General features: G+C 37.9%; 58 protein-coding genes and 2 pseudogenes (2 of these 60 cut by a window edge). 28 read left to right on the top strand and 32 right to left on the bottom strand.

Annotated features, from left to right (window positions below; genetic code table 11):
* From AP75_RS04810 to AP75_RS04700, 23 genes and pseudogenes are all read left to right on the top strand, one after another.
* Positions 1-3,379 carry the 3' portion of a DEAD/DEAH box helicase gene (locus tag AP75_RS04810; protein ID WP_088263720.1) on the top strand. 356 nt of this gene lie to the left of the window's left edge, so the window shows 3,379 of its 3,735 coding nt (coding positions 357-3,735); the start codon falls outside the window, past its left edge; its stop codon occupies positions 3,377-3,379.
* Between the two features lie 307 nt (positions 3,380-3,686).
* Positions 3,687-5,801, top strand: a complete 2,115-nt coding sequence (locus AP75_RS04805) for a catalase (RefSeq protein WP_088263719.1) — start codon at positions 3,687-3,689, stop codon at positions 5,799-5,801.
* Positions 5,802-5,888: 87 nt separating this feature from the next.
* Positions 5,889-6,863, top strand: a complete 975-nt coding sequence (gene sbnA / locus AP75_RS04800) for a 2,3-diaminopropionate biosynthesis protein SbnA (RefSeq protein ID WP_031504440.1) — start codon at positions 5,889-5,891, stop codon at positions 6,861-6,863.
* Positions 6,860-8,674, top strand: coding sequence for an FAD/NAD(P)-binding protein (locus tag AP75_RS04795; RefSeq protein ID WP_031504442.1), 1,815 nt, complete (start codon positions 6,860-6,862; stop codon positions 8,672-8,674). The genes sbnA and AP75_RS04795 overlap by 4 nt, the downstream gene beginning before the upstream one ends.
* A gap of 22 nt (positions 8,675-8,696) precedes the next feature.
* Positions 8,697-10,124 (top strand): Y4yA family PLP-dependent enzyme, encoded by a 1,428-nt coding sequence (locus tag AP75_RS04790; RefSeq protein ID WP_088263718.1) that lies wholly within the window; start codon positions 8,697-8,699, stop codon positions 10,122-10,124.
* Positions 10,125-10,304: 180 nt separating this feature from the next.
* Complete coding sequence (locus AP75_RS04785) at positions 10,305-11,186, top strand: IS982 family transposase (RefSeq protein ID WP_088263717.1); 882 nt, start codon at positions 10,305-10,307, stop codon at positions 11,184-11,186.
* A 192-nt stretch (positions 11,187-11,378) separates the two neighbouring features.
* Positions 11,379-11,684 (top strand): DUF4134 domain-containing protein, encoded by a 306-nt coding sequence (locus AP75_RS04780; RefSeq protein WP_002979435.1) that lies wholly within the window; start codon positions 11,379-11,381, stop codon positions 11,682-11,684.
* Positions 11,685-11,695: 11 nt separating this feature from the next.
* Entirely contained in the window at positions 11,696-12,025 is a 330-nt protein-coding gene (locus AP75_RS04775; protein WP_072885918.1) for a DUF4133 domain-containing protein, read from the top strand.
* The gene (locus AP75_RS04770; protein WP_088263716.1) at positions 12,022-14,526 is read left to right on the top strand and encodes a TraG family conjugative transposon ATPase; all 2,505 of its coding nucleotides are present in this window, start codon (positions 12,022-12,024) and stop codon (positions 14,524-14,526) included. The genes AP75_RS04775 and AP75_RS04770 overlap by 4 nt, the downstream gene beginning before the upstream one ends.
* Positions 14,527-14,552: 26 nt before the next feature.
* Positions 14,553-15,185 (top strand): DUF4141 domain-containing protein, encoded by a 633-nt coding sequence (locus tag AP75_RS04765; protein WP_024566596.1) that lies wholly within the window; start codon positions 14,553-14,555, stop codon positions 15,183-15,185.
* 3 nt (positions 15,186-15,188) lie between these two features.
* On the top strand, positions 15,189-16,184 hold the full coding sequence (traJ, locus tag AP75_RS04760; protein WP_024566595.1) for a conjugative transposon protein TraJ: 996 nt from the start codon (positions 15,189-15,191) through the stop codon (positions 16,182-16,184).
* Between the two features lie 19 nt (positions 16,185-16,203).
* Positions 16,204-16,827: a conjugative transposon protein TraK gene (gene traK, locus AP75_RS04755; protein WP_024566594.1), complete on the top strand. Its 624-nt coding sequence runs from the start codon at positions 16,204-16,206 to the stop codon at positions 16,825-16,827.
* A gap of 12 nt (positions 16,828-16,839) precedes the next feature.
* A complete protein-coding gene (locus AP75_RS04750) occupies positions 16,840-17,268 on the top strand; it encodes a hypothetical protein (protein WP_031503685.1) in 429 nt (142 codons plus the stop codon).
* 18 nt (positions 17,269-17,286) lie between these two features.
* Positions 17,287-17,571: a hypothetical protein gene (locus tag AP75_RS04745; RefSeq protein ID WP_024566592.1), complete on the top strand. Its 285-nt coding sequence runs from the start codon at positions 17,287-17,289 to the stop codon at positions 17,569-17,571.
* Positions 17,558-18,898, top strand: coding sequence for a conjugative transposon protein TraM (traM, locus tag AP75_RS04740; protein WP_024566591.1), 1,341 nt, complete (start codon positions 17,558-17,560; stop codon positions 18,896-18,898). Before AP75_RS04745 ends, traM begins: the two co-directional genes overlap by 14 nt.
* Before the next feature lie 24 nt (positions 18,899-18,922).
* Complete coding sequence (traN, locus tag AP75_RS04735) at positions 18,923-19,822, top strand: conjugative transposon protein TraN (protein WP_024566590.1); 900 nt, start codon at positions 18,923-18,925, stop codon at positions 19,820-19,822.
* Positions 19,823-19,842: 20 nt separating this feature from the next.
* Positions 19,843-20,403, top strand: a complete 561-nt coding sequence (locus tag AP75_RS04730) for a conjugal transfer protein TraO (RefSeq protein WP_024566589.1) — start codon at positions 19,843-19,845, stop codon at positions 20,401-20,403.
* Between the two features lie 143 nt (positions 20,404-20,546).
* Positions 20,547-20,864: pseudogene (locus AP75_RS04725) on the top strand (DUF3872 domain-containing protein); the annotation flags it as partial.
* 130 nt (positions 20,865-20,994) lie between these two features.
* A complete protein-coding gene (locus tag AP75_RS04720; RefSeq protein ID WP_024566587.1) occupies positions 20,995-21,288 on the top strand; it encodes a hypothetical protein in 294 nt (97 codons plus the stop codon).
* An 81-nt stretch (positions 21,289-21,369) separates the two neighbouring features.
* Entirely contained in the window at positions 21,370-23,961 is a 2,592-nt protein-coding gene (locus AP75_RS04715; RefSeq protein ID WP_024566586.1) for an AAA family ATPase, read from the top strand.
* A gap of 173 nt (positions 23,962-24,134) precedes the next feature.
* Positions 24,135-24,446 (top strand): helix-turn-helix domain-containing protein, encoded by a 312-nt coding sequence (locus tag AP75_RS04710; protein WP_088263715.1) that lies wholly within the window; start codon positions 24,135-24,137, stop codon positions 24,444-24,446.
* 28 nt (positions 24,447-24,474) lie between these two features.
* Positions 24,475-24,726 (top strand): helix-turn-helix domain-containing protein, encoded by a 252-nt coding sequence (locus AP75_RS04705; protein ID WP_436835750.1) that lies wholly within the window; start codon positions 24,475-24,477, stop codon positions 24,724-24,726.
* Positions 24,727-24,998: 272 nt separating this feature from the next.
* Positions 24,999-25,388 (top strand): response regulator, encoded by a 390-nt coding sequence (locus AP75_RS04700; protein ID WP_024566583.1) that lies wholly within the window; start codon positions 24,999-25,001, stop codon positions 25,386-25,388.
* A 45-nt stretch (positions 25,389-25,433) separates the two neighbouring features.
* Here the strand turns inward: AP75_RS04700 and AP75_RS04695 are convergent, their stop codons facing one another.
* From AP75_RS04695 to AP75_RS04660, 7 genes are all read right to left on the bottom strand, one after another.
* A complete protein-coding gene (locus AP75_RS04695) occupies positions 25,434-26,426 on the bottom strand; it encodes a hypothetical protein (protein ID WP_024566582.1) in 993 nt (330 codons plus the stop codon).
* A gap of 386 nt (positions 26,427-26,812) precedes the next feature.
* Positions 26,813-26,974: a hypothetical protein gene (locus AP75_RS04690; protein ID WP_031502293.1), complete on the bottom strand. Its 162-nt coding sequence runs from the start codon at positions 26,972-26,974 to the stop codon at positions 26,813-26,815.
* Between the two features lie 18 nt (positions 26,975-26,992).
* A complete protein-coding gene (locus AP75_RS04685; protein WP_024566580.1) occupies positions 26,993-27,430 on the bottom strand; it encodes a hypothetical protein in 438 nt (145 codons plus the stop codon).
* A gap of 4 nt (positions 27,431-27,434) precedes the next feature.
* Entirely contained in the window at positions 27,435-27,848 is a 414-nt protein-coding gene (locus tag AP75_RS04680) for a DUF1281 family ferredoxin-like fold protein (RefSeq protein ID WP_228377433.1), read from the bottom strand.
* A gap of 83 nt (positions 27,849-27,931) precedes the next feature.
* Positions 27,932-28,339, bottom strand: coding sequence for a hypothetical protein (locus AP75_RS04675; protein ID WP_024566579.1), 408 nt, complete (start codon positions 28,337-28,339; stop codon positions 27,932-27,934).
* A gap of 51 nt (positions 28,340-28,390) precedes the next feature.
* Entirely contained in the window at positions 28,391-29,464 is a 1,074-nt protein-coding gene (locus tag AP75_RS04670) for a DUF932 domain-containing protein (RefSeq protein WP_024566578.1), read from the bottom strand.
* A gap of 578 nt (positions 29,465-30,042) precedes the next feature.
* Entirely contained in the window at positions 30,043-31,293 is a 1,251-nt protein-coding gene (locus AP75_RS04660; RefSeq protein ID WP_024566577.1) for a site-specific integrase, read from the bottom strand.
* 276 nt (positions 31,294-31,569) lie between these two features.
* On the opposite strand from AP75_RS04660, the gene AP75_RS04655 reads away from it, so the two are divergent.
* A complete protein-coding gene (locus AP75_RS04655) occupies positions 31,570-32,196 on the top strand; it encodes a hypothetical protein (RefSeq protein WP_031502648.1) in 627 nt (208 codons plus the stop codon).
* A 116-nt stretch (positions 32,197-32,312) separates the two neighbouring features.
* Here AP75_RS04655 and AP75_RS04650 read toward each other — a convergent pair whose 3' ends face one another.
* The 5 genes from AP75_RS04650 to gcvP all read right to left on the bottom strand — a co-directional run bounded on the left by AP75_RS04650 (position 32,313) and on the right by gcvP (position 38,824).
* Complete coding sequence (locus tag AP75_RS04650; RefSeq protein WP_031502646.1) at positions 32,313-33,245, bottom strand: SPFH domain-containing protein; 933 nt, start codon at positions 33,243-33,245, stop codon at positions 32,313-32,315.
* Between the two features lie 86 nt (positions 33,246-33,331).
* On the bottom strand, positions 33,332-34,687 hold the full coding sequence (gene dgt, locus AP75_RS04645; RefSeq protein ID WP_031502644.1) for a dGTP triphosphohydrolase: 1,356 nt from the start codon (positions 34,685-34,687) through the stop codon (positions 33,332-33,334).
* Between the two features lie 595 nt (positions 34,688-35,282).
* The gene (locus tag AP75_RS04635; RefSeq protein ID WP_031502015.1) at positions 35,283-35,609 is read right to left on the bottom strand and encodes a type II toxin-antitoxin system PemK/MazF family toxin; all 327 of its coding nucleotides are present in this window, start codon (positions 35,607-35,609) and stop codon (positions 35,283-35,285) included.
* Entirely contained in the window at positions 35,597-35,848 is a 252-nt protein-coding gene (locus AP75_RS04630) for an AbrB/MazE/SpoVT family DNA-binding domain-containing protein (RefSeq protein ID WP_031502016.1), read from the bottom strand. Before AP75_RS04630 ends, AP75_RS04635 begins: the two co-directional genes overlap by 13 nt.
* Positions 35,849-35,965: 117 nt before the next feature.
* On the bottom strand, positions 35,966-38,824 hold the full coding sequence (gene gcvP / locus AP75_RS04625) for an aminomethyl-transferring glycine dehydrogenase (protein ID WP_031502018.1): 2,859 nt from the start codon (positions 38,822-38,824) through the stop codon (positions 35,966-35,968).
* Between the two features lie 146 nt (positions 38,825-38,970).
* On the opposite strand from gcvP, the gene AP75_RS14475 reads away from it, so the two are divergent.
* Entirely contained in the window at positions 38,971-39,123 is a 153-nt protein-coding gene (locus tag AP75_RS14475; RefSeq protein ID WP_169711623.1) for a hypothetical protein, read from the top strand.
* Positions 39,124-39,135: 12 nt separating this feature from the next.
* Here the strand turns inward: AP75_RS14475 and AP75_RS04620 are convergent, their stop codons facing one another.
* From AP75_RS04620 to tpx, 11 genes are all read right to left on the bottom strand, one after another.
* Entirely contained in the window at positions 39,136-39,786 is a 651-nt protein-coding gene (locus AP75_RS04620; protein ID WP_088263712.1) for a J domain-containing protein, read from the bottom strand.
* A gap of 155 nt (positions 39,787-39,941) precedes the next feature.
* A complete protein-coding gene (locus AP75_RS04615; RefSeq protein ID WP_031502019.1) occupies positions 39,942-40,208 on the bottom strand; it encodes a hypothetical protein in 267 nt (88 codons plus the stop codon).
* Between the two features lie 129 nt (positions 40,209-40,337).
* Positions 40,338-40,682 carry a hypothetical protein gene (locus tag AP75_RS04610; protein WP_031502021.1) on the bottom strand — a complete coding sequence of 115 codons (345 nt, stop codon included), beginning with the start codon at positions 40,680-40,682 and terminating at the stop codon, positions 40,338-40,340.
* Positions 40,683-40,724: 42 nt separating this feature from the next.
* Positions 40,725-41,279, bottom strand: a complete 555-nt coding sequence (locus AP75_RS04605; RefSeq protein WP_088263728.1) for an RNA polymerase sigma factor — start codon at positions 41,277-41,279, stop codon at positions 40,725-40,727.
* Between the two features lie 140 nt (positions 41,280-41,419).
* Positions 41,420-41,623 carry a hypothetical protein gene (locus tag AP75_RS14640; protein ID WP_242589763.1) on the bottom strand — a complete coding sequence of 68 codons (204 nt, stop codon included), beginning with the start codon at positions 41,621-41,623 and terminating at the stop codon, positions 41,420-41,422.
* Positions 41,624-41,665: 42 nt separating this feature from the next.
* Entirely contained in the window at positions 41,666-41,860 is a 195-nt protein-coding gene (locus AP75_RS14635; protein WP_242589762.1) for an SRPBCC family protein, read from the bottom strand.
* Positions 41,861-41,879: 19 nt separating this feature from the next.
* Positions 41,880-42,305: an SRPBCC domain-containing protein gene (locus AP75_RS04595; protein WP_031502022.1), complete on the bottom strand. Its 426-nt coding sequence runs from the start codon at positions 42,303-42,305 to the stop codon at positions 41,880-41,882.
* Between the two features lie 12 nt (positions 42,306-42,317).
* On the bottom strand, positions 42,318-43,181 hold the full coding sequence (locus AP75_RS04590; protein ID WP_031502023.1) for a VOC family protein: 864 nt from the start codon (positions 43,179-43,181) through the stop codon (positions 42,318-42,320).
* Between the two features lie 56 nt (positions 43,182-43,237).
* Complete coding sequence (locus AP75_RS04585) at positions 43,238-43,573, bottom strand: iron chaperone (protein ID WP_088263711.1); 336 nt, start codon at positions 43,571-43,573, stop codon at positions 43,238-43,240.
* A gap of 24 nt (positions 43,574-43,597) precedes the next feature.
* On the bottom strand, positions 43,598-44,005 hold the full coding sequence (locus tag AP75_RS04580) for an SRPBCC domain-containing protein (RefSeq protein WP_031501874.1): 408 nt from the start codon (positions 44,003-44,005) through the stop codon (positions 43,598-43,600).
* 99 nt (positions 44,006-44,104) lie between these two features.
* On the bottom strand, positions 44,105-44,602 hold the full coding sequence (tpx, locus tag AP75_RS04575; protein ID WP_088263710.1) for a thiol peroxidase: 498 nt from the start codon (positions 44,600-44,602) through the stop codon (positions 44,105-44,107).
* Positions 44,603-44,759: 157 nt separating this feature from the next.
* Here tpx and AP75_RS04570 point away from each other — a divergent pair, with 157 nt between their 5' ends.
* Entirely contained in the window at positions 44,760-46,979 is a 2,220-nt protein-coding gene (locus AP75_RS04570) for an NADP-dependent isocitrate dehydrogenase (protein ID WP_088263709.1), read from the top strand.
* A 62-nt stretch (positions 46,980-47,041) separates the two neighbouring features.
* Here the strand turns inward: AP75_RS04570 and AP75_RS04565 are convergent, their stop codons facing one another.
* Both AP75_RS04565 and AP75_RS04560 read right to left on the bottom strand, forming a co-directional pair.
* Positions 47,042-47,635, bottom strand: coding sequence for a hypothetical protein (locus AP75_RS04565; protein ID WP_088263708.1), 594 nt, complete (start codon positions 47,633-47,635; stop codon positions 47,042-47,044).
* A complete protein-coding gene (locus tag AP75_RS04560) occupies positions 47,622-48,131 on the bottom strand; it encodes an RNA polymerase sigma factor (protein ID WP_088263707.1) in 510 nt (169 codons plus the stop codon). Before AP75_RS04560 ends, AP75_RS04565 begins: the two co-directional genes overlap by 14 nt.
* Positions 48,132-48,241: 110 nt before the next feature.
* Between AP75_RS04560 and AP75_RS04555 the strand changes: the two genes are divergently transcribed.
* Positions 48,242-49,075: a helix-turn-helix domain-containing protein gene (locus AP75_RS04555; protein WP_031502864.1), complete on the top strand. Its 834-nt coding sequence runs from the start codon at positions 48,242-48,244 to the stop codon at positions 49,073-49,075.
* A gap of 64 nt (positions 49,076-49,139) precedes the next feature.
* Positions 49,140-49,703 (top strand): DUF417 family protein, encoded by a 564-nt coding sequence (locus AP75_RS04550; protein WP_031502862.1) that lies wholly within the window; start codon positions 49,140-49,142, stop codon positions 49,701-49,703.
* Between the two features lie 94 nt (positions 49,704-49,797).
* Here AP75_RS04550 and AP75_RS04545 read toward each other — a convergent pair whose 3' ends face one another.
* From AP75_RS04545 to AP75_RS04515, 7 genes and pseudogenes are all read right to left on the bottom strand, one after another.
* Entirely contained in the window at positions 49,798-50,904 is a 1,107-nt protein-coding gene (locus AP75_RS04545; protein ID WP_185116473.1) for a pseudouridine synthase, read from the bottom strand.
* A gap of 122 nt (positions 50,905-51,026) precedes the next feature.
* On the bottom strand, positions 51,027-51,917 hold the full coding sequence (locus AP75_RS04540) for a UbiA family prenyltransferase (protein ID WP_088263706.1): 891 nt from the start codon (positions 51,915-51,917) through the stop codon (positions 51,027-51,029).
* A 48-nt stretch (positions 51,918-51,965) separates the two neighbouring features.
* The gene (locus AP75_RS04535; RefSeq protein ID WP_031502859.1) at positions 51,966-52,892 is read right to left on the bottom strand and encodes a mevalonate kinase family protein; all 927 of its coding nucleotides are present in this window, start codon (positions 52,890-52,892) and stop codon (positions 51,966-51,968) included.
* A gap of 104 nt (positions 52,893-52,996) precedes the next feature.
* On the bottom strand, positions 52,997-54,481 hold the full coding sequence (locus AP75_RS04530) for an MFS transporter (RefSeq protein WP_088263705.1): 1,485 nt from the start codon (positions 54,479-54,481) through the stop codon (positions 52,997-52,999).
* Positions 54,482-54,581: 100 nt separating this feature from the next.
* A complete protein-coding gene (locus tag AP75_RS04525) occupies positions 54,582-55,760 on the bottom strand; it encodes an acetyl-CoA C-acyltransferase (protein WP_031504331.1) in 1,179 nt (392 codons plus the stop codon).
* A 91-nt stretch (positions 55,761-55,851) separates the two neighbouring features.
* A complete protein-coding gene (locus AP75_RS04520; protein WP_088263704.1) occupies positions 55,852-57,174 on the bottom strand; it encodes a nucleoside permease in 1,323 nt (440 codons plus the stop codon).
* Positions 57,175-57,191: 17 nt separating this feature from the next.
* Positions 57,192-57,671, bottom strand: a pseudogene (locus AP75_RS04515) (bifunctional nuclease family protein); it runs 113 nt beyond the window's last position.

The raw sequence follows: 57,671 nt of genomic DNA, 5'->3' as shown, positions 1-57,671 counted from the left end.
AGAATGGTTGCTTAAATTTTATGATTATCTTAATGACAGACCGTCTTTTCTTGCAATCTCTAAAGATTACCCAGTAGTTCTTTCTGAGGATAATACGGCTATTACACCCTATGATAAGAAAAGACTCCACTATAAAATTTTTCTTCCAACTCCTACTCAAACAGATTTCAATACGGTACATCATGATCTTTATCGGTCGGAAATAGGTAAACTATTTTTTAAAAATTTAGGTCTTTCAATGCCAGATATTAAGGCTGTTTTTTTAAGTACAGTTCTCAAAAACTACGATAAAGATGAAATTACTATTGATGATGAAGATTTGATTAATCATACCAGAACACTAATTGATTTTTTTAAGTCACAAGACACATCAGAATTTGAACAGTATATTGAAAGAATTTCACAGTTACATTTGTTTAGAGGAAGGTCAAATAAAGCTGAGGATGAAGTATATCTGTATCGGTCAATTGATTTGTATAAACCGACATCCGATTTACTATTATACTTTGACGGTTTCGAGAGTGCAGTCTTTTTCGATGAAGGATTTTACGAAGCTCATTTTACAAAGGAAGAGTTAGCGAAACTTCATTCTATTTTGGATATTCTAAAAGTAAAAAACCACCCAGATATTGAGACAGTTGAAGATTACCCCAATCGTGGTTTGTTAGACTATTTCCAGTTGAGTGCCCACAAAGACAATAGGACTAATATTTTATACGATAAGGAAATACAAGGTTTAGAACTATTCCAGGAAAATATTTCATTTGAGACTTCTTTAGCAGGTTGGCAAGTATTAAAAGAATTAATTCGTCAAAACTCAGATGAAGCACATCACGCTTTCGGTTTATTGGGTATTCTCGAATACAAACCTCAAAATAAACGAAAACCTTTTTTTACTTCTTTTGAGTCATCTGCACTGAGATCTTTGCGAACAACTCCATGGCTTTATGACAAAGAAAATAAACTTGTTATACCACAAGAAATAACGATTGATCAATTACATAATGATTATGATATTTCTTCATCATTAGCACAAAATCTTATTTCTGTCTTGCAGTTTAAAACATCATTTGATGATCCTGAACTTTCCGATGACCAGCAGGAAATATATGATTTAGGTAAAAAAATCGCTTCATTAGGATTATCAGAAGAAGAAGTGATGGCGGCATTAGAAGAATTGCAGAAAAATAAAAATAAAAAAACTGTTATTAGTCCTGTGCAGGAAGATTTGTTTCCGGATCATGAAAGTGAAGATGATATTCCCGAAGTAACGGAGAAGAAGAAAAAAGTAAAAAACACTATCAAAAAAATTGCAGAATCTTTGTTTGACAAGATTTCTGAAAATTTTGACGAAGAAAAAGAAATTTCCACACAGATTTCCAAAAAGGAGGACGAGGAAGATTTTGAAGAAAATGTAAACTATATCCCACCGATAAATCTTGAGGAAGAATATCAAAAAAGAATTGAAGAAGTTCAGCGCGAGCTCGAAGAAATTCAGTTAATGGAGCAATTGAAAAATGATATTGTTGCCCATGAAAAATATACTTTCGGATGGTTTAAGGCATTGATGGAATTGGAATATCGTGACAGTGTTGAATTAAATACTTCCGGAAAAGACATAAGTATTTCTTTTGGTTCTGCGCAAATGGAAAACGATGATAGTCGTATGCTTATTTTGAGTAAACCTGTCCGACCAATTCCTCATTCAATTGAAGAACATGGTGATCTTTTGATTAATCTTTTCATTGGCAATGAAATTAAACAGGTTTCTGTCGAAGTGGTTAATGTGAAGGAATATACCGTAAGAGCAAAAATCAGAAGAGTATCGGAGGTAAGAAATATAGATTTCTCAAAAGTTACCAAAGCAGTAATTGATATAAAAAATCCAATTTTTCTTTTAGAAAAATTGCGTAGCAATTTAATCGGTTTAGATTTCGAATTGGAAGATAACCTAAAAGAACAATTGCCAGAAAATATTGAATTCATCTTTGGACCTCCAGGAACAGGAAAAACAACTTATCTAGCAGACCAGGTAATCATTCCTGAAATGAAGAAAAACCAAGACTTAAAGATTTTGGTTCTTACACCTACCAATAAAGCCGCTGACGTGCTTTCTGCAAAAATAATGGAGAAAATGAAGCCGGGTAATTCATATCTTGAATGGCTTATTAGGTTCGGTCTTAGTGGTGACACAAAAGTAGCAGAAGAATTAAGCGAAGATTTTAAGAAAATAGATATTGATAATTATAATAAAGCAACTGTGATATCTACGATCGCACGTTTTTCGTACGATTTCTTTTTACCTGAAGGCTCATTCCAAAAGAATTATTTAAGCGAAATTCCGTGGGATTTTGTGATCATTGATGAAGCATCAATGATTACGTTACCAAATATTGTAAATGTAATTTACCGACAAACACAGGCAAAAATTATTATCGCAGGAGATCCATTCCAGATTTCTCCGATCTCTCGTGTTCCAGAATGGCAGGATGAAAACATTTACACAATGGTTAATTTAAATTCCTTTAAAGAACCACAAACGGAACCTCATAATTTTTCTATTGTAAAAAGGGAAACCCAATATCGAAGCATTCCAAGTGTTGGTAGGATTTTCAGCGTTTTTACATATGATGATCTTCTCCAACACCATAGAACCCACGAAGAACAAAAGGTATTAAAGATTGATAATGTAGATTTCAAAGCATTGAATGTTATAAAATTTCCTGTTGCTAAATTCGAGAGTATCTTCAAACCTAATTCTTTAGAAGGTTCAAAATACCATATTTATTCGGCGTTATTCACTGTCGAATTGGTATTGCATATTGCAAAAGAAAGAATGGCAAAGCAGGAAGAGCTCTTTAGAATTGGAATTATATGTCCTTACCGTGCACAGTCCGACATCATTGAAAGAATAATTTCCCAAGAATTTACAAACAATGAATTTGTTGAGATTTCAGTAGGAACAATTCACGGTTTCCAAGGAGATGAATGCGACGCTATATTTACAATTTTCAATCCACCTAATTACATCAAAGGAAACCCAGATATGTTTTTGAATAAGCACAACATTCTGAATGTAGCAATCAGCCGTGCGAGAGATTATTTGTTTGTATTAATGCCAGATGATAAAACGGAGAACGTAAAAAAGCTTCAAAAAATTAATCAAATTGCAGACCTATGTTTTGTATATGGCGGCCAGAACTTTGCTCAGTTTTCATCCATTACCATTGAAAGCAAATTATTTGGAAGCCCATCATATATCTACGACAATTCATTTGCAACCACTCACCAAAAAGTAAATGTATATTCTAAGCCAATAAAAAAATATGAATTACGCTGCGAAGAAAAAGCCGTCGACGTACAAATTCAAAGAGATTAACCAAACTATTTAATTATATCCACCATGTTGTCCGTTTTATTATTAATCAAAATTTATAAGCAATTATATTGTAAAAAACATAACGCAAGCATGTTAACACTACATAATCTACTTTATCTTTTTATTCTACAATTAGCAGTTTGAGGTTGGTCAATTGTGCCAAACTTCGTTCTTATTTTTATTCTTTAACACATTGTGTTAAAGAAGTATAAAACAAACAAGACTTAATATTTAATGTTGTATATTTAGTCTTTTGGAAGTTGATTTACTAAAATAAATAGTATAAACAATCATAAAATTACAGGCTATGGAAAAAGAAAAAAATGTAAAAACAGATCAGCTTTGCCAGCATTTGACCGACAATGATCAAAAGGTAATGACTAGCAATGATGGTGTGCCAGTTTACGACAACAATAACACGCTAAAAGCAGGAAATAGAGGCCCGTCTTTACAACAAGACCATATCTATTTTGACAAAATGGCACATTTCGACCGCGAACGTATTCCGGAACGCGTGGTGCATGCTCGGGGTTCGGCAGCGCACGGTGTATTTGAGGCAACTGCCGATGTATCAGATTATACCACTGCTGCTTTTTTAAAAAAAGGAACAAAGACACCTGTTTTTACTCGCTTTTCTACTGTAGCAGGATTTAAAGGTTCAACAGACCTTGCCAGAGATGTAAGAGGATTTTCTGCGAAGTTTTATACCGAAGAAGGGAATTACGATTTGGTTGGAAACAATATTCCGGTATTCTTCATACAGGATGCCATGAATTTTCCTGATTTAGTGCATGCGGTAAAACCAGAGCCAAATAATGAAATGCCACAGGCAGCTTCTGCTCACGATACGTTTTGGGACTTCATCTCATTAATGCCCGAATCTGCCCACATGATCATGTGGGTGATGTCGGACAGGGCCATTCCACGCAGCCTTAGGATGATGGAAGGCTTTGGCGTACATACCTTCAAATTTGTCAATGATGAAGGTAAAGCCACTTTCGTAAAATTCCACTGGAAACCCCGTTTGGGCGTTCATTCCGTAGCGTGGAACGAAGCACAGAAAATTTCAGGTTTTGATGCGGATTTTCATCGAAGGGATTTGTGGGAAGCAATCGAAAAAGGTGATTTCCCACAATGGGACCTGGGTGTACAACTCATTCCGGAAGAAGATGAAATGAAGTATTCGTTTGATATTTTGGACCCCACCAAAATAATCCCGGAAGAATTGGTTCCGGTAAAAATCATCGGAACGATGACCTTAAACGGGAACCCTGAAAATTTCTTTGCAGAAACAGAACAATCCGCTTTCGACCCGGGAAGATTAGTTCCAGGGATAGATGTATCGGACGACCCACTTCTGCAAGGAAGAATTTTCTCCTATATGGACACACAAAATTACCGCTTAGGAGGACCGAATTTTCACGAATTGCCGATAAATCGTCCTGTAAACGGGAAACATAATAATCAGAAGGATGGTTTTTCAAAAATGGATATTCCTACAGGTGCTGTGAGTTATTTCCCTAATAGCAAAGCAGAAGGCTGTCCATATCACGCCATGCTGAAGGGTGAAACGGGTTTCCAATCACATAAACAACCTATTGATGCGTCAAAGGTGAGAGCCCGTTCAGATTCGTTCGCAGATCATTTTACACAGGCACGCTTGTTCTTTCATTCTCAAAGCCCGGAAGAGCAGGAACACATTATCAGCGCTTTGAGTTTTGAATTGTCCAAGGTAGATGATGTGAACATCCGTCGAAGAGAATTGGCGATTTTGAACCAGATCGACAAGGATTTAGCTAAAAAAGTAGGCGATAACTTAGGATTGACTCCTCCGAAAGAACTGGACGAACTAACGTTGAAGTTCGCCCGCCAGAATCATCCGGAATATCCGATCAAACCGAAAAAGCCAGAAGTAGAAAAATCAAAAGCTCTCAGTATGAAAATTAAACCCGGAGAAGGAACGATCAAAACCCGTAAAGTAGCCTTTTTGGTAGATGACGGTGTTAGTAAAACCTCTGTGGACAGGATGAAAAAAGCTTTGGAAAAAGAAGGGGCACAAGCCGTACTGATTGCTTCACACGTAGGAAAACTGAAGTTTAAAGAAGGTGGAACGGAAGATGTACAACATTCGTACCTCACGGATACGTCTGTTTTATATGATGCTTTTTATACGCCCGATGGAGATTCTGTAAAGAAATTAGCGGAAAATCCCGATTACATACAATTCATTAACGAAGGTTTCCGCCATTGTAAAGCCATTGCTTTTGCCAAAGGGGCTGAAGAGCTTATCAAGGAAACTTTAGTTAAAGAAGACCAGGGTGTGATTTTGGAAAGCAAAAAAGACCTGACCAATGATTTCATTACAGCAATGAAAGGTCATCGTGTATGGGAGAGGGAAAAACCGAGAAAAGTTCCGGCATAGAATTTGTTTTACCTATATATGATTGATTGATATTACTCCGGGTAACTGGCAGAGATGGACTATCAATTTAACTAAAATCTATCTCTTATGGATAAGACAAAAATACCACAACATCCTGGAATTTTGAGTTGTATAGGGAATACGCCATTGATACCTTTGAATCGGGTTTTTTGCGATTCAAAGGTACAATTTTACGGTAAATTGGAAATGTTTAACCCCGGTGGAAGCATCAAGGATCGTACGGCATTCAATATTTTAAAGAATGCAATGGACAAAGGTATAGTGAGCGGAAATACAACCATTATAGAATCCACTTCGGGTAATATGGGTATAGGGCTGGCTCGTATATGTCATTATTTCGGGTTGCGTTTGATGCTCGTGACCGATCCGCATATCAATGCTTTAACCGTCAACATCTTAAAAGCTTTCGAGGCGGAAATTGTCACAGTCGATAAGCACGACGGAAAAGGTGGATATCTCAACACGCGATTATGCAAAGTGCAGGAATTGCTACAGGAAATTCCCGATAGCTTTTGGCCAGACCAGTATCACAATATGGATAACCCTTTGGCACACGAGCAAACTTTTTTAGAAATAACCAATACTTTGGATAAAAATCCTGATTATATCTTTGTATCTACCAGCACCTGTGGTACATTACGTGGACTGGGCGATGCGATCCTTAAGCACAACGCACGTACCAAAATCATCGCCGTAGATGCTGTGGGAAGTGTGATTTTTGGTGACGAACCTAATAAGAGAATCATTCCCGGAATGGGTGCCAGTCGTCCGTCTAATTTTTTGATTTCTGAACAGGTAGCAGATGTGGTGCTGATTTCGGACAGGGAATCCGTAGAAGGGTGCCATCATTTGCTGAAAACCGAAAGCATATTGGCAGGCGGCTCTTCAGGAGCTGTGGTAAAGGCTGTCGAAAAGAAATTGCCAGACATCCCGGACAACAGCAGCGTAGTAGTCATTTTTGCCGATAACGGCGAACGATACCTGAATACCATTTATTCCGAAGATTGGGTTAACCAACAATTTAATTCATTGGAAAAGTGATTTGGAAAACCATACATATAGCATCGGAAACTTGTCAGGGAAAAGATTTTATCCATAAACAGATCCACCGGCAATCAGATTTTGTACCGGGTAATGATTCGATTTTTAATGTAGGCATAGTAGGTGGAGGCCCGAAAGGCTTATACGCTTTGGAGGAATTGTTTAGTCGTATAAAAGATGAAAAAATATCAGGCAATTGGCAAATTCTATGGTTTAACGATACGGAAGATTTCGGATGTGGTCCGAACTATCAAGTTGACCAACCTGACTATTTGCTCATCAACTATTGTATCGGTCATGTTGATGCTTGGGATAGAACTAAAAGTGCATCAAAAAACTATTTGAATTTCATGGATTGGATTCAAAAATTCAGGACGGATGAAAGGAAAGTTAAGCCTACTGATTTTGCTTCCAGGGCTTTGGTGGGGCATTATTTGCAGTATGTTACTATGCAGGTCATCGGTTCAAGATCCGAAAACATCCAATTAAGACTTATTCCTGAAAAAGTCCGAAATATCGAATCAAATTCCGAGGGAAAATTATGGACTCAAACGGATAACGGTGACTACCGGTTGGACAACGTCTTACTTACCACGGGACATTGTTACCGCAATCTTCCATTGATCGATTTTCAGGAAAATTCCATTCCTGAAAATTATTTGACCGCTGCTTATCCCGTTCAGGTTTTGGACAAAATTCCACCTAAGAAAAAGGTCGGCATTATCGGTTGGGGATTGACATGTATTGATGCTGCTTTGCAACTGACCGAAGGAAGAGGAGGTCACTTTGATAAAGCGGATAACTATATTCCCAGCGGAAATGAACCTGTTTTGCTCCCCTTTTCCCGGAATCATCTGCCTATTATGCCTCGTGGACCAATCTATGGAGAAAATACCTATAAGCTTCATTATCTGAACGAAAAATGGTTTGATGAAATACAAACCATTCAAAAGCAGAGAAAAATAGATTTCAGAACCGAAATATTTCCTTGGCTGGAAAGGGAATTGAATTTCGCTTATTACAGCACGCAGCTTCAAACCCGTGAGGCAAGTGATGTGGAAGCCTATATAACGTCGCTACCAGAAAAGGAACGATTCAGCTATCGAGATTTGTTGTTTCCAAATATCCCACAGACAGGAAAGCTACAGGAATCGTATGTCCGTTATGTGGAATTTTTGATTGCCGAAGCCGAAAAAGGCGAATTGAAAAGTCCGCTGATGGCTGCCGCCGCGGTTTGGCGGGAAGCCTCTCCATTTATAGCAAATATCTATCGGGAAGGAGGTTTTACAGGTGAATCTCAAAAATTTCTGGATAAGGAATTGTTTGGGTCATTTTGCAGAACGAGTTACGGACCACCGATTGAAAATATGAAAAAAATAAAAGCATTAATGATAGCAGGCATTATTCAGGTTCAATGGGAAACAGCTGTGGAGTTAACTTATTATATAGAAGAAAATCAGTTTATATTGCAATCCGAAGAAAACCGGGAAAATGTTGATTTTATCATTGATGCCCGTATTGCCCGCCCGAATTTGTCTGTCAGTAATTCGGAACTATATCAAAATTTATGGAAAAATAAATTGGTAGAACTTTATCAAAATGATGGCTACCGACCCGGTTGCGTAAAGATGAACGCCATCGGAAAAGTGCTTACTAATGAAAAAGATATTCCGCTTTATGTGTACGGCAGTAACACTGAAGGATTTTTATTGGATAACGATTCCTTGTCCCGTAAAAAAAACAATCTTGCATCAAATTGGGCAACCGATACTTTGGAACAACACCGCAAAATTCTAGTGAATCATAATTGAAAACTCTAAGAAATAATTCTAAATGAACAGAAATCAACACATACAACATCTTCCCTTAACGCCATTATTACATCCTTGGATAAAAGAACAAATAGGACATCCTGAATTGCTGCTTTCCGCGATAGAAGAGCACGGATCTCCGGTCAATGTACATTCTTTGATCCCTTTCCGGGAGAATATACAGGCTTATCAAGCGGTTTTCCAAAAATTGGGATTGAAACACAAAATCTTCTTTGCCCGAAAAGCTAACAAATGCGTGGCTTTCCCACTAGAAGCTACAAAACAGGGAGAAGGAGCTGATACCGCCAGTTTCCGGGAACTGAAACAATGTTTGGATGCGGGTATCGCCCCGAAAGACCTCATTCTGACGGCTGCTGTAAAAAACAGACAATTACTTAAATTGGCAGTGGAACATCAGGTAACGGTGGTATTGGATAATCCGGACGAATGGGATTTGTTGCAACAAATCGTTCGGGAAAAGCAAAAGGAAATCACGGTTAATGTTCGTTTGGGAAGTTTCCGTTTCGAAGGAAAGACCTTGCCCACCCGATTCGGATTTACTTCGGAAGAAGCCTTTGTATTTATTCAGAAAATTCGCAATGAAGAACCTTTGGTACAATTTACCGGATTGCATTTTCACCTGAACGGCTATTCGTTGGAGCAACGTGTACATGCCATCGAGCAATCTTTGGATCTCATAGACCGATTGCATGGAAAAGGGATCATTACCGAATCTCTGGACATCGGCGGCGGATTTTTGATGAATTATCTGTCCGACAAATCCGAATGGGAAAATTTTCACCGTGAACTCAAACGTGCCGTTTTGGAAGAAAGAGAACCTATTACGTATCAGAACGATGCCTTGGGAATGATCAAGCTAAACAATCAGCTATACGGCGAACCTACGGTCTATCCGTATTACAATGAGCTGAACAAATCCGGTTTTCTAAAAGCCATACTGACTTCCTTTTCTTCAACTCAGCAACAGCCACTGTTTGAATTGCTCAAAAAACGGAACATAGAATTACGAATGGAACCGGGGCGCTCGTTACTCGATCAATGCGGTATAACGGTAGCCAAAATTGCATTCCGTAAAAAGGATTCAGACGGCAATTGGCTGTTTGGTCTTGAAATGAACCGGACACAACTGCGCAGTTCGAGTGCCGATTATTTGTTGGACCCAATTCATATTGCCGAAACAGAAAATGCAGAAGAAAACAACGCTATCGAAGGTTTTCTTGTAGGTGCTTATTGTTTGGAACAAGAGTTAATTTTAAAAAGAAAGATTACTTTTTCTAAATTTCCGCAAGTAGGTGATCTCATTGTTTTTCCGAATACAGCTGGATACCTGATGCATTTTTTTGAATCGGAAGCACATTTGTTTGAGCTAGCGAAGAATTTGGTAGTTGTAGGGGATGTTCTTTATTTTTGCGATGGTTTAAAAATGTAAATCTTTATCTCAGCAATAGATTCGTTATTAGTCGAGTTTAGGATTTAAAGAGAACTAAATATTGTGTCGCAAATATTATGTGGTGTTCCAAAATAATAAAACACCCGTAGTGCATTATAAAAAAGGTTACTCATAATACGAAAATTTCGTATATTGTATTGACTACCAATCTAATACATTATGAATAACCTAGATGCAATTTACGATTTTATTTTAAAGGAATTAAGAAAATTAACCATCAAAGAAAATTTTTATTTCAAACCAATTAAACCAAAATTATCTGATTTAGAACTCATTGCAATAAATATTTCTGCAGAATATTTATCGATAGATTCAGAATATCAGTTGTTTAGATACCTCTCTAATTCAAAACTAAAGGGAATGATTGAGAGAAGTGTGTTTAATCGCAGAAAAAGAAAGCTTTTCTTACACTTGGAAAATATTAGAAAACTTATGGTTGCTAAATTTAATGAGATGGAAACCACTTTTATTGTAGATTCGATGCCTTTAGAAATCTGCAAAAACGCAAGAGCGAACCGCTCTAAAATTTGTAAGGAAAATGAATTTTCGTTTCCCAGCAAAGGTTATTGCGCTTCTCAATCGAGTTATTATTATGGTTACAAATTACATGCAGTTTGTTCTGTTTCCGGAGTTTTCCAAAGTTTTGATATTTCTACAGCAAGCATTCATGATATTCATTTTTTGCAAGATATCAAGCATCAAATGAACAATTGTACGTTGATTGGAGACAGGGGTTATTTATCCACCCAAGTGCAAACAGATTTGTTCAATTATGCGAATATAAAATTAGATACACCTATGAGAAGCAACCAAAAAAATTATCACAAGCAGAAATATATTTTTAGAAAATCAAGAAAGAGAATCGAAACGCTATTTTCTCAACTTTGTGACCAATTTAAAATAAGAAACAATTATGCGAAATCATTTAATGGCTTTAAAACCAGAATCTTAAGTAAAATTACTGCTCTAACTTTTATTCAATTTGTAAATGTTTTTGTATTTAATAGAAAAATGAACAAAATTAAAGTATCTTTAATTTAATAATGCACTACGAGTATAAGTAATATTTGAAAGGGCATCAGTTAACTGATGCCCTTTTGCTTTAACAGCCACTCACAGCCAAACACTTCCTTTGACTGCCACTTTACGGTAACGCCTCTTTTTCCATAAGACATTTGTCCCGAAAGCTCGCAAAGTGCGGGATAAACAGTAACAAATTAATGTGTTTCAATTATGGAAAAACAGAGAAAAAAAGTTTTACTGGCAGCCGTGGCAATGCTGTCAGGAATTGGTGCGTTCGCACAGGGAAACGGCTCGGCAGGTATCAACGAGGCTACCCAAATGGTAACAAGTTATTTCGACCCCGCAACGCAGTTAATCTACGCCATCGGTGCAGTCGTCGGGTTAATCGGGGGCGTTAAGGTGTACAACAAATTCAGTTCCGGCGACCCCGACACGAGTAAGACCGCAGCTTCGTGGTTCGGTGCGTGTATCTTCCTGATTGTTGCCGCTACTATCCTGCGTTCATTCTTCCTTTAATCCTTTGCCTTATGAATTACAATATCAACAAAGGCATCGGCAGGACGGTGGAATTTAAAGGGCTGAAAGCACAATACCTGTTCATTTTCGCAGGCGGGCTGCTCGGTACGCTTATCCTCGTGATGATACTGTATATGGCAGGCGTAAACTCTTACATCTGCCTGTTCCTCGGAGCAGGCGGTGCTTCGCTCATCGTATGGCAGACCTTTTCGCTGAACAGGAAGTACGGCGAACACGGGCTGATGAAAATTGCAGGCAATAAAAGGCATCCCCGCTACATCATCTGCCGCAAGCCTGTACACCGCTATTTAAAATTCACACCTAAACAGAATGCCGTATGAGAAATGTAGCAAAGACCACCACACTGGAAAACAAATTTCCGTTGCTGGCAGTAGAGAACAACTGCATCTTATCCAAAGATGCGGACATTACCGCTTGCTTTGAAGTGCGTTTGCCGGAACTGTTCACAGTCGCTTCTGCGGAATACGAAGCCATACATTCCGCCTGGCACAAAGCGATTAAAACCCTGCCTGATTTTATGGTCATTCACAAACAGGATTGGTACATCAAGGAAAGCTATGCGCCCGATTTGGCAAAGGAAGACCAGAGCTTTTTATCAAAGTCTTATCAACGCCATTTCAACGAGCGACCGTTCCTGAACCATTATTGCTACCTGTTCCTTACGAAGACCACTAAGGAAAGAATACGGATGCAAAGCAACTTCAGTTCGCTTTGCAAAGGTACGCTGATACCAAAGGAAATCAGGAACAAGGAAACGATACACCGCTTTATGGAGGCGGTCGCCCAGTTTGAACGTATCGTAAACGATAGCGGTTTTGTAAGCCTGCAACGTTTGACCGAAGAGGACATTATCGGAACGGACAATACACAGGGATTACTGGAACAGTACCTCACGTTATCGAAGGGAGCCGCAACACCAATGCAGGACATCGCACTCGGAAACGAAGAGGTACGCATCGGCAACAAAAGGTTAAGCCTGCACACGCTTTCCGATACGGACGACCTGCCCGGAACAGTATCAGCAGATACCCGTTTTGAAAAGCTATCAACCGACCGTAGCGACTGTCGCCTGTCATTCGCTGCACCTGTGGGTTTGCTGTTAAGCTGCAACCACATCTACAACCAGTACATTTTTTTGGATAACAGCGAAGACAACCTTCAAAAGTTCGAGAAGTCCGCACGGAATATGCACTCACTGGCAAGGTACAGCCGTGCCAATCAAATCAACAAAGAGTGGATAGAAAAGTACCTGAACGAAGCCCACAGCTTCGGGCTGTCCTCCATCCGTGCGCACTTCAACATTATGGCGTGGTCGGAAGACCCTGCGGAACTGAAACAGCTAAAGAACGATTGCGGTAGTGCATTGGCACTGATGGAGTGTAAACCCCGGCACAACACTACGGATGTGGCTACCTTGTACTGGGCAGGAATGCCGGGCAATGCAGGCGACTTTCCGAGCGAAGAAAGTTTTTACACGTTCATTGAGCCTGCATTGTGCTTCTTTACGGAAGAAACCAACTACCACAATTCGCCCTCGCCGTTCGGTATCAAGATGGCTGACAGGCTTACAGGAAAACCTATCCATTTGGATATTTCCGACCTGCCTATGAAGCGTGGTATCATCACGAACCGGAACAAGTTCATACTTGGTCCCTCCGGCAGTGGTAAATCATTCTTCACTAACCATATGGTACGGCAGTATTACGAACAGGGCGCACACGTACTGTTGGTAGATACGGGTAACTCTTATCAGGGCTTATGCGAACTCATCAAAGGAAAGACCAAAGGCGAAGACGGTGTTTACTTCACTTATACCGAAGATAACCCGATTGCCTTTAACCCTTTCTATACCGATGATGGCGTGTTCGACATTGAGAAAAGGGAAAGTATCAAGACTTTGATACTGACTTTATGGAAACGTGATGATGAGCCGCCAACCCGTTCGGAAGAAGTTGCCCTTTCCAATGCAGTAAGCGGTTATATCGAGCGTATCAAAACGGAAGATGTTTACCCGTCATTCAACGGTTTCTATGAGTATGTAAAAGGCGACTACCGCAAGGTACTGGAAGAAAAGCAGGTCAGGGAAAAGGACTTTGATATTGCCAACTTCCTGAACGTACTCGAACCCTATTACAAAGGCGGGGAATACGATTACCTGCTGAACTCCAACAAGCAGTTAGACCTCTTATCCAAACGCTTTATCGTGTTTGAGATTGATGCGATTAAAGACCACAAAATCCTCTTTCCCATAGTCACGATTATCATTATGGAGGTGTTCATCAATAAGATGCGCCGACTGAAAGGTATTCGTAAGCTCATCCTGATTGAAGAGGCTTGGAAAGCGATAGCGAAAGAGGGAATGGCGGAATACATCAAGTATTTGTTTAAGACCGTCCGCAAATTCTTCGGGGAAGCGATTGTAGTAACACAAGAGGTTGACGACATCATCCAGTCGCCCATTGTGAAAGAAAGTATCATCAATAACTCCGACTGTAAAATCCTGCTTGACCAACGCAAGTATATGAACAAGTTTGATGACATACAGGCGATGCTCGGACTTACGGACAAAGAGAAAGGGCAGGTACTTTCCATCAATATGAACAACGATGCGAGCCGACTTTACAAAGAGGTTTGGATTGGCTTAGGTGGTACGCACTCGGCAGTCTATGCCACCGAAGTTAGTTTGGAGGAATACCTCGCTTACACGACCGAAGAAACCGAAAAAATGGAAGTAATGCAGCTTGCTTCCGAATTGGACGGTAATGTAGAACTCGCCATTAAACATATCGCAATGCAAAGGCGGGACAAAGCAAATCAATAGTCATTAACATTTTAAAATTCAGAACAATGAAAAAAGTATTGTATCTGGTGTGTACGGCACTGATGCTCGCCGTAGCACCGTCAGCAAAAGCCCAGTGGGTGGTAACCGACCCCGCAAATTTGGCTTCAGGGATTATCAACTCTGCGAACGAAATCATACAGACTTCTTCGACCGTGAGCAATGTGATAAAGAACTTCAACGAAGTGAAGAAAGTGTACGACCAGGGCAAGGAATATTATGACAAGCTGAAGGCTATCAACAACCTTGTGAAAGATGCCCGTAAGGTGCAACAAACTGTATTGTTGGTAGGCGATGTGTCCGAAATGTACGTGCAGAATTTTGGTAAGATGATGAACGACCCAAATTTTACCCCACAGGAATTGGTCGCTATCGGTAACGGTTATTCGGCACTGCTCAATGAAAGTACCGAACTGCTGAAAGAATTGAAGCAGATTATAACCGCCACAGACCTTTCGCTGAATGACAAAGAGCGTATGGATATTATCGACCGTGTGTACAAAGAAGTTAAGGATTACCACAGCCTTGTACGCTACTATACCAATAAGAACATTTCTGTAAGCTACCTAAGAGCGAAAAAGAAAAACGATGCCCAAAGAGTGCTTGAACTCTACGGAACTGCTAACCAAAAATACTGGTAAACTATGGAATGGGATAATCTTCACGAACTCCTGCGGTCGCTTTATGATGATATGATGCCGCTTGCAGGCGATATGGCGGCAGTAGCTAAGGGTTTGGCGGGATTGGGAGCATTGTTCTATGTGGCATTAAAGGTTTGGCAGGCTTTAAGCCGTGCCGAACCTATTGATATGTTCCCTTTACTGCGCCCGTTCGCTTTAGGGCTTTGCATTATGTTCTTTCCGACCATTGTTTTGGGAACCATCAATGCGGTATTAAGCCCGGTGGTAGTAGGAACCCACCAAATACTCGAAGACCAGGTGCTTGACCTGAACAAGCTGCAACAGCAGAAAGACCAGTTGGAATACGAGGCAATGGTAAGGAACCCCGAAACCGCCTATATGGTATCAGACGAAGAGTTTGACAAAAAACTGGACGAACTGGGATGGTCGCCCTCCGACATTGGTACAATGGCGGGTATGTATATGGACAGGCAAGCCTACAAGATAGAGAAAGCCATAAAGGATTGGTTTCGCAATCTATTGGAAATACTCTTTCAGGCGGCGGCTTTGGTCATTGATACCATACGAACGTTTTTCCTGATAGTCCTCTCCATACTCGGACCAATAGCCTTTGCTATTTCCGTATGGGACGGATTTCAGTCTACGCTCACGCAATGGCTCACGAGGTACGTCAGCGTTTACCTGTGGCTTCCCGTTTCGGATTTGTTCAGCTCAATGTTGGCAAGAATACAATCCCTCATTTTAGAACGGGATATAGCAATGCTTGCCGACCCCACCTATATACCTGATACGAGCAATACCGTGTACATCATTTTTATGATTATCGGCATCATCGGGTACTTTACTATCCCGACAGTAACAGGTTGGGTAATCCAAGCCGGAGGCGCAGGAAACTTTACCCGCAATGTAAACTCCACAGCAATGAAAGCCGGAAACATCGCCGGAGCAGGCGCAGGCTCAACAGTTGGAAACATCGGCGGTAAACTGATGAATAAATAATCATTAATCATTCTAAAAAATGGAATTTAAAACGCTAAGAAATATCGAAAACAGCTTTAGGCAGATAAGATTATATGCCATTGTGTTTGCGGTTCTCTGCATTAGCGTGGTAGGTTACGCCGTATGGCGTTCCTACCGCTTTGCAGAAGAACAACGCCAAAAAATCTATGTACTGGATAACGGCAAATCCCTGATGCTTGCCTTGTCGCAGGATGCGAGCATCAACCGCCCGGTTGAAGCAAGGGAACACGTCAGGAGATTTCACGAACTGTTCTTTACGCTTGCACCCGACAAGAACGCTATTGAAAGCAATATGAAACGTGCGTTCAACCTTGCCGATAAAAGTGCTTTTGATTACTACAAAGACTTGTCGGAAAAGGGTTATTACAGCCGTATCATTTCGGGGAACGTACAGCAACGCATAGAGGTGGATAGTGTCGTGTGCAACTTCGACAACTACCCGTATGCAGTGCGTACCTATGCCAAACAGTTCATTATCCGGTCAAGCAACGTAACCAGGCGCAACTTGATTACTTCCTGCTATCTCGTCAACTCCGTTCGTTCCGACAACAATCCGCAGGGCTTCAATATTGAAAAATTTGCAGTCGTGGAAAATAAGGATATAGAGGTTATCGAACGCTAAAAAAACAATCTTATGGAAGCATTATCAGATTTAAGCACGTTCGCAAAAATCCTTACCGATAAAGGATATAATGGGTATTTCCATACGCAGGGTTCGTATGCCGGAAAGCTGAAAGACAGTATCAGCGAATACCTCGAAAGCTGCCAAAAAGGGGCAGATACTTTGCCTAAGCAGGACTTACTGCTGACAGGCTACCTGCAATGGTCTGGCGATGACAAGCCCCGTGTAGAATGCAGTATGTGGGTAAAGTACCTGAATGGCAAATTCTCATTGAGCCGTATGGAGGTAGCGAAGAAAGACGGCTTTGGGCAATTACTCAAAAAATCGGAACTGGCAAACCTGTCCGTAATGTCCGCACCCAAATTAACGGAAGCGGTCGCACTGGTTAACGATGCGCCTAATCAACAGGCGGGTAAAAGTCCTAAGCGTTTCAAGCTGTAACACAGAAATAGTAAGGCTATGAAAAAATTAAGAGCAAATATGGACAGGTACTTTGACAAGCTGGACGAACGTTGGCGGGCGTTGCCCTTGCGCAAACAGCACCAATATACGCTGTACTTCTTTGTGGGTTATCTGCTGCTTACCGTAGCGGTCATTGGCAAAGTGATGTACGATACCTCAAAGTCCGGTAACGGTATGGTCATAGAGCATATCGAAAACCCTGTCCTTAAAAGTAAAAACCCTGCAAGGTTGCAGGATAGTGTATCAACAATTTTAAAAAATCAGATTTATGAAAGAAAATGAAAAAAGGGTCAGCTTTCTCGTTGAGGGAGAAGACCAAAACGGCGCATCAAATCTGCCGGATAATAAAAAGAGCAATAAGGATAAGCTCAAAAAGCCAATCATTTTCCTTTTGATGGGCGTGGTATTTCTCGGCTGTATGTACCTCATATTTAAACCGTCTAAAGATAAAAAGGCAGTTGAAAATATCGGGCTGAATGATGCTGTACCGCAGGCTACCGGAGCAGGGATGCCCGATGATAAAAGCAAGGCGTATGAGCAGGAAATGCTCGAACGCAAAGAGCAGGAAAAGCGCAATGCACTGACCACGCTTTCTGATTATTGGAATACTGAAGATACTGCATCTGCTGACAATGAAGAAAGTTTACCTGAAGAAGATGAAGAAAGCAACGGCTTTGGGGGTGGTGGCAGAAAATCGGGACGAAACGGAAATTCTGTATTGAACAGTTACCGTAATGCACAAAGCACGTTGGGTTCATTTTATCAGGACAACAATTCGGAAACAATGGAATTGCGTAAGCAAGTGGACGAACTAAAAGCAAAGTTGTCGGAAAAAGATGTGCCACCTGTGGCCACCGTTGACGACCAACTCAAATTAATGGAGAAATCCTATGAAATGGCAGCAAAGTATCTTCCGCAAAATGCCAATACCGGAAATGCTGCTCCTGCCAATGGTGCAACTACTGGGGCTGCGGGTGCTAACCAAAAAGAGCAATTTGTATCGTTCACACCAACAAGAAAGAACATTGTATCAGCCTTGTACCGTGAACCGTCGGACAGTGCCTTTGCAGCCGATTGGAGCCAAACAAAAAACCGTGGGTTTTATACCGCAGGTTCAATTGAACAGGCGGTACAGCCTAAAAACAGCATCAAAGCCTGTGTACACGAAGCCCAAACGGTAGTTGGCGAAACAGGTGTGCGTTTACGCCTGTTAGAGCCTGCTAAAACTCCGCAGCGTACCATCCCCAAAGGAACGATTGTAACGGCTAATGCAAAATTTCAGAATGGCAGGTTGCAATTAAAAGTTACCTCCGTAGAACTGGAGGGCAACATCATCCCGGTAGATATTACCATTTACGATTTGGACGGGCAACAAGGTTTGTACGTTCCGTATTCGCCGGAAATGAATGCCCTTACTGAAATGGCGGGCAATATGAGCCAGACCGGAGGAACAAGCGTAATGCTCACGCAGAATGCCGGACAGCAGGTGGCGGCTGACCTTAGCCGTGGCGTGGTACAGGGTATTTCGGGCTATTTCGCCAAGAAAGTAAGAACGCCAAAGGTTACGCTGAAAGCAGGCTATCAGGTCTTCCTTGTATCTAAAAAATAATGTTGAACTCAAATAAATAAAACAATGAAAAATCATTTAAAAACCTTTTGGGCTATTGCTCTGATACTCGGCTTTGCCGTAACAACTTATGCACAGGATAGTGCAACTGCAAAAACACCGCTTGCATTGGGCAAGATAGAACCGTACCGTATGGAAGTTACCTACGATAAAACGTCGCACCTAATTTTCCCGACCGCCATTCGTTACGTGGATTTGGGCAGCGAATACCTGATTGCGGGGAAAGCCGAAGATGCCGAAAACGTTTTGCGTGTAAAAGCATCAGTAAGGGACTTTGAGCCTGAAACGAATTTCTCCGTTATCACGAATGACGGGCGTTTTTACAGCTTCAACGTGTATTACAGCTCCTACCCGGAGGCATTGAGCTACGACCTGCTCACAATGCAAAAAGCGGTGGATAAAGCCAACGGTAACGACGTGCTTTTCGAGGAACTGGGCAACAATTCGCCCTCACTGGCAGGCTTGTTACTGGAAACCATTTACAAGAAAGACAAGCGCATTGTAAAGCATATCGGGGCTAAAAGTTTCGGCATTCAGTTTATCCTGAAAGGGATTTACATACACAACGGCAAATACTATTTCCATACGGAATTGAGAAACCGTACCAATGTGCCTTTCGAGATTGATTTTATCAATTTCAAAGTCGTGGATAAAAAGGTAGCCAAACGCACCGTAGTCCAGGAACGCCCTTTAACTCCGTTGAGAACTTACAAGCCATTGGACGGTATTGCCGGAAAATCGACCGAACAAAATGTTTTCCTGTTAGACCAGTTTACCATTGCCGATGATAAGGTGTTGCTGATTGAGATTTTCGAGAAAAACGGCGGCAGGCATCAAACATTGCAGGTCGAAAATTCCGACCTAATCAAAGCCCGTTTGATTGACGATATGCACCTAAAATTTTAATAACCCTTTAAAGCAAGAATATGAAAAAGTGTATCTATACCGTGCTGTTTGTCCTGATAGGCATCACGGCTGCACAGGCACAAAGGATGCTGCCGAAGCAGAAGGGATTGGAAATAAGTGCAGGTGTATTGTCCAATGATAAGATTGGCAATGATTACTACATCAGCGCAGCAATGACCATAAACGGTAAAAATGGTAATTACCAGCTTTGGGCGTTGGAATATACCCACCAGTACCACGATTACAAAGACCTGCGCATACCGCAGGAAACCTATTCCACAGAGGGCGGTTACAGCTTCTTTTTGTTGGGAGATGCCCGTAAGAACATTACGCTGAATTTCGCCGTAACGGGCGTGGTCGGTTACGAAGCCATCAACCGGGGCGAAGCGATGCTGTACGACGGTGCGAAAATATTGAGCGAAGATAATTTTATCTACGGAGCAGGCGGTCGCCTCATTTTTGAAACCTACCTGTCCGACCGTTTTGTATTAGTCCTACAAGGGCGTACAAAAGTTTTGTGGGGGACGGATCTGGAACAGTTCCGTCCATCCGCAGGTGTGGGATTAAAGTTTAACTTTTAAAACGTAAAACAATGATAGCAATATTCAATAAATTCAGAATAGGATTACTGCCGATATACGTATTGCTGGCAATCCTCACAGCTTCGGTTTCTTTGGTATCTTGTAGCAAAGATGATGAACTTGAAATATAGAACGATTTTCCTTTCGAGGTAAACGTGATGCCAGTACCCAAAGATGTTGCCAACGGACAGACCGTAGAAATACGTATTACCATACAGCGTACAGGCAATTACAGCAACACGCAATATTTTCTCCGTTACTTCCAGTTTGATGGACAGGGAACATTGCAATACTACAATGAACCGCCGTATCAGCCCAATGACCTGTATCAATTACCAACGGAGCAGTTCAGGTTGTATTACACTTCAACATCTGCCGTATCACAGTCCTTTGATGTTTGGATTTCGGACAGTTTCGGGAATGAAAAGCAGATAACTTTTCAATTTAACAGTAGCGATTAAAAGTAGTATGTCGTTTCATAAAAACGGCTTATCTGATTGGTAAGCCGTTTTCGCATTATGTACACGTCGTTTACAGGGTGAAACAAATATTTTTCGTAAATTCAAACAGTGGAAATAAAGTGTTTTTGTTATGGTCGCATCATTGGTTATAGGTATCATATTTTTGGTTGCAGGCTTGGGACTTCGTTACTGGATTAACCGGAGAAAGTTTTACAGGCGCAGCCCTATGGGAGCAGAGGGTTTCTCATCTTATGAAAGTTCGGTTTTCATTAAATTGATTGAAAGGGTTGGTAAATGGATAGCTTACGCACTGATTATTTTCGGGCTGTTATCGCTGTGGGTTTACTCCCGTGAGAAAAAGGAAAAACAACAACAAGAGGAAGTAAAAAATGAACAGCCAAGCCCAATAACAAAGCATAATTAAATTTGTGATTTAACTATTTTTGCAGGTTAATAAATGTACTATCTGTAATATGGGACGCAACATAAATTAAATATATAAATAATGTCTATATATCAGGATATTTTAAACTGGTCACAAGGTGGCAGACAAGCGTTTGTCCAAGATGCTTTACGAAGACTTGTTACATCAACAACACTTACACAAAACGATATTGATGAACTTGTTCAATTAGTGAAAAAAGAATGCGGCGACAATACAATAGCTTTAAACCCTATTCCGCTTGACAGCACTCACATTCCAACAACAACTGCGACAATTGGAAGTTATCCCAAACTAATTAGCCTAAACAACCCGATTAATATTTGTGCCTTACACAATCAAGGAGGTTTACAATTTTCCAATACGGGTTTGACAGTAGTTTATGGCGGAAATGGTTCGGGGAAATCAAGCTACTCACGTATTTTGAGAAAGCTTTGTTGGAGCCGAAATCCAAGCGTTACACTAAAAAAGAATGTTTTCAATCCATCCTCTAATCAACAACAAGTTGATTTTGTTGTAGAAAACAATGGTTCAAACATTAGTTTTTCTTGGACAGAAAATAGTCCGAGTAACCCTATCCTTAATTCAATTTTTCTTTTTGACAATGATTGTGGAGATATTTACATCAATAATGAAAATCCTACAGAATATAAACCTGTTGGAATTGATGTTTTAGAAAAGCTGGTTTCAACTTTTGGAAGTATTTCGCAAGCATTTAGTTTGTCTGTTGCCTCATACATTACACAAAAACCAGAGTTGCCACAAAATTTACTTCAATCCTCCACAGGACAATGGTATGGAACGATAGAAAATTTACAGCGAGCTAACGTTGATTCATATATCCAATTTACTCAAACAAACATTGATAGAAAGCAAGAACTTACAAACTTAATAACAGCACAAAACCCCCAGCAAAATATTACGAATTTAAACAGTCAAAAAGGTCGAATCAGTAACTATATTCAACAATTACAACAAATAGAATCGTTATTCAACGAACAAAAAATAAACGAAGTAAGGGCAAACAGAACCACTTTTGAAAGCGTAAACGAAGCGTATCAAATTGCTACTACAGAACTACAAAATATAAACTCGTTGGAAGGGTTTGGTACAAATCCTTGGCGAACATTGTGGGAAGCAGCAAAAAATTATGCTCATAGTTCAAATCTGTCAGACGGTCAAACTTTTCCCTCTTTAATTTCATTGGAAAAATGCGTGTTGTGCCAACAGGAACTTGATGAAGCAGCGCAACAAAGATTGACGACATTCAATCAATTCGTTTTGAATGACGTTTCAACGCAATTAAACGCAATTAACCTTACAATCCAACAAAAACATAACTTATACAATTCATTAGTTATCCCGCCTATTGAAAACCTGACAGAATTAGAACAGTTTATACCAGATTTCAGAACGAACTATACTCAATTTTCTGATTCTGTTTCCACATTCAGAAATTCAATCATCTCATTTTTACAAAATGGTGGTGAATTGAACATCAATTTACAATCTCTGACCCCAGAGATAACAAATATAATTCCGAACATTGATTCTCAAATTGCACAAAACACTCAACTTGTACAAAATAGAAATGCTTTAGTTGCTGAACTTAGTGAGCTAACTGCTAAAGAATTTTTGTTTAACAACAAGACGACAATTCTTCGATATTTCGATGAATACAAATACAAATCTTGGATAAGTCATTGTCAATCGCAACTTACGACTACTGCAATCTCACGAAAAATTGGCGAGTTAATGGAAAATCAAGCTGTGAGTTTGCAACACCAAGAGTTTATTTCACATCTTAATTTCTTTAATCGTGATTTGGCAAGTAAAGTTTTGATTTCAAAAACGAGAACCAGTCAAGGAAATACATTTCAAAAATGCGGTTTGAACGGTATCAATGATTCAATCAATTCAATTCTAAGTGAAGGTGAGCAAAAACTTATTGCCTTGTCTAATTTTTTAGCTGAATGCACGATAGACAATCGTCTGAACACAATCATATTTGATGACCCTGTTACGTCATTAGATATGGATTATAGAGATAAAATTTCAGATAAAATTGTTCAACTTTCCCAAAACCGACAGATAGTTGTATTTACTCACGATTTATCATTTTTACGCCTGCTTATAGATACACATAAAGCAATCACGTCAGTGGATTGCGCGATAATAGGAATTGACAAATACAATGGGGTAAGTGGTATTGTTACAGATGAAATTCCATATTTAGCTAAAAATGTACAAGAAAGAGTTGATTCTATCCGAAGAATATTATCCGAGCACGATGCTCTTGCATTAACTGATGCACACGGACGAGAAACCAAACTTGATTCTGCAAGAAAAAGATTTAGGATGTTGTTGGAACGCTCTGTTGAGGAAGTTTTATCCAATAAAACTTACGAGCGGTTTTCTAAAAACATTCATTTAAAAAAGGGTAATTTATCAAGCTATATCGTCACAGAGCAAACAGACGTTGACTTTCTTTTAAATTTATTCGGAAAATATTCCGTGACGGAACACGATGGAGGGACTTCAACAATTCCGCTATTACCAACTAAAACAGAAATTGACCAGGATGTTACAGATTATTCTAATTGGAAAAATGGCTTTAAAACTAAATTACGGACATTCCAAGCGACATACAATTAAATAAGTATTTCCAAATAGTAGTAAAATCGGATAACCCAAAAGGTTATCCGATTTTTTGTTTATGGCAAAAGTAAACCGCCAAACACTACCTCTCAAAGCCAAACCCTGCAACATTCCCTATCACTACTACAAGCCTTTATAAATTCGACTTCCACAGAAAAAATGAGCAGATTATGGAAGTTATCGCAATACAAAAGTCCGCATTGGACGGAATGAATAATGGGCTACGGGAACTTTTGGAACTGACCGAAAATGCCACGAGAAAATACACGCCTATTTTCAAAGAAGAGAAGTGGCTCGATAACCAAGAAGTATGTTTGATGATGAACATAACCAAACGGACTTTGCAGATCTACAAGGACAAAGGCTTATTGCCCTATTCCCGACTAAACCGTAAGAATTATTATAAACGCTCGGACGTGCAGGCTTTGCTCGAAGCCGGACAGCCGTACAATACTACCGAAAATGGATTTATTCACGAATGACAATGAAGAAATCATTGTCCATCAGGAAATGATAACGCAACTAAGAAACCGTATCGAAAGCATATTGAAAAACTACCGCCCTGTAATGAACGGCGAAATATACCTTTCGGGCGAAGATGTGTGTAAGTTGCTCCATATCAGCAAACGGACTTTACAGCAATATCGTGATGATAATATCCTGCCGTATATACAAATAGGCGGTAAGATTATTTACAAGGAAAGCGATATTCTGACAATACTGGAACAGAATTATATTTCACATAAAGCAGTTTTACCGTAACCTTTTTGTATTATATGCTATCAAAAAGGAAAGAGTTCAGTATCTTTGTTATCGAAAATATAGAAAATACTTAAAGTGTTTTTGCTTTAAGTCCCACATTGAAAACTGGTAATTTTTAAGACAACGGGACAGATAAGTAGGAACGCTCACGTCATAGGCGTGGGCGCTCGCTTATTCGTTGTCGGGTATACCAGTGCCTCAATGTCGGTAAGTGTAGTTTGCCTGCGCCTTCTTTTTTGTGCGGGGCTACATCAACACAAAAAAGGTATGATATGGAAACTGGTACAGCACAACAAAGAATTACTCTTGCCTTTATCAATGATAACAGTCCGATTTTGGATTTGACCTGTGATAACCTCGTTGCTTCAGGGCTTGAAGTATTATTTCGTTCGGAAAACATTGAAGACGGATTATCTCAATTATCAGCATTAAAAGAGCTTCCCAAAGTTTGTATTATAGACCTTGATTTTTACAACAAGAATGTGCTTGAGCAGCTTCAAAAATTAAGAACGCAATATCCAACCATTAAGCTGATTGCCCATAGCGATATTGATACAGAAAAAACAGTAAAATCTCTTTTAGAGATTGGTTTTGCAGGTTATCTGCTTATTGGCAGCGATGCAGATGATTTTAGAAAAGCCATTGAAGTAGCGACCAAGTAACTATTAGCAATCATTTTCGTATCCGAATTTCAATGATAAATTTTATTAAATTTCATATATAATACCGACAATCTTATTATTATCTAATGTAATTGTCATTTGTTCATATTTAAGATTGAACTTACTTCCTTTGTCAACTGAAGAAGGAAAATATTTTACACCAATAGTGACATTGGGCAAATTAAAATTCCAAGATGACCTAATTTTAAAATCCTTGCCGCATAATTCTTGTTCGGAAGAACTAAGGTATTCTTTGAATTTTGAAATTCCTTCGACTTCAAAAATGGTTTTCCAATTCTTACGTTTCTCAAAAATTATTTGTTCGTCAAGATGTTTCAGAATATTACTTTCATCGGAGCTATTACAAGCATTTATAAAATCACGGATGATTTTTCGAGGTAGCTTTTGAATTTCTCTGATTTCTTTCTTTTTGTTTTCAAGATATATGTTAAAATCGTTTTCTACAACATCAGATATTTTGTAAAATCCCCATTGGAAAGCCTCTTGAGGAGATTTGTAAAGTTTATCTTTTAAAATTTCAGCATTGCCATCCTCATTTTTTGTTTTGAAGTCATCTAACAACAAAAAACCTTTTTCATCGGTGGTTTTGTTAATGCCATCCACAATATTAATAAAGTAATATTCCTCTTTGTCTTCAAATAAAACTTTGATTTTAGGGCTGAATTTTTCAGGTTTGCTTGCTGAGGTTTTTACAAGATATTTCGTTTCATTTAATGGATTTTCAATCTGTCTTCCCCAACCATCAGTCGATAATTCAGACTGGTATCTCATTATTTGAATTCTTATTTCTTTTCGCCCTTTTTCAAGGTTTTTAGTAAATTCATATCCTGGGAAACTATTGAGAATTGCTGTATCCAATTCCCATTCTTCATAATCGCTCGTGAAATTTATTTGATAACTAAATTCATATTCTCGTATGTAAATTGGAAATTGAAATTTGTTTTCGATAATTTTTTGTTCTATTAAATTAATATCAGGCTTTCTGTTTACTGTTATTGAAATTTCAGTTTCTATCATTACTTTGATTTAGCGATTTGTAATTGTTGACAAATTTCAAATTTAATCAATTAGAAATTGTTTGATAGCTTACAAAAAAAACAAAAGACAAAATTAACCAAGCGACGTTCTTTTGCTTCTTTTCTTTGGTCGCTGTGTGGAAAGAAAAGAAGTCATTACAAAACAAATAATGGGATACTGAATATCCCACACAATAATATCGTAACCTATTTTGATAAAATGTAAAATGGGGAAAGTGCAGAGCGGTTGCATTTTGACAAAGGGGTTACACCTATTCAATGCAAAAAGACTGTTCCGACCATCGGAAGGATCTGTCTTTTTGCCGCCCGACTTTTCGGGTCAGGCGGTTTGTTAATTTTTCGGGTTATTTAACCCTACTTTTAAAGCTAATAATTTCTCGTGTATATATCTGCCCAATATGCCTGTCTTTCCTTATCGCTTTCAACGGGTGGGTTATGCTGATATTCTTTGTACCACCCAGTTTGCCAAATACCTTTTTTGAGGTCAGTAACTTCAATCCAATTTCCGTTTTTATCTCTGATTTTCATTGTGCTGAATTTTTCTGATTAAGCAATTAACTTGATTAATGAAAACTCTTCCGTCCAAAATTCTTCGCTCGTATGCTTTCCGTATGCTGTATAGTAGCCTGTACCGTTTGCCCGCAATACAAGCCTGAAACAATCCAGTCGGTTTTCAGGAACGGTAAACGTTTCCTGCTCTTGCTCGTCAAGCTCCACGAATACCCATTCCTTACCGTTTAGCATTTCTTCAATGTTCGGGTTATCGTCTTCGCCTGTACTGTAAAAATCTACTGCCGTATCATAGTAGTTCATTGAGCAGAAATAAGAATTGCCCTCTAACGGCTTAACCAGTGCAAGCCGTTTTTCCTGTTCTTTTTTCCATTCTTCGGATAGGTGGATAATTGCAAACCCGCAATTATCCCATTCGCTGTTAGTATTGGCTTTAACCAAAATATGTGCTGTCGCTTTATCTGATAGTTTCATCGTTCTAAATTTTAGTGGTGTTTAACTGATTTTCGATTTTACGTTCTAATAGGGTGTCGAGTATTTCCCATTCGCTGTCGTACTCCTTGCCCTCAAAATGGTACGTGTCTGTGTCCTCGTCTAATTCATAGCTGCAAAAGTCCTGACTATCTAAGCAGGTGTTTGTTAGTATGCCGTCTTCAAATATTGCCTGACCATATACTAAGCATCCTAATTCCTCATACTCGTGTGTAAAGTCCACTTTTAAATGTTCGGCTATCTGCTTCACGGCTTCCGTATTTGGCGACCATTTTGTTTCATACTGGAATACGCCCGCACTTTCATTGTCCTGACTGATATTGTAGAAATAATCTCCGTGAGTGTCCTGTACGAAATCGGGTAATTGCCCGCAGTCGTCTTTCTGTTCCTGTTCAGCCATTGATTTGAATAGCTGTGTTATCTGTTCGATTGCTTAGGATGTTCCCTCAAAAACAACCGTATTGTTGCACCAATTAGCCATAATTATTTATCGTTTAAGGTTATCTGTAAAAATTTGTCAGTCCCGAAAAGCAGGTGTATCGTCTGTTTTAATTGAAGGTTGCATTGTGCATCCTCTGTATATTCAATCAGGCAGTGAATAGCGAAAATTGAATTGTGTCCGTCAAAAAAATGGTCTGTAAACCAGTTCGGGCGTTTCCAAAGAGGTTCATTTTGGGCTGTTCCTTTTTGTGCATTCTGCACAAGCCTGTACCAAAATTCAGCCGTGAAAAATCCCTTTTGATACCAACCCTCACGAAAGGCGGTTTCATTTTGCAAAAAGTAGTCGCATTGCGTTTTTATAGCGTTTTGCAGGTTCTCCAGTTCTGCGGGAAACAGTTTGCATAATAAGCCCACTTTATCGAGGCTATCCATTTTATCTAATGCTTTCATATCTTTTGTTTTTAGTAGGCGACCACCTTTGCAGGCAGTCGCCTTAGATGATTAATTGAAGTTTAAAATCTCTGCTCCTGAATAGGCAAAGTCTGTACACAGTTCAAAGGCTTTTTGGGTCTTTAGCTGTGCTGTACCACCCATTACAATAGATTGTAGTTTGGCTTCGCTATCCCTATAATTGCGTACATTCTGAAAGTAGCCTGTAACGGCATTATAAGCCCCGAACAATGTGCCTTTGGTAGTTTCCATTTGTTGAGTGTCGCTTATCATAGCGTACTGAAAGGCATCATCTACGGTGTTTCTGAACACGGTGGAAACCTCATCTTCCGCACCTTTTTTCAGCAGGTCAAGCGTTTCTTTGTTCGGGCATAGTGCCAACTGGATTAACTTTCTTACTTCACGGTCTGTTACTCGTACTTTTGTCCACTGGTTAAAAATGCCCTCTAATTGGTTGCTCAAAGTATTGGCAAGTCCCATAATCTTATGGGCGTTCTCGATACGTTGTTTTGCTCCTGACGTATGTTTGATACGCACTACATTGGTCATACTCCGCAATGATGCGTTAAGGGTGTTTTGGCATACGATACGGATAGGGGTAAATGCTGCGGTAATACTTCCGCTACCGTCGTGGCTTGTGGTTAAGAAGATGTACTTTTCTGTAACATCGTCGCCTTTGCCTACTCGGATATAGTCGGGCAGCTTGGCAGTAATAAAAATGCGTTCCCCGTTGCCCAATGCTCCTGCGGTTTCGTACAATATCCCATCGCCTCCGCCTACAATAGCATCAAAGAAATTGAACGCCTCACGGTTTTGTACGATATGGTAGTCTTTACCTACTACGCCTAACGGTCTATTAGTGTCTGTGCGGAGTGTTGCGAAACTGTTAGGTACTAAAATGTCATTAGCTTCAATTAGTTCTCCGCTGTCGCCTATGTTCATTGTTCTGCCCTGTGTAAACAGTGGGGATTTGATAACCTCGTAATCTAAACCTGCGTGTACGATTGCTTCCTCGCTTGTTGGGTACTGCTCTACGATTTGCCCCAAACCGTGCCACGCTTTTTGCTGAACGCTGAAGAATGAATGACGTCCTGTTTGCTCGTTGAAATTGATGTTGTGTGCCATAATGCTAAATTTTTGATGTTTGAAAAAATGTTATTTGCTTACTCGCTTTTCTCGTTTCCCGTTTCCCGTTGTGGTTTGCTCCGCTTCGCTTCGCATAAATTTTTCCAAAAGAAAAACCGGAAAAAAGAAAGCAGATAATCCAAGCGGGCAATAGCGTAAAACCGAAAGGAAACGGAATAAGTCCCAGAGGGTGGCAAGGCAACACACAGCAACTCGGCGAAGCCAACATTTTGCCTTGCCATTATGCCGTAGTCTTTTGGTTGGGAGTGTGGGGTGGCTGCCCGCTATAACTTAGCTGCCTTTTTACCGGTTGATTGTGGAAATTTTCTATTCTAAATTTTTATGGCATTAATGACCAGGCTATGATAGCCTGTAATAGAGATTTGAAAAACGGAATAGCAAGGGGGCGTTAGATATGGGTTTCGTTTTTCAATTTTCTATTTAGCAAGTAGGTAATAAGCTCTTTTACAGCGTTGGACTGGGTAGAGGAAAGTAAATGTGCTTTACCTACCTAAAAAGTATGGGCATAAAAAAGCAGAACCGTTAAGTTCTGCTCATTGTGATTAAATATAAGCTGATTAGATTGCCATCATAAATGCTTCTTCCATTGCCTTAAATTTCGGTGTAACCAAATCCATATCCTTACTGATTTTTTGGCTTGTAATTTTAGCGTAAATCTGTGTGGTGGAAATGTTTTTATGTCCCATCATTTTGCTAAGGCTTTCAAGCGGTACGCCCTCCGTCAAAAACATTGTTCCGAAAGTATGTCTTGCCGTGTGAAAGGTTACTTTTTGTTCTGTAATGATTTCTGCCTTTTCAACCAGTTTACCTATGTGTGTATTGCAGGTTGCATTGGTCGGAACCGGAAAGATAAATTCATTCCTTGTCGTACCCTGATACTTCTCAATGATACGCTTAGGGATTTCCATTAACCGAACATTAGAAGCAATATCTGATTTCTTTCTCCTGCTGATAATCCACTGATGACCGTCAAAGAATGATTGAATATTGTTCCTTGTCAGTTTCTTAATATCCGCATAAGCAAGTCCAGTAAAGCAACTGAAAATAAACAGGTCTTTTACCAGTTCATACCGTGGGTGCGATGGTACGCACATTATCAGCTTTTCTACATCTTCTTTAAGGATATAACCCCGGTCAGTTTCTTCCATATTGATTTCATAATCCTGAAACGGATTATCACGTATCAAGCCCTTTTTAATAGCCAGTTCCACAACGGCTAATAAAGGCATCGTGTACACCCAAACCGTATTATGCGAAGACTGTAAATCGTACCGGAGGTAAAAATCAAACTCCCGGATAAAATCGGCAGTCAATTCCCGGAAAGCCATATCATCACGATGATAGCGTTCTTTGATAAACGTGGTAAGATGATTGTAAACTGTGATATACTTGTTGTAGGTGCTTTGTGAGCGTTCTTCCTTTTCGACCAGTTTTTTAAAATCCTCATTTTGGTCGTTGAAGACTTTAAGTATTGCATCATCCATTACACCAACACCTAAAAAAGATAGCTTTACTTTTTGGGCGGTCGCAAAGCCCTCGTGCTTCAGCATATCTTCATAAATCTTGTCGATACGCCCACGTATGTTATCCAGTTTTTTATTAATGCTTAGTGCCTGCGCACTTTTTCCCTGAACTCTTCCGTGTTTCAAATCCCAATTATTGGGGTCAATTTCTAACTTTGTTCCGAAAGTCTTAGGGGTTCCGTCAATGGTAATACGTGCCATAATCGGGGCATTACCGTTCTTTTTCAGTTCGTTCTTTTTCAAATAGAAAAGCAGTTTGAACGTCGATTTTTTTGTCTGCTCCATAACTCAAATGTTTAATGTTTAAAATTAAATTACATTGAGTTACAAGGGAATGTAGAAAAGGGCGCAAAAGACTGAAATATAATCAGTTAAGCCATATCATTACCTTTGTCAATCGGTAACGAATTAGTAACCTAACCTTGTCAATTTAAGCCCCAAACCTATCAGACACCGACTTCCGAACTAAGACTACTCTTTTTATAAAGCCTTGTATAGCAAAGGTTTTAACCGTTTTGCTTATTTTTGCTTTTTACTAATCTTTTTTTTCAAAAATAAACTATGAAGAAACTATTACCTATTTTACTTGTTGCAGTAATGCTTGTAACAAGTTGTGAACCAGTTTATAAAGCTGCAAATTTTCAGGAAACCGCCAACCAACATCGAGTAATTGCGGTGCTGCCTCCCAAAGTAATTATTGAAATAAAATCTGCAAAAGAAGCGGAAGCAATTAGAAATCAGGAGAAAATAGAAAGCGAACGTTTCCAAAATGCACTTGTTTCTTACCTCAATGAACATCATACCAAAAACACTATTTTTGTAAATGCCCAAAACACTGAGGAAACCAACAAGATTTTGGCAGATAATAACATCACGAGTTTAGCAGGAAGAAGCTATCAGGATTTGGCTAAATTACTCGGTGTAGATGCGGTAGTAAGCTCCAGGGTTTCGCTTGCAAAACCATTGACCAACGGTGAAGCTTTTTTTACCAGTTTATTAACAGGATATGCAGCGCCGTCCAAAATTACCACCATCGATTTATCGTTAACCGATACCAAAAGCGGAAAAATGTTTTGGAATTACAACTGGCAAACCGGAGGAACCTTCATCTCGACAGAAAAGCTTACCAATTCATTAATGAAAGCTGCAGCGTACAAATTTCCTTACAAAACCAAAGATTTAAAATAAAAAAAACTCCCGATCTGTCCAACAAATCGGGAGTTTTTATATTCATGAATGACGAAAATAATTCACCATTTAAAAGTCTAAAGTCTAAAATCTAACTTCTAACATCTAACATCTAATTAATGCGTATGTGAAGCCGGTGGTGGCGGATAATTTCCTTTGTTCACTTCATCCATTTTTTGGGTAGCGGCCATTGAAACGACTAAATCGTTGAGCATTGAACTCGCTGCACTTGGCGAATTAGGAAGTAAAACCAAGTTGCTTCTGTTGTTTGCTCCTATCGAATGCAGCGTGTCGTAATGTTGCGTAACCACGATCAAAGCAGATGCTTCTTGAGCATTGATTCCGGCATCGTTGAGCATTTTCACAGATTCTTCCAAACCTTTGGCGATTTCTCTTCTTTGATCAGCGATACCCTGTCCTTGTAGTTTTTTAGATTCCGCTTCAGCTTTTGCGACAGCAATAATTCTAATTTTCTGTGCTTCGGATTCGTATTCGGCAGCGGTTTTTTCTCTTTCCGCAGCGTTGATTCTGTTCATCGCGTGTTTCACTTGTTCATCCGGATCGATATCAGTAACCAAAGCTTTAATAATGTCGTAACCGTAACTTTGCATGGCTTCCTGAAGTTCACCTTTCACGGCAATAGCCACGTCGTCTTTTTTCACGAATACATCATCCAATTTTAACTTCGGAACTTCTGCTCTCACCACATCGAAAACATAAGAGGTAATTTGGTTTTCTGGATTTTCTAAACGATAATATGCATCTCCAACCTGATTTCTAATCACCTGATACTGCACAGAAACTTTCATTCTGATAAATACATTATCGAGTGTTTTGGTGTCGATAATCACATCCAATTGCTGAATTCTGAGGTTTAAGCGTTTCGCAACTTGGTCAATAAAAGGGATTTTCAAGTGCAAACCGGATTGTCTCACGGTAAGAAATTTCCCGAATCGTTCCACAATCGCAGCGGTTTCCTGCTTTACCGTAAAAAACGAAGCAAATAAGACGATAAGTCCTAGAAAAATAAGTACACCTAAGTAGGTCATAGTAAATGAATTTTAATGGTTAATAATCCTACAGCACGTACGTTGCTGATGTTATAAAGATAGTAAAAACTTTTGTGCTATCCAAACTACATTGTCATACCGATTTCTATCCCTTTTATTTTTCGGTAAAGATCGGTCGCGAAATTATCCGTCATCCCCGAAACGAAATCTATCACTCCCAAAACTTTCTGATAGTCGGAACCTTCCTCATATAGAAACTGTTTTGGCAAAAGTTTCAGCGCCATTTTATCATAAGATTTTCTCTCAGATTTAGCCTTTAAAATTGGCGGAATAAAATGATTCAAAAGTTCGTACATCACGTTGTAACCCGCATTTTCTATTTCGATAACGGCTTTATGTCCGTAGATTTTTTCAATAGAAAAACTCTCGATTTCCTGTAGCGATTTGTTTTCAGTTTTATAAATATCCAACAGCGCTTTATCTAGATTTCCATCTAAAATGGAAGCGAAATTGGTTTCATACAATTCAATCGATTTATTAATCAACGCATTGATGACTTTCGCTCTCAAATAAGAAATTCTTTCATTAGCATTGGTCAAAATCACCAATTTATCTTCTACCCTTTTGGTATTTTGATTTTCAGATTTGATGAGGTCTAGAAACAGATTCTCGCAATCCGAAGTCGATACAATTCCCAATCGGTGCGCATCTTCCATGTCGATAATATTGTAGCAAATATCGTCGGCAGCTTCCACCAACCATACAAAAGAATGTCTTTTGAAAATGGTGGGTTCCTCGTTTTCTTGCATGAGATTTACCGCGTTGGCGATATTCAGGAAAGTCTCTTTTTCATTCTGGAAAAAACCAAATTTCTTGCGGTGAATCACTCCTTTTTTCTTAGCTACAGCTTCGCAAGGATATTTCGCAATACTCGCCAAAGTGCTCATCGTCAGCTGTGTTCCGCCTTCATCTTTTCCGTTTTGCTGATGTGTTAAAACACGAATTGCATTGGCATTTCCTTCGAAATTTACCAAATCTGCCCATTCTTTTTCAGAGAATTTTTGCTTTAAATCAGATTCGTTTTTCTCGAAATAACTTGCAATTGCATCTTCCCCAGAATGCCCGAAAGCAGGATTCCCAACATCATGACAAAGACAAGCCGCCGCAATCACGTTATGCAAATTGTGATGGTAAAAGTTCTGCGCATCTTCCGAAAGGTCATTTTGGTAATTCTTCACGATAAATTCTCCCACCGCACTTCCTAAACTGCGACCAACAGACGAAACTTCGAGGGAATGCGTCAATCGGTTATGCACAAATACACTTCCCGGAAGCGGAAAAACCTGAGTTTTATTTTGTAATCTTCGAAAAGCCGCCGAGAAAATAATGCGGTCGAAATCCCTTTGGAAATCAGTTCTTGAAGCGGAAGTTGCGGGATGATTTCCAGTGCGTTGGTTGGTGAAAATTGTATTAAGATTCATAAACTACAATTTGTCTTAAGATATAAGTTATTTTTGTAAAAAATATTTAGATGATAAACTTGAATAACGAAAGTTACAAAATTATAAGTGAGAAATTTTTTTTGCTCATAAATACATTTTTACCCGGAATTGTTGTATTAGAAATAATTTTTAAAAAAGGTCTATTCTCAAATCAACCACAAACAATATTCGAATTTATACTTTTTCTTTTTTGAGCTATATTATTAAGTATACCATTTTATTTCTTAATTGGTTTAAATACAAGAGAATACATTCTTGGAGCGCTCAAAGAAAATAATTTGAGCACAAAAAACATTGATAATGAAAAACTTGAAGTTTTAGATTTTAATTTTCAATTTATATACATTTTAAATTCTACTCTCCTATTTTACATAATTGACCGGATATTTCATAAATATTTCTACTTTATTGAAATTTTTGGTATTAGTCCTAAATTTATTGAACTGTTTTCCGTTTTCACTCTTACTGCAATGATCAGCATTATTTTATCGATTCCACTAACTTTTTTATTTATTAAAATAATTAATAAAAAGTTTCTAAAAATAATCAATCTAATAAAAAAGGACTGAAAATTCTATTTTCTAAACATTTCATTTAAAATCCCGAAAACTTCTTCCTGTTCTTGCTCCTTTAAAACAGATAATTTATTCTTAATTCTGATTTTATCAATCGTCCGAATTTGGTCTAAAGCGATTTGACCTTTTTTACTTTTCACCACACAATTTACTCGAGAAGGATAATCCTTTAAAGTAGAAGTTAATGGCGCAACAATTACCGTATTCAGTGCTTCGTTCATTTCATCAGGAGAAATAACTACTGCAGGACGAGTCTTATTGATTTCGCTTCCTTTGGTTGGGTCGAATTCAATAAAATAAATTTCAAAACGTTTTACCATGTCCATTCTTCGGTATCAAAATCGTTTGGAAACTCGATTAAATCTCCTTTTTCTTGCATAGAACCGGCTTTTAAAAGCTTTTCTTTCCAATCTTTTCTTGGCTCGTCAATTTTTTGAATTAGGATTTTTCCATCTTTCACCGTCAACTCTAACTCATCTTTTGGTTCGATATTTAATTCTTCCAACATTCGTTTGCTAATAATGATTCCTGAAGAATTTCCGATTTTTCTGATTCTTGTCGTCATCTCAAAATTTTTATCAAAGTTATAACAAAATGATAACATGAAAAAGAAAATCCCGAAATATTTTCGGGATTTCTATATATTGAACACGCCTTTTTGGCCTGCTTCTACAAACAATACTTACATATACTCCTCAATCGGTGCGCACGTGCAAATTAAATTTCGATCTCCAAATGCTTCATCAACACGCGAAACGGTGGCGAAGAATTTGTGATCTCTAACCCATTCCAAAGGATAGGCAGCTTTCTCACGGCTGTACGGTTTGTCCCAAGAATCGGAAATCACCACTTGCTCGGCGTGAGGTGCGTTTTTCAAAACGTTATTCGAAGGATCAGCTTTTCCTTCTGCAATTTCATCGATTTCTTTTTTAATGGAAATCAGCGCTTCCGCGAAACGATCGATTTCGGCTTTGCTTTCAGATTCTGTAGGTTCAATCATTAAAGTTCCGGCAACAGGGAAACTCACTGTTGGCGCATGGAATCCGTAATCCATCAATCGTTTTGCAACATCGGCTACTTCAATTCCTAGCGGTTTGAACTGACGGAAATCTACGATACATTCGTGGGCAACTCTTCCTTTTTCATTAGCGTAAAGAATAGGGAAATGCTCTGCCAAGACTTCTTTCAAGTAATTAGCATTTAAAATAGCGTGTTCTGTAGATTTTTTCAAACCTGCAGTTCCCAGCATTTTGATGTAAGCGTAAGAAATATTCAATACCAAAGAAGAACCGTAAGGTGCAGCTGAAATGGCATCGATAGATTCTTTTGTACCGATTTTAATGTTCGGATTGGAAGGAAGGAACTTCACCAAATGTTCGGCAACGCAGATTGGTCCCACTCCAGGTCCACCTCCACCATGCGGAATTGCGAAGGTTTTGTGAAGATTGAGGTGACAAACATCCGCTCCGATATTTCCCGGAGAAGTGAAACCAACTTGAGCGTTCATATTCGCACCGTCCATATAAACTTGGCCACCGTGATCGTGAATCAACTGGGTAATTTCTTTAATATTATCATCGAAGAATCCGTAAGTTGACGGATAAGTAATCATCGCAGCAGAAAGGTTTGCGCTGTGTTCTTCGGCTTTAGCTTTCAAATCTTCGAAATCGATTTGTCCGCTTTCTAGATTTTTTACAATGACCACTTTCATTCCGGCCATTACTGCAGAAGCAGGATTGGTTCCGTGTGCAGATTGAGGAATTAGCACAATATTTCTATGGTTATCTCCTCGGGATTTGTGGTATTCGCGGATCACCATTAATCCTGCATATTCTCCTTGCGCACCAGAATTCGGCTGAAGTGAAGTTCCCGCAAAACCGGTGATTTCTGCTAAATCTTTTTCTAATTGATGAATTAAAGTTTGATATCCGCCAGCTTGTTCAACGGGAACAAAAGGGTGAATATTTCCCCATTCTGCCCAAGAAAGTGGCAGCATTTGCGTAGCTGCATTCAGTTTCATGGTACAAGAACCAAGTGAAATCATGGAATGAGTTAATGAAAGATCTTTGCGTTCCAATCTTTTGATATAACGCATCAATTCGGTTTCGGTGTGGTATTTATTGAAAACTTCTTCTTCTAAAATAGCGTCAGTTCTCAACGAAGCTGCAGGAATTTGTATTTCTTCTTTAATTTCAAGTTTAAACCCTTGAGTTTTCTTGAATTGTGCTAAAGCATCAAAAAGGTATTGAAGTTTTTCAGCAGTTGTAGTTTCATTAATTGCGATGCTTACTACGTTTTCTGAAAAATAATTAAGGTTAATCTTGCGATCCAACATCAAATATTTCAATTCTTTTTTGTCTTCTTCACCCAAACGGAATTTCACCGTATCGAAGATCGGTTTTTCAACAATGTCATATCCTAAAGTTTTCAACCCGCTAAGAAGCGCATTGGCTTTAAAATGAATTTGATCAGCAATGAAATTCAATCCTTTCGGACCGTGATATACAGCGTATGTACTTGCCATCACCGCCAAAAGAACTTGTGCAGTACAAATATTGGAAGTCGCTTTTTCTCTTTTAATATGTTGCTCTCTGGTTTGCAACGCCATTCTCAAAGCGCGTTTTCCGTAAGCATCTTGGGAAACCCCGATAATTCTTCCCGGGATATCTCTTTTATAATCATCTTTACAAGCAAAAAAAGCAGCGTGAGGACCACCGTAACCCATCGGAATTCCAAATCTTTGGGTGGTACCAACAGCGCAATCCGCGCCCATATCAGCCGGAGATTTCAATTTTACTAAGGCCATCGGATCACACGCTACAACCACTTGAAGATTAAGTGTTTTGTAAGTTTTAATATTTTCTGTGTAATCTAAAACCACTCCATTTTTCCCTGGATATTGAAGCAAAACTCCAAAATAAGTTTCATCTAAAGACTGGGTTTGATGATCGCCTTCTATGATTTCGATTCCTAAACCTTCTGCTTTTGTTTTCATTACAGCAACAGTTTGCGGTAAAACCAGATTTGAAACGAAAAACTTGTTTGCATTAGACTTTTTCTGGTCTTTGGTTCTGCTTTCAAAAAACATGTGCATCGCTTCTGCAGCAGCAGTAGCTTCGTCCAACAAAGAAGCATTTGCCAATTTGAAGCCCGTTAAATCACAAACCACCGTTTGGAAATTCAGAAGTGCTTCCAATCTTCCTTGAGCAATTTCTGCTTGATAAGGGGTGTAAGCAGTATACCAAGATGGATTTTCTAAAATATTTCGCTGAATTGCGCTTGGCAAAATGGTATCGTGGTAACCGAAACCGATATAATTGTCAAACAATAAATTCTTAGAGGCAAGATCCTTGGAATGAGCCAACATTTCATACTCCGAAAGTGCCTCGGCAATGTCTAAATCTTTTTCTAAACGAATTGAATTGGGGATGGTTTGGGCAATAAGTTCATCAATACCCGAAACGCCAACTTTCTGTAACATTGCCTGTTTATCGGCTTCGTTTAAGGAAATGTGGCGATTTACAAACTGTGTTGTGTTCATATAATTTTACTAGATTTATTTAGAAATAAAGGTTCGTAAAAGTACAATTTTTTGCATAAAGGCACAACGGGTGTCAAGAGAATTCAAACCTCGAAAATTCCTATCTGTTATTTTGATTAATTCTAAATTATAATTATATTTGCAGCATGAGTTCAACCATCATCCCTTTTAAAGTCGCTCCTCTTGCTCCTTTCTACGAAAAAAACGAAGAAATGTACTGTGATAAAAAGAAATGCTGTAAAAAATTCAAGAAAGGAAAACGTTGCAAAAAATGTCCAGGAAGACTAAAAATGGCGTAAATAAACGTTTTTTTATTCTGAAAAATTTTTCACCAAAAGTAAAATTGCGATTACCAAAAAAAGAATTGCCAGAAAAATTCGCAGAAATTTCGGTTGACCGTGCGGATTGGTTCGGGTTGGTTGTTGTGTTTTGAATAATTCTTCCACTTCATTTCGGAATTTTTCTTTATCATTTTCAAAAACCTCGGTGATGGTTATGGCGCGAACCACCGTTTTATTCAACAAAGAATTGGTTGCGTGAAGCAAAAGCTGGAATTTCCCGTCTTTGAATTCTGTAATTTTAAAAGCCCTTTCACCATAACTTTTTTCGAGCCCAAAAGGCAAAATTTTCACAATATCTGCCTGATTGGTTTGCCAAGTAATGATGATTTCCTCGCCTTTTACCGCATGAATTTTATTGGCTGAAAAAGTTTTGATAGATGGTGGTAAATTTGGTCGATTGGTTCGCTGTTGGTGCCCTAAATTATCATCATAAATCCTCCTTTTTTCTTTATCCATCAATATTTTATACGCTTCCTGAGCTTCGCGAAATCGAGCTGCAAAAAAATCATCATTTTCGTTTTTATCCGGATGATATTTCAGCGATAATTTCCTGTAAGCTTTTTTTATTTCTTCCTCAGAAGCGTTCTCCGGAAGGCTGAGAAAATAATAGTAGTTTTTCATTCTGGAAGATTCGGGTTCGAACTTTTTAGAGGAACAAAAGTAAGTTTTTTTTTGTATTTCGCCCTGAAAAGCCATTTTTTGCTCAAAGAAATCATAAAAAAACGGAAAGAAATATTTCCTTCCGTTTTCACAAAACAATTGAGTTTAATGTGCTTTTATGCTTCAGTTTTTTGAGTTCTACAAGCGCTTTTGCAACATTTCGATGCGAATTTTTCTTTCATTTTACTTTTTAATTCAGCATATTTTTCGTCATCCATTTCACGGATTTTGTCGGCAAATCCGAACGGCGTTTTTTCTTGGATGTCATACTCTTCAAATATTCCTTTCATGAATTTTCTTTTCTGGGAAATTTTCTTTGCTGCAATTGCTAAACCTACCACTGCGAGAGCTCCCAAAGCTCCTTTTAAATTTGAATTTTTCATTTTTTACTTTTTAAAATTTATATAAAGTCCTTTTTATAGAAGACGGAATTTCTTGATTTTTACTTTAAAAGTTTTATTATTTTAATGAAAAACTATTCAAAAAAAAACGGACAAAAGCCCGTTTCAATATTACTGTTTGTTTTTCCAAAAGAAATTTCCTTCGCAGCGTTTTCGCCAGATTTCTTTTAGCTTTTCTTTTTCTTCATCGGTCATTCCGTTGAGTTTTTCTTCCTTCATTTTTTGGAAGGTTTCTTTTCCGAAACATTTTTTTCCACCTTTTCCGCCAAATCCACCGAAGAGAATTTTGCAGAGTACTAAAATTCCCATTGCTTGCCAAAAACCAATGCTTTTTACCCCGATGATTTCGGGCAGAAGCGCGTTCCAAAGCCACATTACAATCCCGGAAACTGCAAAAAACATGGCAATTCCCGCCAATACAAAAAATGCAATTTTACCTTTTAATTTATTACTCATCACTATTTTCTTTTACCTTTTTTAAAGGAGTATTTTTAATTATTAATTGTCAAGATCACGGTACAACGGTGACATTCTTGTCCTTAAATATTTCATCGCATAGTTTTTTCTACTGATGATGGTTTTGATGTTTTCTCCTTGTTCATCGGCAATTTCTTGTAGTTTTTTTCCTTCAATTGCATTTTCCACAAACACCAAACGTTGCTTTTCGGGCAATTCGTCCAAAGCGGCAAATAATTCCCGCCACACTTCTTCCCGAAATGCCAATAATTCGGGATTTTCTGAATCATCGAGCAACAAAATGTCTTTAATGGAGAAACTTCCATCTTCATCTTCGTACACGAAATCTTCCAGATTTTCAGTCTTTTTCTTGCGATAACTATCGGTAATTTTGTTTCGGGTAACTTGATAAAGCCACGCACCGACATTCATGATTTCTGAAACATTTGTCAAATTGCTGAACTGGAACCAAACTTCCTGCAAAATATCTTCAGCATCTTCCGTATTATTCACTTTCGGGCGGATAAAAGACAACAGTTTTCCACCGTAATTTTTCACGGTTTGCGCAATCATGCTGTCTTTTTCGGATTGTGACATGGGTATAATTTCCAGCTCCATATTTCAGTAGACGACCGAAATTGTAGTTTACTTTAAAAGTTTGATAATTTTTCAAATGTAGTTTAAATAAAAAAAAACGGAATTGATTTCCGTTTTATTGAATCTTGATTTCCAGATGTTTATTGTTCTGCCAACTCTTTCAACAATTGCAAACCTTGGTCAACCCCAGATTTCATATGATCCGAATAGTCTTTCGAAGTATGAAGAATTATCCGAAGTTCCGTTGAATCTTCAGAAATAGCTCTCAGAAAATAAGATTCTTCGCTTCCGCTCCATTCTGCAACTTCTTTGCTTTTAGTATCTTCCACGCCATCTTTTATCATTCCTAGATGACTGAAAACCACTTCTTCCGGCTCATTTAAACTTTAAATAGTAGAAACCATTCCATCTCCGGAAGCTCCCAGAAAATAGGTTTTTCCGTTTACTTGCCAATCACTTTCGTCGTGCGAGCCTTTGCCGAAAAATTGAGTCCACTGAGTGTAAGAATCTTGGTTCCAAAGCAAATCCCAAACTTTTTGAATGGGCGCATTGATCATGATTTCAAAATTTAATGTTTCCATAATAATTTGATTTTTTAGGTTATTCCGATTCTGAAAGATTTTTAATCAGTTCGAAATTTTGTGGATATTTGGTGTTAAAAAACTCAACAAATTCATCCAAAGAATTCACTTCTACTTTCAGTAAAGTCCCATTATCATCGGGTTCGAGGATGTAGGTTACGGTGGAATCTTCCCAACCTTGCGGACTGAGTTCTCCATCCATAATCCAGCCAAGATGTTTCATTCTAAGCAACTGATTTTCTTTGTTGATTTCGACCAAATTGTACATTCCGTTGTTCTTTTGATCGAGGAATTTCATGATGCTTACTTCTTCCCAATTTCCTTCAAAATACGTTCCCGGATTCATTGCAGATGACCATTTTCCATAATAATCTTGGGTGAAAAGTACGTTCCAAACTTTTTCCGGAGTTACCGAAATTTGTGTGGTAAATTCTAATAATTTCATGTAAAGTTTTTATTAATTGTGATAAGCATTTTCCAAATCTTTGATGATGATTTTCTGCATTGTCGACATTGTTTGCATTACTTTTTGACCTTTGATCGGATCGGTATCGTTCATCAATTCAATCAATTTTTTCGGTACAATTTGCCAACTTAAACCAAATTGATCTTTCAGCCAGCCGCACATACTTGCTCTTCCTCCATCTTCGATCAAATAATCCCAAAGATGATCGGTTTCCTCTTGATTTTCAGTCATCACCACGATTGAAATTGCTTCATTGAAATCAAATTGATGATCGTAGGAATTATCCATACAGAAAAAGGAATAATGATCGATTTCGAAATGCGCATGCTGAATATTTTCCGGAATCTCATGTGTTTCAACGCCTATTCCGTCGCCGTATTTTAAGATATTTCCAATCGAAGAATTAGGAAAAATCTTAATGTAAAATTCCATGGCTTCCTTTGCTTTTCCGTTGTTTTCATGAATGAATATTAAAGTAGGAATAATTTTTTGCTCGCCTTGTTTTTCACCCAAATAAACTTGCCAAGTCACGCCATATCGATCGCGAACCCAGCCGTATTTTTTGCTCCAAGGATATTCGCCGAGTTCCATTAAAACAATTCCACCTTCGGAAAGCGGTTTCCAGTAATGATCAACTTCTGCTTCAGTTTCGCAAACAACCATAAAAGAGATTGAGGCATTTTTTTCAAACTGCGGACCGGCGTTCAGAATCATCATTTTTTGTCCGAATAATTCGAAATTGATGACCACAGGAGTGTCCACCGTAACTTTTCCTCCGAAGATTTCGGTATAAAAATGAGCCGCTTCGTTGCCGGTTTTGTCGAACCAAAGACATGGGAAAATATTATTGTTCATTATTTTTTTATAATTAAAATTTAAAGGGTAAAAAATAGTGCAAATTGCAGAGAATTTTATTGATTTTCTTTCCGGAATTCAACAATCCTGCGAATCAGATCCAACGGAATTTCTTTATTTAACGGGAACTGAACGGAACCTTTTCCTTGTTTGTAAACCGATAATTCTTTTGCAAATTTCTCATGCCCATTTGGTGTTGCATAAAAACCGATGTGATTTTTGTAGGCAGCAAAATAAACTAAAGGCTTACTATTTAGAAAAAAACCAGGCATTCCGTAGCTGATTTTTTCCATTGCATCGGGAGCTATGGAGAAAATTATTTTTCTAATTTCCAGCAATTTTTCCTGAACTTCTTTCGGGAATTGCTTGATGTAATTATCAATAGGATTCATGACTGAAATTTCAGTGATTGAAGATTAATTATTCTCCACATATTTATGAAAACGATCGAGAATGGCGTACCAACCTACTCTTTGCATTTCGATGGAATTTTGCAATTCTGGCTCGATAATTTCGGTGGTGTTTTCGTCAATTTTATGGAACTGAACTTCCACTTTTCTGCCGTCATCAAGATGGCTTTTCACCGATTCTAGCATTTTGATTTCATCGATATAACCTGAAAAATTGTAGCCAAAACTTTTGTCTTTATACTCCATCCGATAGTTGAATCTTCCACCTTCGCGAAAATTACTTTCTGCTTTCGGGCAGTGCCAATTGGAAGTCGGGAAATTCCATTTCACAATATGTTTTGTATTGTAAAAATAATCCCAAACTTTATACACCGGTTGTAAGATTGTAATTTTGATGGTAATAGGATTTTCCATTGTGTATTTTTTTTAAATATACTAAAAAAGAACGATTGTGAAAAAATCGTTCTTTTGATAATGCTGTTTCAGCGATTGATAATTTTCTAAAAAAAAATATTATTTCAAAGCAGCTAAAGCTTTGTCATAATCCGGTTCCTGAACAATTTCCGGAACTTGTTCGGTGTATACCACTTTGCCTTGTTCATCGGTTACAATTACCGCTCGGCTTAGCAAACCTTTCATCGGAGAATCAATTAAAGTCACTCCGTAATCATCTCCGAAAGTTCCTCTAAAATCGGATAATGTTTCCACATGATCTAAACCTTCGGCAGCGCAAAAGCGGCCTAAAGCAAAAGGTAAATCTTTGGAAACATTGATAACTACTGTATTTTCTAATGCTCCTGCTTCTTCATTAAACTTTCTTGCCGAAGCAGCACAGATTCCGGTATCGATACTTGGGAAAATATTAAAAATCTTCTTCTTCCCATCATAATCGGAAAGGGTTTTTACTTCTAATTTTTCATTCACCAAAGCGAAATCTTTCACAGTAAGTCCCAATTCCGGCAATTCGCCAATAGAGTGAATGGGATTTCCTTTTAAGGTAATATCTGCCATAATTTTATAATTTTTAGTTTCTCAAAAATAGCAATTATCTGCTGAAAAATATTTTAATTAAAGGTTAAATTAATCATAAAGTTCGTCTTAGCTCTCTTTCATAGCTTTATAAAAATACGTAAATTTGTACTTCAAAATTTTAACAAAAAATATCAGAATGGCAGAAAAATCCAAAATCGTCTACACTTGGACCGACGAAGCGCCTATGTTGGCAACTCATTCTTTCTTACCTATTGTAAAGGCATTTACCAAAACAGCAGATATTGAAATTTCCCCAAAAGACATTTCCCTTTCCGGAAGAATTTTAGCCAATTTCCCGGAATTTTTGAATGAAGATCAAAAAGTAGAAGATGCATTAGCAGAATTAGGTAAACTAGCCACAACTCCTGAAGCTAATATCATCAAACTTCCTAATATTTCCGCGTCTGTTCCACAGTTGGACGCTGCAATTGCTGAATTACAACAACAAGGATTTGCTGTTCCCAACTACCCTGCAGAACCTAAAAATGCTGACGAAGAAGCAATAAAAGCAAAATATGCTAAAGTTTTAGGAAGTGCTGTAAACCCAGTTTTAAGAGAAGGAAATTCTGACAGAAGAGCTCCGAAAGCAGTGAAAAACTACGCGAAAGCACACCCACACAAAATGGGAACTTGGACTGCAGATTCTAAAACTAAAGTTGCTCACATGACCGCTGGAGATTTCTACGGAAGTGAAAAATCAGTCACTGTGGAAAATGAATCACAATTTAAAATAGAATTTTTCGGAAGAGATGGTACTGTAAAGCTTTTGAAAGATCTATCTCCATTGCAAGCCGGTGAAATTATCGATACATCGGTGATGAATTTAGCTGCATTGAAAAGTTTTGCAGCCGATGCAATTGCGGAAGCAAAATCTGAAAACATATTGATTTCTGCACATTTGAAAGCAACGATGATGAAAATTTCCGATCCAATTATTTTTGGAGCGATCGTTCAAACTTACTTCAGCGACGTATTCACAAAATATGCGGACTTGTTCAATGAACTAGATATCAACCCAAACAACGGGCTTCAAGATCTTTTCGATAAAATTTCCGGCAATGAAAAAGAAGCCGAAATTAAAGCTGATATTGAAAAAGCTTTTGAAAACGGACCGGCTGTTGCAATGGTAAACTCCGATAAAGGGATTACTAATTTCCATGTTCCTTCAGATGTAATTGTAGATGCTTCTATGGCTGCACTTATCAGAGGTGGAGGGAAAATGTGGAACAAAGCAGGACAGGAAGAAGACACCATCGCGATGATTCCTGATAGAAACTACGCAGGTTTTTATCAAGCTGCAATTGATGATATGAAGAAAAACGGAGCACTTGATCCACGAACCATGGGTTCTGTTCCGAATGTTGGTTTAATGGCTCAGAAAGCTGAAGAATACGGTTCTCACGACAAAACTTTCCAGGCGGATGCAGAAGGAACCATTAAAGTTTCGGATGCGAATGGGAATGTTTTCATGGAGCAAGAAGTAGAAAAAGGCGATATTTTCAGAATGTGCCAAGTGAAAGATGCGCCAATTCAGGATTGGGTAAAACTTGCGGTAAACAGAGCGAGACTTTCGGATACTCCAGCAATTTTCTGGTTGGATAATCAAAGAGCGCATGACCGCGAAATGATTAAAAAAGTTGAAAAATACCTGAAAAATCATGATACCAACGGTCTGGACATCAAGATTATGAATATCGAAGACGCCATGACTTTAACTTTAGAAAGAATCAGAAAAGGTTTGGATACGATTTCGGTTTCCGGAAACGTACTGAGAGATTATCTAACCGATCTTTTCCCTATTTTGGAATTGGGAACTTCTGCGAAAATGCTTTCTATCGTTCCACTAATGAATGGCGGCGGACTTTTCGAAACCGGAGCAGGTGGTTCTGCACCGAAACACGTCGAGCAATTCATCGAAGAAGGATATCTGAGATGGGATTCTTTAGGTGAATTTTTGGCTTTACAAGCGAGTTTAGAACATTTAGCACAAACTCAAAATAATGAAAAAGCACAAGTTTTGGCAGACGCTTTAGACGCAGCAAACGAAAAATTCTTGGCAGAAGACAAATCACCTGCTAGAAAAGTTGGTTCGATTGATAACCGTGGTTCTCACTTCTATTTGGCGATGTATTGGGCCGAAGCTTTAGCTAATCAAACCAAAAACCAAGAGATTGCAGAAGCTTTCACACCTGTTGCAAAAGCAATGTTTGACAACGAAGCTAAAATTAACGAAGAGCTAATCGGAGCTCAAGGTAAACCACAAGATATTGGTGGATACTACAAGCCAGATTTTGGGAAAACCGATGCAGCGATGAGACCTTCCTCAATCTTGAATTCAATCATTGAGTCAGTCTAAATTTAAATTAAAAAAGTTATAAACTACATAGAAAGCTCCCCGATATTTTTTCGGGGAGTTTTTTATTTTAAATCATTATATATTTTCTGAATTTGTTTTATGCTTTTACCGTAAAAATGATTGAACCACCATTTTCCGAAAAAATAAAGTGTAACCAACATAAACAAGCAGCATCCAATAAATGTAAGAATGAAATTAACACCATCCAGCATTTTCAAATTCGGCATATAATCAAAGATTAAAAGCATTTCGCAAACCACAAAAGGAACAGATGCCACATAATAAGACACATAATATTGCTCATTGAGCTTAAACTGAAACATCAAATCTTTCAGATTGTCTTTAGCATTCAGATTGATTTCTCCAATGTTTTTATAGAATTTGAAAAATTTAACAAAATAAAATCCTGTTACCAACATCATTGATGCCACCAAAGTGATACAATACACTTTGAATTTGAAAAAATGAAAATCCTTAAAAATGAAAAATAAAATAATAAAAACGAACAAAACCATGGTACTCCAGAATTCGTTTCGCATTTTTTTTCTCAATCGTTCCAGCGGAAGATGAATTTTTTTTTGCTGTTCTGTGCTAATTTCCGGGGTGTCGGTTATTTTTTCTTTCTCCCAGATTTCTTTTAAATTATCGAGTTCCATGAGGTTGAGTATTAATAAGTTGTTTTAATTTTTCTTTAGCGCGGTTCATTTTCACACGGGCATTTACTTCAGAAATTCCCATTTGTTCAGCAATTTGGTTGCCCGAATAATTCTCAAGATAATAGAAAATCAAAGCTTTGTCAATCGCGTTCAGTTGGTTAATCGCCTCGTACATTTTCTTTAGTTTTTGCTCGTCTTCATCATCATATTCATCCTGATTAATCTTGAAATTACTCACTTCATTGTTCTGAATAAAACTTCTCCGTTTTTCAGATTTCAAAAAAAGAATTGCCGTATTCAAAGCGATCCTGTACAGCCAAGTTGAAAATTCGCTTCTTCCTTCAAAAGTTGGATACGCTTTCCAGACTTGGTATGTAATCTCCTGAAAAAGATCTTTCTGATCGTCGAAATCATCCATATACATCTTAGAAATCTTGAAAATCACCCCTTTGTGCTTTTCAATTTTTTCTAAAAATTCTTTTTCTAATGATGACATATTTTTTGGTTATCTGAAAAGTAAGTTACGATTTAAGCAAATTGTTACGTTCGTTTTATAATTTTTTTTTCAAGGAAATCATAATCTTTTAAAAAATGTAAATTTGTAACATGCAAGATGAGAAATTTTCTGTTCAAAAATATACCAACAAGGATTTTGAAACCGGCAAAAGCGACTCTTTATATCATGTTTTCCTGTTCGAAGGCGAAGGAAAAATTTCTATTGATTTTGTAGAGTACGATTTTCAGGGTAAAACTGCGCTTTTCACTTCACCTTATCAAAACATTCAAATTTTCGGGAAAAATACCTTTGAGATACAATTATTGAGTTTTCATGGTGATTTTTATTGCATCGAATTTCACAAAAAGGAAGTTGCCTGCAATGGTTTGCTTTTCAATAATATTTATCTTTTTCCACATTTTTCTTTAAATGAAAATACGTTTAATGAAATTTCTGAATATTTTCTAAAAATCAATGAAATCAATCCTTCAGAAGAATTTTCGCAAGCTGTTTTGCGTTCCTATCTTCAATTGATTTTGGCAATCAGTAGCAAAGTGAAAAGTCGTTTTATTCAGGAAAGAGATTTGATAGAGAACGATTTCAAAGATTTAAAACATTTCCAAAACTTGGTGGAACAACATTTTTTGAAAGAGAAAAGCCCGTCATTTTACGCAAATCTGCTTCACATTTCTCCTAATACTTTGAGCAAAAAAATCAAAGCTGAATTCAATAAAACTCCATCGCAAATCATTCAGGAAAGGGTGATTTTAGAAGTGAAAAAACAAATCCATCTCACCCGAAAATCGATGAAAGAAATCGCATCGGAACTCAATTTCGAAGATGAATTTTATTTCAGCAAATATTTTAAAAAACACACCGGAATTTCCCCAACCCAATTTCGTGAAGAAGCAGGAATTTCTATAGTGGCAGATTTGTACAAATAAACTCCCGAAATATCCATTTTATTGCCCATTTTTCTGACTTAAATTTGCAAGAAATCAAAGTTTTATGTTAGAATTTTTAGCAAACTCACAGAGAAATTTTATTCATTTTATCAGAATCGGAATTTTTGTCGTAATGGCTTGGATTGGTGGTTTGAAAGCTTTTCAATACGAAGCTGACGGAATTATTCCTTTCGTTGCAAACTCTCCTTTTATGAGCTTTTTATTGAACAAAAGCGCAGACGATGCCGATAATTACAAACTCCACAAAAACAAAGAAGGAGAAGTGATTCTGGAAAATATCAAATGGCACCAAGCGAACGGAACTTACTCATTTTCCTATGGTTTAGGAACAGTTATTTGCCTCATTGGAATCGCTGTTTTGTTGGGAATTTGGTTTCCGAAAATCGGACTTTTGGGTGGGATTCTTACCTTCGGAATGTCGATCGTTACCTTAAGTTTTCTCATTACAACCCCAGAAACTTGGGTTCCGAATTTAGGAGGGCCAGATCACGGTTTTCCTTATTTGTCGGCTGCCGGAAGATTGGTGATTAAAGATATTATTATGTTGGGTGGCGGTTTGGTTATCGCATCAGACTCAGCCAAACAAATTCTGGAACTGAAAAAATAGTAATTTTTACTATTTGTATTTTTAATATATTTTTTAAAAAAAAACTTCCCAAAGTGATTCACCTTGGGAAGTTTTTATTTTATAATGTAGATTTCTACATCATTTTAAGGTTGTTCACCTCCAAATCAGAAAGAATTCTCCAATGTCCACGTTTGATATTTTTCTTGGTCAAACCTGCAAACATTACTCTATCGAGCGCTTCTACTTCATAGCCCAATCTTTGGAAAATCCTGCGTACTACTCTATTCCAACCGATGTGGATTTCGATTCCCACTTCGTTTCTTGGTTTTCCTTCGATGTAGGATATGCTGTCCACTTCGGCAACACCTTCTTCTAAACGAATTCCTTCTGCAATTGCGTTCAGATCGGCTCTGTCGAGTTTTCTGTCTAAAGTAACATGATATATTTTTTTCATGTTGAAAGATGGATGCGTCAATTTTTTGGTCATATGACCATCATTCGTAAGTAAAATTACTCCTGTAGTCGATCGATCCAACCTTCCTACTGGGAAAAGGCGATACGGAGAAGCATTTGCTACCAAATCCAACACCGTTTTTCTCGCTTTTTCGTCTTTCGTTGTTGAAATATATCCTTTTGGTTTGTTTAAAAGTACATAAACCGGTTTTTCAGGGGTAATTCCTTGCCCGTCGAAAATTACTTTATCGGTTTTCTGAACCTGATATCCCATTTCGGTAACTACTTTTCCGTTTACCTGAACTAAACCTTGAGTGATCAATTCGTCTGCTTCTCGGCGTGAACATATTCCGGAATTGGCGATATATTTATTTAAGCGAATACTTTCTTTTGGTGTTTCTTTGGCCAGTTTATCGAATCGACGTTTCTGTACAAAAGATCTTGTTTTTTCGTTCTCCCCAAGTGGCCTTTCGTAATTTTTGAAAAGTTTGGTAGGACGAGCTTTTTGGTCACCTTTGGAAAATTTAGCGTCTTTATCGAAAGATTTTCCGATTCTTTTTCCTGCTGGTTTTCTGGAAACCGGTCTGTCGAAAGTTTTTTCATAAGATTTCGCTTCCGCCTGCGACATTAATCTTGGCTCTCTGGTTTTCGCAGGTTTCTTTTCTTCGGAATTTTCAGATTTTGGAGCGCGTGCACGGGAAGCAGCAGGTCTGGAACTTCCGGAATTGGAAATCTTTGAAATTCTTGGTTTTTTTGGTTTGTCGTTGCTGTTTCTGTCTCGGCTCATTATCTGAAAAATTTTTTGCAAAGATAAAACTAATTCGTTGATATATCGACAATTCTTTTGAAACCTGAAAATTTTGCGCTTAAATATTCATTAAAAAAGATGAAAATCTTGATTTTTATATCTTAAAATCTCTTAATAATTCCATCAAAAAGCATTGCAATAATTCCAATGAAAACCCATATTCTTAATATATTCAAAACAATAAAATTGGATTTTTTTATTGAATTTAAAAGTAAATATATACAAAGAATAATCACCAATAATCCGCTAACAAAATAGAGATTGAGAATATTATGAATGCCGGTTTTGTTCACCAAAATCATGGATACTAAATAGAGAAGAATTAAAAGTGTTATGATAATGGCTTTGGAGATTCTGTTCCCAAAAACGTTGGGAATGGTTTGGTAGCCGAAGATTTTATCGGCATTTTTGGTGAGCAAATCTTTGGTAAGATCGATGATCAGCAAAATTAAAAATATAAAAATAGCCATCAGAAAAACCTTCACCGAAAATGTGTGGTAATAAACCATCATCCCGAAAAATGGGTAAAGTGTTAAACTGACAAAGATTAAATTATTAATAATCAATATTTTACTAAGTTTATGACTATAAAACCACATAAAAAATTGATAAATTAGAAAGAAAATAAAAACCCGCGTTGAAATGAAATATGCGATTCCCAAAGAAAGTATGTTGAGCGTAAGATATGCGTAAAGAAAGTATTTCTGCTTCAGGAAATTTTGAATTCGGGTGCGAAAGGGTTTGGTCAATTGATCTTTTTCCCGATCGTAAAATTGGTTGATAATTCCGCCGGCGAAAATGCTTAAAACCGTACAAAAAATAATCCCGTGAACTTTGAAATCGAAAACGAAATTTCTTAAACTTTCTTCTTGATTAAAAAGGAAAAACGTAGAAACATATAGCGCAAATGTAAGCAACAAACCTACAAAAACCCGTGCTCCCAAAAGGAAACCGATTAACTGTGAAATTCTATAAAGGATTGGATTTTTCATTAATTAAGCGGAACAAGATCAAACAATGTATTTTTTCCGGCTTAATGATTAGAATCTGTAAATTACCTCTTTGTGGAAACCTTTGAGCATTTTTTCTGCTTTTGCATAATCTTTTGTGAAGCCTAAAATATAACCTCCGCCTCCACTACCACATAGTTTCATGTAGTAAGCGTTCGTATCAAGACCTTTTTTCCAAGCGTTGTAAATGCTTTCCGGAATCATTGGTTTGAAATGTTCGTATGCCCAAATTGAAAGATTTTTGAGGTTTCTGAACAGCGGATTCATATCTTTTTTCAAAAAAGCATCAATACAGGCATTGTTGTATCGGATAAACTCTTCCTTCATTGTTTTGCGGAAACCTTCAGTTTTCATTTTTTCGAAAAAAATCTGTACCATAGGTCCGGTTTCGCCCGTCATTCCAGAGTCTATCAAAAAAATGGCACCTTTGCCTGCTTCACTTTCTGGGATTGATACTCGGTCCACATTCTCTTTATTTTCAATGAGAATCGGCAGATTCATATAGCAAATCAAAGGGTCAATTCCTGAGCTTTTGCCGTGAAAATAACTTTCTAATTGCCCAAAGACTTTTTTCAAATCTTTCAGTTCATCTTTTGTGATATTTTCTGGTGTATATTTTTTGATGGAATATTTTTCAAAAATTGCTGCGACCAAGGCTCCGGAACTTCCAACCCCATATCCTTGCGGAATATTAGAGTCGAAGAAAAGTCCATTTTGAATATCTTTATGGAAATCCTGAATATTAAGTTTGAAAGGATCAGGTAAGTCTAAATTTTTTAAATAATCTGAATATTTTTTTAAGGAAAGATTTGATTTTTTTTCAAAATCATTTTTTAGTTCAGAAAATTTCAGTGTGCCTTTATAATAACTGTATGGCAAGGTAAGCCCCTGCGAATCTTCAATAATTCCATATTCTCCGAAGAGAAGTATTTTAGCGTAAAATAAAGGATTGCTCATAGTTTAATTTAAACCGTTGATTTTCAATTGCAAAATTACTAAATATTTAACAAATATTTATATTTTAGTTTTAACAAAATTTAAGCCAAATTTTTAAAAATTTATCAATTTTTCTCGGTTACTATTTTTACCTTCAGAAATCTAATTAAAACCAATCCAGCAAAGAAAAATATTGACATGGATAATGCTGCAAATCTCATGTTGCTGTATTTCTCGATCATTGTGGCAAATATAAAAGTACCGAGGATAATCGCTAATTTTTCTAATACATCATAAAAGCTGAAATAAGTAGTATTGTCCATGGAATCTTCAGGCAAAAGTTTTGAGTAAGTAGAGCGCGACATCGCTTGCAAACCACCCATTACTAACCCGATGATGCTTGCGATTCCGTAGAATTGATATTCCACATTCGGATTTTCTTTGTTTAAATAATAAGCGGATAAACACGCCACAATCCACAGGATAATCGCGACAGAAATCACATTTTTGTTGCCGATAATTCTCGATAATCTGGAAAAGATAATGGCACCGATAATGGCTTCAATTTGAATCAACAAGAGCGTGAAAATCAATTTATCTTGCGCAAGGTTGATCTCGCTTTTTCCGAAAAGAGTGGCCATTAAGAAAATAGTTTGCATCCCAACGCTATAAAAGAAAAAACTCGAAAGGAAAAATTTCAAATTACGGTCTGCGAAAAGTGTTCTTCCGACCTTGAAAAGTTCATGAAAACTTTCTATAACAATATCCCAATAAAAATTGATATTATCTTTCAAAACTTCCCAAAAACCACCCTGTTCCTCGTGTTTTTTGAAAATGTTTTTGTAATTAAGCAACACCAAATCTTTGGGTAATTGATCTTTAACATTACCAAATTGCGGCAAATGTTTAAAAGTATACTGTGAAAAACCAAACCACCAAGCTCCGGTTAAAAGAAAGGAGATTCGGGTATAAAGTTTAGCTTCCTCGGGATTTTTTGCGAAAACCTGTATTAAAACCAAACAAATCACTACTAAAACTACCGAACCAATGTAACCATAAACATAACCTCTCGCGGAAAGTGCATCTTGCTTGTCGCGTGTTGCAATATCGGGAAGAAATGAGTTGTAAAACACCAAACTTCCCCAAAATCCTACACTTGCAGTGATACTGAATAAAAGCCCTAGAAAAACATTTTGCATACCTGTGAACATCGCCAATCCCATACAGGAAGTGGCTCCAAGATAACAGAAAAACTGCAAAAACGATTTTTTATTTCCAATGGTATCTGCCAATGACGATAAAATTGGAGAAAGTAAAACTACAATCAAAAATGAAATCGTAAGTGAATATCCATAAATAGCATCCGGTTGGTACTGTTTTCCAAAAATAGTGATCATGTGCCGCACAGGAACTTTAATCCATTTTCCGGTTTCTTCTACAAACTCACTTTTTTCGGTAGCTGTGGTAAGAATCGAATAGTAAATAGGAAAAATAGTAGAGGTAATTACCAATGAATACACCGAATTTGCCCAATCATAGTAAGCCCATGCTTTCATGATTTTCGGATTGTTCTTGATATTTGGAGTCTGTGAATGATCGTTTTCAGGCATTGGTAAATTAATTAATAGAACAAAAATAAAAAAACCATTAAGAATCTGATGAAAAAATTCATTAATAATTCTTAATGGTTTTATTTAAAGAAACATCGGTTTATACGTTCTCGATGACGATTGCGCTTGCGCCTCCTCCACCGTTGCAAATTGCAGCAGCTCCGTATTTTCCTCCATTTTGTTTAAGAATATTGATTAAACTCACAATAATTCTTGATCCGGAACTTCCAAGCGGATGACCTAATGCTACTGCACCACCATTTACATTCACTTTACTGGCATCTAATCCTAAAATTTTATTATTTGCCAAACCTACCACAGAAAACGCTTCATTGAATTCGAAAAAATCGATATCAGAAATTTGTAATCCCGCTTTTTCCAGAGCGATAGGCAAGGCTTTGGAAGGTGCGGTAGTAAACCACTCAGGCTCGTGAGCAGCATCTGCGTAAGAAACAATTTTTGCTAAAGGTTTCAAGCCCAATTCTTCCATTTTTTCTTTCGACATTAATACCAAAGCAGAAGCGCCATCATTTAAAGTTGAAGCATTTGCAGCAGTTACGGTTCCATTTTCTTTCTGGAATACCGTTGGTAAAGTCGAAATTCTATCAAAATTTACAGATTTGTATTCTTCGTCTTCAGCGAAAATTATTGGATCGCCTTTTCTTTGAGGAATTTCTACAGGAACGATTTCTTCTTTAAATTTCCCTTCGCTCCATGCTTTTGCGGAGCGTTTGTAAGATTCGATGGCGAAATTATCCTGATCTTCTCGTGAAATTTCGTATTTCGCTGCACATTTTTCGGCGCAAACTCCCATGTGAACCTTGTTGTAAACATCAATAAGTCCGTCAACAAGCATTCCGTCCAGCATTTTCACGTCGCCTAATTTAGTAGCATTTCGTGCATTATAATAATGCGGAACCGAAGACATATTTTCCATTCCACCGGCAACAATGATGTTTTGATCACCCGCTTTAATGGATTGTGCAGCCATCATCACAGCTTTCATTCCAGATGCACAAACTTTGTTGATAGTTGTTGATGGTGTTTCATTTGACAAACCTGCGCCCAAAGCAGCCTGTCGAGCCGGAGCTTGTCCTTCGCCTGCTTGTAGAACATTTCCCATATAAACTTCTTGTACCAATTTCGGATTAAGATTGATTTTGTCTAATGCACCTTTGATGGCTACAGATCCTAATTTCGGTGCCGGAACAGTGGAAAGACTTCCCAAAAAACTTCCCATTGGAGTCCGTACTGCCGACACGATGAATACTTCTTTCATATTTTGAATTATAAGTTTATTAATACGGCAAAATACAAAAAAAAACACACTTCCGAAAAAGTGCGTTTTGATTTTATTTTAAAGGGATTGGTTAATGTTTGAGCTCCGCCACAACTGCCGGATTATGCTTGTGCTTAAACAAAATTGCAAAAGCGATTGCAATGATCAGTGCGTAAATGGCGAAAACGAGCCATATCTCATGCCACATCTTTCCACCATCCGGATTGGTGAAGAAGGTAGAAATGAGCCAACCACTTACCGAGCTGCCTAAAATGGCTCCGAAACCATTGGTCATCATCATGAATAAACCTTGTGCTGATGAACGAATTTTGCTATCAGTGGTACTTTCTACGAATAATGATCCTGAAATATTAAAGAAATCGAAAGCCATTCCATAAATAATATTCGAAAGAATAATAAGGATAAGCCCGAAACCTTCCGGTGCTCCCAAAGAAAAGAAACCGAAGCGCAAGACCCAAGCTCCCATACTGATAAGCATCACTTTTTTAATTCCAAATTTATAAAGGAAGAAAGGTATTGCCAAAATGAAAAGCGTTTTTGAAATTTGAGAAATGGAAATGATCATTGTAGAATATTGCACTACCGCTGAATTTTTGTAAGCTTCTACTGCGCCAAAATCTTTTAGAAATGTATCACCGTACATGTTGGTTAACTGTAATGCAGCTCCCAAAAACATCGAAAATACAAAGAACAACGCCATTTTTTTCTGTCCAAATAACTTGAAAGCGTCTAATCCTAATTTTTCAGACCATGTAGCATCATGAGCGATGAGTTTTGGAGGTGGACATTTCGGCAAGAACATTGCAAAAATTCCTAAGAAAATTGCAACGAAACCGGCAATATAAAATTGATTTGCATTAAGCGAATTCGAGAAAATTCCTGCTAACATTTCGCCCATTTTAATACCTGTTTGGGAGAATGATTGCTCATCACTGAAAATATTGGTGCACCACATGGCTACGATAAATCCGATGGTTCCCCAAACTCTAATTGGAGGGAAAACTTTTACGACATCGTAATGGCTATCCTTCAGTAATTTGTACGAAATAGAGTTAGATAGCGATAAAGTAGGCATGTAAAAACACATTCCTACTAATAAAATCCAGAAAAAGGAAGTTGGATCGTCGGTTTTTGCTAATAGGAAGAGCGTAATTCCGTAGAGAATATGAAGCATTCCGTAGAGTTTCTCGGCATTGATCCATTTATCAGCGATAATTCCCATCAAAGCGGGCATGAATACAGATGCAATCCCCAATGTTGAAAATAAAGCTCCAAATTCGGCACCGCTCCATTGTTTATAAGAAAAACCATAAGTTCCGAGTGTGGTAAGCCACGCGCCCCAAACAAAAAACTGCAGAAAACTGATTATGGTAAGTCGTAATTTTAAATTCATGATTGATAATTCCTAGTTTATTCTATTTTTTTATCTCTTCTCTTAATTTCCTCTTGTATTTCCAAGGCAGCATCGAAATCTTCATCTCTCACTGCATCGTCCAAAATTTTTAGTAACTCCTCCATAGAAAGCAGATGTAAACTACCAGTTTGAGGATCATCAAAATCTTCTTCAGTTGTTACGGGAAGTTCCAATTCCAATAGGATTCCGGCTTCCGACAATACTTCTTTCGTAGTAAATATGGGAGCATCAAAACGTACTGCCATCGCTACTGCATCGGAAGTTCTTGCATCTAAAATTAAATCTTGGCCAGTAGAATTTTCTTTAAAATTGATATGTGAAAAAAATACTCCATCGACGATTTGATAAATAATCACCGATTCGATTTTATAATTGGTAGAAATCACAAATTTTGCGAATAAATCGTGGTTAGAGGCCGTGGTGGGTTTAAATCTTTCTCTAAACCTAAAGAAATTGATTGTGCTTCGAAATTTCCT

It is taken from the genome of Kaistella haifensis DSM 19056 (assembly GCF_000735695.2).
Taxonomy (GTDB): domain Bacteria; phylum Bacteroidota; class Bacteroidia; order Flavobacteriales; family Weeksellaceae; genus Kaistella; species Kaistella haifensis.
The sequence above is the reverse complement of the archived record's forward strand: the minus strand, read 5'-3'. Positions and strand labels throughout refer to the sequence as shown.

Coding starts and splice junctions, on each gene's coding strand:
- AP75_RS04730 (WP_024566589.1), top strand. CDS start 19,843: ATGAAAAAGTGTATCTATACCGTGCTGTTTGTCCTGATAGGCATCACG.
- AP75_RS04590 (WP_031502023.1), bottom strand. CDS start 43,181: ATGAACAATAATATTTTCCCATGTCTTTGGTTCGACAAAACCGGCAAC.
- AP75_RS04650 (WP_031502646.1), bottom strand. CDS start 33,245: ATGACCTACTTAGGTGTACTTATTTTTCTAGGACTTATCGTCTTATTT.
- traJ (WP_024566595.1), top strand. CDS start 15,189: ATGGAATGGGATAATCTTCACGAACTCCTGCGGTCGCTTTATGATGAT.
- AP75_RS04670 (WP_024566578.1), bottom strand. CDS start 29,464: ATGGCACACAACATCAATTTCAACGAGCAAACAGGACGTCATTCATTC.
- gcvP (WP_031502018.1), bottom strand. CDS start 38,824: ATGAACACAACACAGTTTGTAAATCGCCACATTTCCTTAAACGAAGCC.
- AP75_RS04540 (WP_088263706.1), bottom strand. CDS start 51,917: ATGAAAAATCCAATCCTTTATAGAATTTCACAGTTAATCGGTTTCCTT.
- AP75_RS04610 (WP_031502021.1), bottom strand. CDS start 40,682: ATGAGTAATAAATTAAAAGGTAAAATTGCATTTTTTGTATTGGCGGGA.
- AP75_RS04720 (WP_024566587.1), top strand. CDS start 20,995: ATGGTCGCATCATTGGTTATAGGTATCATATTTTTGGTTGCAGGCTTG.
- AP75_RS14640 (WP_242589763.1), bottom strand. CDS start 41,623: ATGATAAAAGATGGCGTGGAAGATACTAAAAGCAAAGAAGTTGCAGAA.
- AP75_RS04655 (WP_031502648.1), top strand. CDS start 31,570: ATGAAGAAACTATTACCTATTTTACTTGTTGCAGTAATGCTTGTAACA.
- AP75_RS04525 (WP_031504331.1), bottom strand. CDS start 55,760: ATGAAAGAAGTATTCATCGTGTCGGCAGTACGGACTCCAATGGGAAGT.
- AP75_RS04700 (WP_024566583.1), top strand. CDS start 24,999: ATGGAAACTGGTACAGCACAACAAAGAATTACTCTTGCCTTTATCAAT.
- AP75_RS04545 (WP_185116473.1), bottom strand. CDS start 50,904: ATGAGCCGAGACAGAAACAGCAACGACAAACCAAAAAAACCAAGAATT.
- traM (WP_024566591.1), top strand. CDS start 17,558: ATGAAAGAAAATGAAAAAAGGGTCAGCTTTCTCGTTGAGGGAGAAGAC.
- AP75_RS04750 (WP_031503685.1), top strand. CDS start 16,840: ATGGAAGCATTATCAGATTTAAGCACGTTCGCAAAAATCCTTACCGAT.
- AP75_RS04775 (WP_072885918.1), top strand. CDS start 11,696: ATGAATTACAATATCAACAAAGGCATCGGCAGGACGGTGGAATTTAAA.
- AP75_RS04765 (WP_024566596.1), top strand. CDS start 14,553: ATGAAAAAAGTATTGTATCTGGTGTGTACGGCACTGATGCTCGCCGTA.
- AP75_RS04565 (WP_088263708.1), bottom strand. CDS start 47,635: ATGGAACTCGATAATTTAAAAGAAATCTGGGAGAAAGAAAAAATAACC.
- AP75_RS04705 (WP_436835750.1), top strand. CDS start 24,475: ATGATAACGCAACTAAGAAACCGTATCGAAAGCATATTGAAAAACTAC.
- AP75_RS04595 (WP_031502022.1), bottom strand. CDS start 42,305: ATGAAATTATTAGAATTTACCACACAAATTTCGGTAACTCCGGAAAAA.
- AP75_RS04585 (WP_088263711.1), bottom strand. CDS start 43,573: ATGAATCCTATTGATAATTACATCAAGCAATTCCCGAAAGAAGTTCAG.
- AP75_RS04690 (WP_031502293.1), bottom strand. CDS start 26,974: ATGAAAATCAGAGATAAAAACGGAAATTGGATTGAAGTTACTGACCTC.
- AP75_RS14475 (WP_169711623.1), top strand. CDS start 38,971: ATGAGTTCAACCATCATCCCTTTTAAAGTCGCTCCTCTTGCTCCTTTC.
- AP75_RS04675 (WP_024566579.1), bottom strand. CDS start 28,339: ATGAAAGCATTAGATAAAATGGATAGCCTCGATAAAGTGGGCTTATTA.
- sbnA (WP_031504440.1), top strand. CDS start 5,889: ATGGATAAGACAAAAATACCACAACATCCTGGAATTTTGAGTTGTATA.
- AP75_RS04680 (WP_228377433.1), bottom strand. CDS start 27,848: ATGGCTGAACAGGAACAGAAAGACGACTGCGGGCAATTACCCGATTTC.
- AP75_RS04785 (WP_088263717.1), top strand. CDS start 10,305: ATGAATAACCTAGATGCAATTTACGATTTTATTTTAAAGGAATTAAGA.
- AP75_RS04570 (WP_088263709.1), top strand. CDS start 44,760: ATGGCAGAAAAATCCAAAATCGTCTACACTTGGACCGACGAAGCGCCT.
- AP75_RS04620 (WP_088263712.1), bottom strand. CDS start 39,786: ATGAAAAACTACTATTATTTTCTCAGCCTTCCGGAGAACGCTTCTGAG.
- AP75_RS04790 (WP_088263718.1), top strand. CDS start 8,697: ATGAACAGAAATCAACACATACAACATCTTCCCTTAACGCCATTATTA.
- AP75_RS04710 (WP_088263715.1), top strand. CDS start 24,135: ATGGAAGTTATCGCAATACAAAAGTCCGCATTGGACGGAATGAATAAT.
- tpx (WP_088263710.1), bottom strand. CDS start 44,602: ATGGCAGATATTACCTTAAAAGGAAATCCCATTCACTCTATTGGCGAA.
- AP75_RS04660 (WP_024566577.1), bottom strand. CDS start 31,293: ATGGAGCAGACAAAAAAATCGACGTTCAAACTGCTTTTCTATTTGAAA.
- AP75_RS04745 (WP_024566592.1), top strand. CDS start 17,287: ATGAAAAAATTAAGAGCAAATATGGACAGGTACTTTGACAAGCTGGAC.
- AP75_RS04530 (WP_088263705.1), bottom strand. CDS start 54,481: ATGCCTGAAAACGATCATTCACAGACTCCAAATATCAAGAACAATCCG.
- traK (WP_024566594.1), top strand. CDS start 16,204: ATGGAATTTAAAACGCTAAGAAATATCGAAAACAGCTTTAGGCAGATA.
- AP75_RS04635 (WP_031502015.1), bottom strand. CDS start 35,609: ATGGACATGGTAAAACGTTTTGAAATTTATTTTATTGAATTCGACCCA.
- AP75_RS04535 (WP_031502859.1), bottom strand. CDS start 52,892: ATGAGCAATCCTTTATTTTACGCTAAAATACTTCTCTTCGGAGAATAT.
- AP75_RS04560 (WP_088263707.1), bottom strand. CDS start 48,131: ATGTCATCATTAGAAAAAGAATTTTTAGAAAAAATTGAAAAGCACAAA.
- AP75_RS04685 (WP_024566580.1), bottom strand. CDS start 27,430: ATGAAACTATCAGATAAAGCGACAGCACATATTTTGGTTAAAGCCAAT.
- AP75_RS04715 (WP_024566586.1), top strand. CDS start 21,370: ATGTCTATATATCAGGATATTTTAAACTGGTCACAAGGTGGCAGACAA.
- AP75_RS04695 (WP_024566582.1), bottom strand. CDS start 26,426: ATGATAGAAACTGAAATTTCAATAACAGTAAACAGAAAGCCTGATATT.
- AP75_RS04555 (WP_031502864.1), top strand. CDS start 48,242: ATGCAAGATGAGAAATTTTCTGTTCAAAAATATACCAACAAGGATTTT.
- dgt (WP_031502644.1), bottom strand. CDS start 34,687: ATGAATCTTAATACAATTTTCACCAACCAACGCACTGGAAATCATCCC.
- AP75_RS04805 (WP_088263719.1), top strand. CDS start 3,687: ATGGAAAAAGAAAAAAATGTAAAAACAGATCAGCTTTGCCAGCATTTG.
- AP75_RS04615 (WP_031502019.1), bottom strand. CDS start 40,208: ATGAAAAATTCAAATTTAAAAGGAGCTTTGGGAGCTCTCGCAGTGGTA.
- AP75_RS04780 (WP_002979435.1), top strand. CDS start 11,379: ATGGAAAAACAGAGAAAAAAAGTTTTACTGGCAGCCGTGGCAATGCTG.
- AP75_RS04630 (WP_031502016.1), bottom strand. CDS start 35,848: ATGACGACAAGAATCAGAAAAATCGGAAATTCTTCAGGAATCATTATT.
- AP75_RS04770 (WP_088263716.1), top strand. CDS start 12,022: ATGAGAAATGTAGCAAAGACCACCACACTGGAAAACAAATTTCCGTTG.
- AP75_RS04520 (WP_088263704.1), bottom strand. CDS start 57,174: ATGAATTTAAAATTACGACTTACCATAATCAGTTTTCTGCAGTTTTTT.
- AP75_RS14635 (WP_242589762.1), bottom strand. CDS start 41,860: ATGGAAACATTAAATTTTGAAATCATGATCAATGCGCCCATTCAAAAA.
- AP75_RS04550 (WP_031502862.1), top strand. CDS start 49,140: ATGTTAGAATTTTTAGCAAACTCACAGAGAAATTTTATTCATTTTATC.
- AP75_RS04605 (WP_088263728.1), bottom strand. CDS start 41,279: ATGTCACAATCCGAAAAAGACAGCATGATTGCGCAAACCGTGAAAAAT.
- AP75_RS04580 (WP_031501874.1), bottom strand. CDS start 44,005: ATGGAAAATCCTATTACCATCAAAATTACAATCTTACAACCGGTGTAT.
- traN (WP_024566590.1), top strand. CDS start 18,923: ATGAAAAATCATTTAAAAACCTTTTGGGCTATTGCTCTGATACTCGGC.